This is a genomic window from Desulfobulbus elongatus DSM 2908 (assembly GCF_000621145.1).
Classification (GTDB): domain Bacteria; phylum Desulfobacterota; class Desulfobulbia; order Desulfobulbales; family Desulfobulbaceae; genus Desulfobulbus; species Desulfobulbus elongatus.
In genome coordinates this window covers 1-51,720 of the sequence record NZ_JHZB01000028.1, presented here as the reverse complement: position 1 = coordinate 51,720, position 51,720 = coordinate 1, and the positions used below count along the sequence as shown (strand labels likewise).

The 51,720-nt window shown below is 61.5% G+C and carries 42 protein-coding genes, 1 tRNA gene and 1 pseudogene; 19 read left to right on the top strand and 25 right to left on the bottom strand.

Annotation, left to right across the window (positions count from 1 at the left end; genetic code table 11):
* The 6 genes and pseudogenes from Q362_RS24550 to Q362_RS0113335 all read left to right on the top strand — a co-directional run.
* A pseudogene (locus Q362_RS24550) lies at positions 1-158 on the top strand (IS5/IS1182 family transposase); the annotation flags it as partial.
* An 898-nt stretch (positions 159-1,056) separates the two neighbouring features.
* Positions 1,057-1,557, top strand: a complete 501-nt coding sequence (locus tag Q362_RS20665) for an exosortase/archaeosortase family protein (protein ID WP_051554318.1) — start codon at positions 1,057-1,059, stop codon at positions 1,555-1,557.
* Entirely contained in the window at positions 1,538-2,179 is a 642-nt protein-coding gene (locus Q362_RS0113350; protein ID WP_028319098.1) for a hypothetical protein, read from the top strand. The genes Q362_RS20665 and Q362_RS0113350 overlap by 20 nt, the downstream gene beginning before the upstream one ends.
* Positions 2,180-2,196: 17 nt before the next feature.
* Entirely contained in the window at positions 2,197-7,968 is a 5,772-nt protein-coding gene (locus Q362_RS0113345; RefSeq protein ID WP_028319097.1) for an RHS repeat-associated core domain-containing protein, read from the top strand.
* Between the two features lie 88 nt (positions 7,969-8,056).
* Positions 8,057-8,356, top strand: a complete 300-nt coding sequence (locus Q362_RS0113340) for a hypothetical protein (protein ID WP_157470121.1) — start codon at positions 8,057-8,059, stop codon at positions 8,354-8,356.
* Between the two features lie 31 nt (positions 8,357-8,387).
* Positions 8,388-9,083 carry an RHS repeat domain-containing protein gene (locus Q362_RS0113335; RefSeq protein WP_028319095.1) on the top strand — a complete coding sequence of 232 codons (696 nt, stop codon included), beginning with the start codon at positions 8,388-8,390 and terminating at the stop codon, positions 9,081-9,083.
* Here the strand turns inward: Q362_RS0113335 and Q362_RS0113330 are convergent.
* The 5 genes from Q362_RS0113330 to glmS all read right to left on the bottom strand — a co-directional run bounded on the left by Q362_RS0113330 (position 9,031) and on the right by glmS (position 17,922).
* The gene (locus tag Q362_RS0113330; RefSeq protein ID WP_028319094.1) at positions 9,031-9,663 is read right to left on the bottom strand and encodes a TetR family transcriptional regulator; all 633 of its coding nucleotides are present in this window, start codon (positions 9,661-9,663) and stop codon (positions 9,031-9,033) included. The two genes, Q362_RS0113335 and Q362_RS0113330, sit on opposite strands and share 53 nt — an antisense overlap.
* A gap of 50 nt (positions 9,664-9,713) precedes the next feature.
* The gene (locus Q362_RS0113325; protein WP_028319093.1) at positions 9,714-11,156 is read right to left on the bottom strand and encodes an efflux transporter outer membrane subunit; all 1,443 of its coding nucleotides are present in this window, start codon (positions 11,154-11,156) and stop codon (positions 9,714-9,716) included.
* 1 nt (position 11,157) lies between these two features.
* Positions 11,158-14,325, bottom strand: coding sequence for an efflux RND transporter permease subunit (locus Q362_RS0113320; RefSeq protein ID WP_028319092.1), 3,168 nt, complete (start codon positions 14,323-14,325; stop codon positions 11,158-11,160).
* A 13-nt stretch (positions 14,326-14,338) separates the two neighbouring features.
* The gene (locus tag Q362_RS0113315; RefSeq protein WP_035216739.1) at positions 14,339-15,535 is read right to left on the bottom strand and encodes an efflux RND transporter periplasmic adaptor subunit; all 1,197 of its coding nucleotides are present in this window, start codon (positions 15,533-15,535) and stop codon (positions 14,339-14,341) included.
* Between the two features lie 542 nt (positions 15,536-16,077).
* Positions 16,078-17,922 carry a glutamine--fructose-6-phosphate transaminase (isomerizing) gene (gene glmS / locus Q362_RS0113310; RefSeq protein WP_028319090.1) on the bottom strand — a complete coding sequence of 615 codons (1,845 nt, stop codon included), beginning with the start codon at positions 17,920-17,922 and terminating at the stop codon, positions 16,078-16,080.
* A gap of 219 nt (positions 17,923-18,141) precedes the next feature.
* Here glmS and pyrE point away from each other — a divergent pair, with 219 nt between their 5' ends.
* From pyrE to Q362_RS0113295, 3 genes are read left to right on the top strand one after another with little or no spacing between them, the layout of a single operon-like run.
* Positions 18,142-18,708: an orotate phosphoribosyltransferase gene (pyrE, locus tag Q362_RS0113305; protein WP_028319089.1), complete on the top strand. Its 567-nt coding sequence runs from the start codon at positions 18,142-18,144 to the stop codon at positions 18,706-18,708.
* Complete coding sequence (locus Q362_RS24090; RefSeq protein WP_169737426.1) at positions 18,705-18,875, top strand: dual CXXC motif small (seleno)protein; 171 nt, start codon at positions 18,705-18,707, stop codon at positions 18,873-18,875. Before pyrE ends, Q362_RS24090 begins: the two co-directional genes overlap by 4 nt.
* The gene (locus Q362_RS0113295; protein ID WP_028319088.1) at positions 18,875-19,342 is read left to right on the top strand and encodes a PilZ domain-containing protein; all 468 of its coding nucleotides are present in this window, start codon (positions 18,875-18,877) and stop codon (positions 19,340-19,342) included. The genes Q362_RS24090 and Q362_RS0113295 overlap by 1 nt, the downstream gene beginning before the upstream one ends.
* On the opposite strand, the gene hflX is transcribed toward Q362_RS0113295, so the two are convergent.
* From hflX to Q362_RS0113260, 7 genes are all read right to left on the bottom strand, one after another.
* A complete protein-coding gene (gene hflX, locus Q362_RS20660; RefSeq protein WP_281172889.1) occupies positions 19,339-20,817 on the bottom strand; it encodes a GTPase HflX in 1,479 nt (492 codons plus the stop codon). The two genes, Q362_RS0113295 and hflX, sit on opposite strands and share 4 nt — an antisense overlap.
* Positions 20,818-21,033: 216 nt before the next feature.
* A complete protein-coding gene (gene asnS, locus Q362_RS0113285) occupies positions 21,034-22,416 on the bottom strand; it encodes an asparagine--tRNA ligase (RefSeq protein ID WP_281172888.1) in 1,383 nt (460 codons plus the stop codon).
* Between the two features lie 54 nt (positions 22,417-22,470).
* Positions 22,471-23,319 carry an LpxI family protein gene (locus tag Q362_RS0113280; RefSeq protein WP_028319086.1) on the bottom strand — a complete coding sequence of 283 codons (849 nt, stop codon included), beginning with the start codon at positions 23,317-23,319 and terminating at the stop codon, positions 22,471-22,473.
* Positions 23,312-24,109, bottom strand: a complete 798-nt coding sequence (gene lpxA / locus Q362_RS0113275; RefSeq protein ID WP_028319085.1) for an acyl-ACP--UDP-N-acetylglucosamine O-acyltransferase — start codon at positions 24,107-24,109, stop codon at positions 23,312-23,314. The genes Q362_RS0113280 and lpxA overlap by 8 nt, the downstream gene beginning before the upstream one ends.
* Positions 24,110-24,174: 65 nt before the next feature.
* Positions 24,175-24,630, bottom strand: coding sequence for a 3-hydroxyacyl-ACP dehydratase FabZ (gene fabZ / locus Q362_RS0113270; RefSeq protein ID WP_051554316.1), 456 nt, complete (start codon positions 24,628-24,630; stop codon positions 24,175-24,177).
* Positions 24,627-25,688, bottom strand: coding sequence for a UDP-3-O-(3-hydroxymyristoyl)glucosamine N-acyltransferase (lpxD, locus tag Q362_RS20655; protein WP_035216721.1), 1,062 nt, complete (start codon positions 25,686-25,688; stop codon positions 24,627-24,629). Before lpxD ends, fabZ begins: the two co-directional genes overlap by 4 nt.
* 108 nt (positions 25,689-25,796) lie before the next feature.
* The gene (locus Q362_RS0113260) at positions 25,797-26,969 is read right to left on the bottom strand and encodes an exo-beta-N-acetylmuramidase NamZ family protein (RefSeq protein ID WP_245590227.1); all 1,173 of its coding nucleotides are present in this window, start codon (positions 26,967-26,969) and stop codon (positions 25,797-25,799) included.
* Between the two features lie 485 nt (positions 26,970-27,454).
* On the opposite strand from Q362_RS0113260, the gene Q362_RS0113250 reads away from it, so the two are divergent.
* Positions 27,455-28,219 (top strand): outer membrane protein, encoded by a 765-nt coding sequence (locus Q362_RS0113250; protein WP_028319082.1) that lies wholly within the window; start codon positions 27,455-27,457, stop codon positions 28,217-28,219.
* Here Q362_RS0113250 and Q362_RS23670 read toward each other — a convergent pair.
* The 4 genes from Q362_RS23670 to Q362_RS0113235 all read right to left on the bottom strand — a co-directional run bounded on the left by Q362_RS23670 (position 28,209) and on the right by Q362_RS0113235 (position 32,145).
* The gene (locus Q362_RS23670) at positions 28,209-28,400 is read right to left on the bottom strand and encodes a hypothetical protein (protein WP_157470119.1); all 192 of its coding nucleotides are present in this window, start codon (positions 28,398-28,400) and stop codon (positions 28,209-28,211) included. The two genes, Q362_RS0113250 and Q362_RS23670, sit on opposite strands and share 11 nt — an antisense overlap.
* 336 nt (positions 28,401-28,736) lie before the next feature.
* Entirely contained in the window at positions 28,737-29,942 is a 1,206-nt protein-coding gene (locus tag Q362_RS0113245; RefSeq protein ID WP_169737425.1) for a DUF2332 domain-containing protein, read from the bottom strand.
* A gap of 134 nt (positions 29,943-30,076) precedes the next feature.
* Positions 30,077-31,468 carry a sensor histidine kinase gene (locus tag Q362_RS0113240; protein WP_028319080.1) on the bottom strand — a complete coding sequence of 464 codons (1,392 nt, stop codon included), beginning with the start codon at positions 31,466-31,468 and terminating at the stop codon, positions 30,077-30,079.
* On the bottom strand, positions 31,465-32,145 hold the full coding sequence (locus Q362_RS0113235; RefSeq protein ID WP_028319079.1) for a response regulator transcription factor: 681 nt from the start codon (positions 32,143-32,145) through the stop codon (positions 31,465-31,467). The genes Q362_RS0113240 and Q362_RS0113235 overlap by 4 nt, the downstream gene beginning before the upstream one ends.
* A gap of 38 nt (positions 32,146-32,183) precedes the next feature.
* On the opposite strand from Q362_RS0113235, the gene Q362_RS23665 reads away from it, so the two are divergent.
* From Q362_RS23665 to Q362_RS20650, 3 genes are all read left to right on the top strand, one after another.
* Positions 32,184-32,477: a hypothetical protein gene (locus Q362_RS23665; protein ID WP_157470117.1), complete on the top strand. Its 294-nt coding sequence runs from the start codon at positions 32,184-32,186 to the stop codon at positions 32,475-32,477.
* Positions 32,474-32,917 carry a YqaA family protein gene (locus Q362_RS0113230; protein ID WP_028319078.1) on the top strand — a complete coding sequence of 148 codons (444 nt, stop codon included), beginning with the start codon at positions 32,474-32,476 and terminating at the stop codon, positions 32,915-32,917. The genes Q362_RS23665 and Q362_RS0113230 overlap by 4 nt, the downstream gene beginning before the upstream one ends.
* 93 nt (positions 32,918-33,010) lie before the next feature.
* Positions 33,011-34,663 carry a phosphoethanolamine transferase gene (locus tag Q362_RS20650; protein WP_084312701.1) on the top strand — a complete coding sequence of 551 codons (1,653 nt, stop codon included), beginning with the start codon at positions 33,011-33,013 and terminating at the stop codon, positions 34,661-34,663.
* A 93-nt stretch (positions 34,664-34,756) separates the two neighbouring features.
* On the opposite strand, the gene Q362_RS20645 is transcribed toward Q362_RS20650, so the two are convergent.
* Genes Q362_RS20645 through Q362_RS0113210 form a run of 3 tightly spaced genes read right to left on the bottom strand, consistent with a single transcriptional unit; the run spans position 34,757 to position 39,632 of the window.
* Complete coding sequence (locus tag Q362_RS20645; RefSeq protein ID WP_051554312.1) at positions 34,757-35,773, bottom strand: DUF4340 domain-containing protein; 1,017 nt, start codon at positions 35,771-35,773, stop codon at positions 34,757-34,759.
* A 2-nt stretch (positions 35,774-35,775) separates the two neighbouring features.
* Complete coding sequence (locus tag Q362_RS0113215) at positions 35,776-38,709, bottom strand: DUF4350 domain-containing protein (RefSeq protein WP_028319077.1); 2,934 nt, start codon at positions 38,707-38,709, stop codon at positions 35,776-35,778.
* Positions 38,706-39,632, bottom strand: coding sequence for an ABC transporter ATP-binding protein (locus Q362_RS0113210; RefSeq protein WP_028319076.1), 927 nt, complete (start codon positions 39,630-39,632; stop codon positions 38,706-38,708). Before Q362_RS0113210 ends, Q362_RS0113215 begins: the two co-directional genes overlap by 4 nt.
* A gap of 666 nt (positions 39,633-40,298) precedes the next feature.
* Between Q362_RS0113210 and Q362_RS20640 the strand changes: the two genes are divergently transcribed.
* Entirely contained in the window at positions 40,299-40,859 is a 561-nt protein-coding gene (locus Q362_RS20640; RefSeq protein ID WP_051554310.1) for a VTT domain-containing protein, read from the top strand.
* 83 nt (positions 40,860-40,942) lie between these two features.
* Here Q362_RS20640 and Q362_RS0113200 read toward each other — a convergent pair whose 3' ends face one another.
* From Q362_RS0113200 to Q362_RS0113190, 3 genes are all read right to left on the bottom strand, one after another.
* On the bottom strand, positions 40,943-41,449 hold the full coding sequence (locus Q362_RS0113200; RefSeq protein WP_157470115.1) for a hypothetical protein: 507 nt from the start codon (positions 41,447-41,449) through the stop codon (positions 40,943-40,945).
* 83 nt (positions 41,450-41,532) lie between these two features.
* Complete coding sequence (locus Q362_RS24290) at positions 41,533-42,039, bottom strand: septal ring lytic transglycosylase RlpA family protein (protein WP_211248494.1); 507 nt, start codon at positions 42,037-42,039, stop codon at positions 41,533-41,535.
* A gap of 549 nt (positions 42,040-42,588) precedes the next feature.
* Positions 42,589-44,760, bottom strand: coding sequence for an adenosylcobalamin-dependent ribonucleoside-diphosphate reductase (locus Q362_RS0113190; RefSeq protein ID WP_028319074.1), 2,172 nt, complete (start codon positions 44,758-44,760; stop codon positions 42,589-42,591).
* Positions 44,761-45,273: 513 nt separating this feature from the next.
* Between Q362_RS0113190 and Q362_RS0113180 the strand changes: the two genes are divergently transcribed.
* From Q362_RS0113180 to Q362_RS0113160, 5 genes are all read left to right on the top strand, one after another.
* On the top strand, positions 45,274-46,137 hold the full coding sequence (locus Q362_RS0113180; protein WP_028319073.1) for a thioredoxin domain-containing protein: 864 nt from the start codon (positions 45,274-45,276) through the stop codon (positions 46,135-46,137).
* A gap of 7 nt (positions 46,138-46,144) precedes the next feature.
* Entirely contained in the window at positions 46,145-47,158 is a 1,014-nt protein-coding gene (locus Q362_RS0113175; protein ID WP_028319072.1) for a PhoH family protein, read from the top strand.
* 1 nt (position 47,159) lies between these two features.
* Positions 47,160-48,335: a pyridoxine 5'-phosphate synthase gene (locus tag Q362_RS0113170; protein ID WP_028319071.1), complete on the top strand. Its 1,176-nt coding sequence runs from the start codon at positions 47,160-47,162 to the stop codon at positions 48,333-48,335.
* Between the two features lie 203 nt (positions 48,336-48,538).
* Positions 48,539-48,624, top strand: a tRNA-Leu gene (locus Q362_RS0113165).
* A 204-nt stretch (positions 48,625-48,828) separates the two neighbouring features.
* A complete protein-coding gene (locus tag Q362_RS0113160; protein ID WP_028319070.1) occupies positions 48,829-50,064 on the top strand; it encodes a tyrosine-type recombinase/integrase in 1,236 nt (411 codons plus the stop codon).
* Positions 50,065-50,541: 477 nt separating this feature from the next.
* On the opposite strand, the gene Q362_RS0113155 is transcribed toward Q362_RS0113160, so the two are convergent.
* The 3 genes from Q362_RS0113155 to Q362_RS25005 all read right to left on the bottom strand — a co-directional run bounded on the left by Q362_RS0113155 (position 50,542) and on the right by Q362_RS25005 (position 51,717).
* Positions 50,542-51,171, bottom strand: coding sequence for a hypothetical protein (locus tag Q362_RS0113155; RefSeq protein ID WP_028319069.1), 630 nt, complete (start codon positions 51,169-51,171; stop codon positions 50,542-50,544).
* Positions 51,168-51,374, bottom strand: coding sequence for a hypothetical protein (locus Q362_RS22895; protein ID WP_211248493.1), 207 nt, complete (start codon positions 51,372-51,374; stop codon positions 51,168-51,170). Before Q362_RS22895 ends, Q362_RS0113155 begins: the two co-directional genes overlap by 4 nt.
* Before the next feature lie 181 nt (positions 51,375-51,555).
* Complete coding sequence (locus tag Q362_RS25005; protein ID WP_425389238.1) at positions 51,556-51,717, bottom strand: ATP-binding protein; 162 nt, start codon at positions 51,715-51,717, stop codon at positions 51,556-51,558.
* Between the last annotated feature and the right edge of the window lie 3 nt (positions 51,718-51,720).

Sequence of the window (51,720 nt, the reverse complement as noted above, 5' to 3'; positions counted from 1 at the left end):
GTTCGCGCGTCGAGCACGTCTTTGGTGTGCAGGCTCAGAGAGCGGGGAATTTGCTGTTGCGCACGATTGGCATAGCCCGAGCCCGAGCAAAGATCGGTTTGCGCAATCTGGTGTACAACATTGACCGGATGGTGATGCTTCTGGCGACAAACAGGTGAAGTGCGTCCAAGAGGCGGCAACATGGCAAAAGAACGCCATCGAGCGCCGAGTGAAGCGCTGTCAGGGGGCAAAACCGATCGAATCAAGCACCAGGAAAGCATGATCTTTGTAAAAAAAAGCCGGTAAAGGCTGCCGGGAATTACTGAACTAAATTTCAAGATGCCCTCAAGGCCCGCGCCCCGGAACAGCAGCGTCTGCGCCAGGGAGACGAAATGGGTGGTCGGGGCCGCCTGCATCACCACCTGGACGAAGGCGGGCATGCTTTCCCGGGGCGTCACTCCACCCTTCAGTATTCCCCCCCTGCTCTGCCCGCTATTTCAGACAGCCGGAAAATCCTTTGACGAAACAGCCCGCAATTGGCGGCAGAAAACAGCTTGCGGCACCTGCTCCGGCCGATGAGTGAACTTCATCTGCACCTTTTGCCCTCCTTTGTTTGCATTCAATGACAATCACGTCAAAGACGCATAACATCTCTGTTTCATTTTCATTTGTCAGTATCAAATGACAACGGATAATGCGCTAAAATGACGATGCATTTTATTGAACTACGGTAGATCTACCTAATAATTGTTCAGTATTTTTACCTATTGATTAATTTGAAATGAAACGGTCTATTAAAAAACAACCAATCATCATAATGTTACAGTTGGTCATAGTTATTGATAGATTTTTGTTATATTACACATATCAATGAAAATTATCCGCAGGTTGAATATAGATTGCATGGAAGCAACCAGTCATTCTATACAGTATTTTTTATATTATTTGATGATTGTCCGGAAAACAATCGTCAACATATAAAACAAAGTATAATCAACAGGATGTATCAATGCTCAACATGACCCAGCCATCTCTCTTGCCATGAAGGTGTCTCCATCAAGAACGAACCGGCAGAGCTTGACGATCTTCGCCGTTTTGTTTCTCCTGCTCTTCTCCGGTCAGCAGTTTGTCTATCAACAGCTCAGGGGAACCGCCGTTGAAGCCGGCATCGTCTCCGCCTTGGCCGTTGTTCCAAGCGTGACCTGTATCAATATGATTCATCCCGGCGAGAAGGTGTCGGCGCAGGGCAACCGGCTGGTGTCTTCCACTGCCCGCCTTTCCGTTTTGGACGGCTGCGAGGGGACGGAGGCGATCTTCCTGTTGCTTGCCGCCCTGTTGGCATTCCGCTCGACCTGGAAACATACGCTGATCGGGATGGGGCTGGGCATCGCCCTGGTTTTCCTCCTGAACGTCAGCCGCATAACAAGCCTGTACTTTGCCCTGCGTTTTGCAAAAAACTGGTTCGATCCGCTCCATGCCATGGTCTGGCCGATCCTGATCATCACGAGCATCGGACTTTTCTTTGTCTGGTGGACTAACCTGCCGCTGAAAGGCCCTCATGCAGAACCCGGATGTTAGGAACGCCGCCCTTGTCGCCCTGGCGAGCGCGGGCGCTCTCGCCGCCCTGTTTCTTGTGGCCGGAGAGGCATGCGGCACCCTGTTCCTGCCTCTGTACCGTTTCGAGATCGAGGCGATCTTCCCATTCGTGGACATTCAGCATCTCCTGATCGACACAAGCGGAAGCGAACGGCTCATCACCCTGCAAGTGATCTTCAATTCACCTTATTACGTAGGCATGAACCGGCTGGCGGCGGGAACGGCCGTCTCGAGTTCGACCCTGCTTGGCCATGCCTTTCAGCCGCTGGTGATCCTGTTGCCCCTGGTCGGTGCGGCCGGGGCCATTGTGCCGACCAGCAAGAAACGGCTTGTCACTGGCGCGGCGTTTTCACTCGTTCTCCTCACGGCCCTGGATGTTCCGTTCGTCCTGGTGGGCGCCATCGAGGATATCCTGTTCAACCAGTTCGCTCCAGGCAACCCGCCCAGCCTGACAATGCGTTGGCTCTACTTCCTCAATGGCGGCGGTAGATGGGGTCTGTCCGTGGCCGCGGCAATCGTGACGGTTGCGGTTGCTTCCTCGGCATCGGTGAATCTGAATCATAAACGTCTTTCCCTCAAACCAGAGGGGCTGAAGAACGAATAAATGGAGGGGGGAAAGAGATGAAACGGAAAAAATGGTCTTTTACAGGCGTGGTGATCACAACGCTCCTGGTCGTCTGTTGCCGTCCGGCCCTGGCGGTCGAGGTTTCATATAGCTATGACGATCTCGGTCGCCTGACCTCCATGGCAAACAACGACGGCACCACGCTTGCAACCATTGGCAACACCTTTGATGCGGTCGGCAACATCACCCGGAGAGACACCACCAACAGCATAGTGGATACGGACGGCGACGGGATGCCGGATGGATGGGAGACCGCGCATGACCTCGACCCGGACGATCCTGCCGACGCCCAAACGGATGCGGACGGCGACGGTCTCTCCAATCTGGCCGAGTACCAGGCGGGGACCGCCCCTCACAATCCCGACAGCGACGGCGACGGGGTGAACGATGGCGCAGAGGTGGCAGCCGGCACCAATCCGCTTGACCCGACATCCCACCCTCCTTCCTCGGATGGCGACGTCCCGCTGATGAGCGATCTTGCCACGGGATTTCTCCTGCTGCTGCTCATGGGTCTGGGCATGCGGAAACTGCCCCGAAAAACCAACCGTACACTTTTGACGATCCTGCTGCTCCTCCTTGCCCTGCCTGCGCTGCCGCGCGCGGTCTGTGCGGAAGAGTCCACCCCGGCGACAACGGGCATATCCGGGCCGGGCTGGTTCATGTCCACCGCCGACCCGGTCAGCCCGGACGAGGCCAAGGCCTATTACAAGGCCGTCGAACAGGTTAGGGGCATGAAGCTGGAGCCGATGGCCGCAACCACCGCCTCGCCCGAGATAACCGAGCTGGCGCGGGCGTTGCGCAACGATCCCAAGCTCATCTACGATTACGTTCACAACAACATCGAGTATGTTCCCTATTTCGGTTCGCTCAAGGGAGCCACCCTCACCTACCTCGATGGCAGCGGCAACGACTTCGACCAGGCCTCCCTGATGATCGCCCTGTTGCGGGCCAGCGGCTTCACCGCCCAATACGTTTACGGCAAGATGACCATTCCGGGTGCCAATGTCGCCAACTGGCTGGGGGTGGATGTCACCTGGCAGGCCGTCAGCAAGGTCATTGCCAGCGGCGGCATTCCACTTTCAATCTACTCCAATGCGACAGCCCTCATGGATCGGGTATGGGTCAAGGCCACCATTGACGGTGTCGACTACCTCTTCGATCCGGCCTTCAAGACTTACACCCCGGCCCAGAAAATCGATCTGGCCGCTGCCCTGGGCTACAGCCAGGCAGATTTCCTGGCCGGAGCCACAACGGGCGCCACGGTGGGAGCGGATTACGTTCAGAACATGAACGAAGGGAGCATCAAAGGCAAGCTTGCGACCTATGCCACCAATCTTGCGGCAACCATCCGGAGCCAGCACCCCAACAAGTCTGTCGAGGAAATCGGTGGCGGGCGCAGCATAGCCCAGACCACCCTGGCGCAGTATGTCACCACTCTGCCGTTTTCCCCGACAGTCACCGCCACCTGGAGCGATATCCCGGCCACGCATGTCGCCACGATCCGCATTCAATACGCCGGTATCGATTACACCGCCAACATCCAGGATCTTTCCGGCAACCGCTTGACCCTCACCTATGCCGGGTCCGACAATCATCCGGAACTGCGATTGGATGGAACCCTGCTTGCCTCCGGCACCGCCACCACCCTTGGCAGTCGCGCCAACTGCACCGTCGCCATCAACCACCCCTATGCCGCCAACAACGGAACCTATCAGGACCAGTCCGTTACCTACACGCCGGAGAGCGGCAGGCGTTACGCCATCGTCTACAACTTCGGCGGCGTATCCGACACGCTCCTGGCCAAGCGGCAGCAGCAGCTGGACAGGTACAGGGCGCAAGGGCTTGCCGATACCACCGAAGCGGTCATGGGAGAGACGCTGCATCTGATGGGGATGACCTGGCTCAAAGAGGTCGCGCAATCATCGAAGCTCCTTGCAGACATTGCCGAGACCGTGTCCATCAGGCATCACAACGTGGGGATGATGGCCCAGGAGGCCGGTTATTACATCGATGTCAAGGCCGGGTCGGGCAGCACCCTCTCCCGGCACAACATCGATGCGGATGTGGTCGCCCACAGCAAAATCTTTCCTCTCGTGGCCAGTGCCTTCGAACACGGTGTTCTCGAGCAATTGACCGGTTCCGGCAACCCCGGCGTTTCCACCATGAAGCTCTTCCAGATCGCCAACGCCACGGGCCGCAAGGTGTTTCTCGCCAGCAGCGCCAACTATGCCGCGGTCAGGCCGCAGCTGGTCAACTATACCACCGCCGAACTGAACGACTTCCAGAGCCAGGTCAACGCCAGCCGGGTCCTGGTGCTGCCCGACAACGGCCAGCTCACCCTGAACCAGTGGCGGGGCAAAGGATATATCAGCAAGTATTTCACCAGCAGTTCCATGTCCATGGGGATGATTATCGGTGGCGGCTACTTCGGTGGGTATGCGGCGAACCAAGGGGCGGTCAGCACCCCGACTGTCAGCCAGAACACCGCTGTCGCCCAGGTAACGGCCCCCACTCCCGCCACGGTGCACATGAACGTCACGACGGTGCCGCCTTCCACCGGCAGAGACCCGGTGGACATGGCCGGCGGCTCGTTCCTGTTTGACCATACCGACCTCGCCCTTGGCGGCGCGTCGCCCATGGGGCTCGCCTTCAGCCGTTCCTATACCAGCGCCGACGCCATGGCCAGGCGCACCATGGGCAACGGCTGGAGCCATAACTACGACATCCATCTCACCGCGACAAGCCACGGCGAACCGGGGCTCGGGCTGCGGCAGCCGATTGACGCGGCCTCCCTGATCGCCTCCCTCTATGTCGGTTACGACATCCTCAAGGTAAAAGACGACATCACCGGCTGGCTCGCCTCCTCCCTCGTCAGCAAATGGGCCGTCGACCAGGTGATCGACAATGCCATGGTCGTCCATCTGGGCAAGAAGTCGATGGAGTTCGTCAAACTGGCCGATGGCATCTACGCCGCACCTCCAGGCATCACCACCAAGCTGATCAAAAACGGCGACGGCACCTTCAGTCTCGTCGAGCGCTTCGGCACCCGTATCGATTTCAATGCCAACAAGCGGGCCAGCGGGTTGGCCGACATCGACGGCAACACCCTGACCTTCACCTACAACGCCGCGGGCAACCTGGCCACGGTGCGGGATGCCTTCAATCGCACCCTCACCCTGACCTATGACGCCAACGCGCGGGTGAACCGGGTCACCGATTCCACCGGCAGGTCGGTCAGCTACGGCTACAACGCCAACGACCTCGTCACCTATACCGACCCGGAAGCCAAGAGCTGGTCCTACGGCTACGACAACGGCCACCGCCTGACCACCATCACCAATCCGCTGGCCATCACCACCGCCACGAACGCCTACGACTCCCTGGGCCGCGTCATGACCCAGACCGTGCCCCGGCAAGGCACACCAGCCACCGCCACCTACAGTTTCTATTTCTCGGGTTTCCGCAACCAGGAAGTCGACCCGGTGGGCAACGCCACCACCTACCATTACGACCGGCGAGGCCGGGAGTACGCCATCGAGGATGCCCTCGGCCATACGGTCAAGAGGGAGTTCGACGGCCAGGATCACGTTATCCGGACCGTCGATCCACGCGCGAACGTCACCTCCTCCCTCTATGACGGCAACCATAACCTGACCCGGGCCACCAACGCCCTCGGCAAGACCTCGCACTTCACCTACGACACCCTCCATCGGCTCACCGATACCGCCGACCCGCTCGACCATCGCCGCCACAACGTCTACGACAGCGAGCATCACCTGATCCAGAGCACGGTCTATCCCACCGCCGGCAGTTCGGTGAGCACCTCAAGGGCCTATTATAACAATGGCCAGTTGCAGACCAGCCGGGACGGCAGGGACGTGGCCACCACCCTGACCTATGACAGCCTAGGCAACCCGGCCACCAGCACGGTCGGCAGCCATCCGGCGGTGACCTACGCCTATGACGCCATCGGCAGGATGACCGCACTGACCGATCAGGCCGGGACGCGGACCACCTTTGCCTACGACAAGCGCAATCTGCCGACCCTCGTCACCGACCCGCTCGCCAAGACGACCGGGTTCAGCTACGACAACGCCGGCCAGCTCCTGGCCAGGACCGACCGCAACAATCACACCGTCAGCTACGGCTACAGCCCCAGCGGCAAGCTGGCCGCCATCACCTACCCGGACAATACCACCACCGCATATATCTACGACCTGCACGACCGACTGTGGCAGCGCCGGGACAGCCTGGGCACCACCTCCCTGGACTATGACGCGGCAGGACGGCCCACGAGCCTCACCGACGCCAACGGCTTCACCAGCGGCTACCAGTACGACGACGCCGGCAACCTGACCCGGCTCACCTATCCCGACGGCACGACGGTGAGCTACGCCTACGACGCCGCCAACCGGCTGACCGCGGTGCAGGCCGACTGGCTGGGCCTGGCCGCCACTTACACCTACGACGATGCCGGCAGGCTCATCGGGCTTTCCCAGTTCAACGGCACGGTGACGGGCTTCGGCTACGACAATGCCAACCGGCTGGTCGACCTGCAGAACCTGGCCGGCGGTTCCGGCAGCATTATCGCCTCCTACCGTTTCACCCTGGACGGCAACGGCAACCGCATCCACAGCTCCCAGACCGCACCGCTCAATCCGGCCGTGGGCACCGGCAGCGTGGCCCTGACCTTCAACGCCAGGAAAAACCGGCTGCTCACCGCCAACACCGCCACCTTCACCTACGACGACGAGGGCCAGCTCGCCTCCGGGTATGGCAACACCTATACCTTCGACTACGAGCACCGGCTCACCGGCATCGGCGGGGCCTCGGTCAACGAGCAGTTCCGGTACGACGGCGCGGGCAACCGGCTGGAAGTGGTGCGCGATGGGGTGGTCACCCGTTATGTCTACGACCTGAACGGCAACCTCATCGCCGAGGCCACCGGCAACAACGTCATCACCCGTTACTACATCCACGGCCTGGGCCTGCTGGCCATGGCCACCCCCACCGGTGCGCTCTACTGCTACCACTTCGACGCCACCGGCCATACCGTGGCCATGACCGACATCGGCAAACGCATAATCAACAAGTACGCCTACACTCCATACGGCGTCATCGCCAACCAGGAGGAAACCGTGCCCCAGCCCTTCAAGTATGCCGGCCGGCACGGGGTCATGGCCGAACCCGACGGCTTCTATTACATGCGCGCCCGCTACTACGATCCCCAGGTGGGACGATTCATCTCCGAGGACCCCCTGGGGTTTGACGGCGGCGATGTCAATCTGTATGCTTATGCCGGCAACAATCCCGTAATGGCGGTCGATCCCTCCGGACTTACATGGGAGAGTAATGCAAGGTTCCTGGTAGATTTTGTTACGGGCGGAGGAAGTAGCAATAGGTTCTACGGTTCTGGTACCGTAGAATGCCAGGAGATGCAAAACTCTCCTGGAGCCGCCGCTTTGCGGAATGATTTTTATGCTGGTGGTGGTAAAAATTTTGTTTATGGTACTTTTCAGGCTGCTAAAGATACCCTTCTTGATCCTTCTCAGTGGTCAAGCACTGCTTTGCAGGTCGGAGGTTTCGGTGGCGCAAGCGCCGTAAACAATGGAGATGGAACTGTTACCTTTACAATCAATAACACTGCTGGAGCGAGTTCGTTCTTTTATCATGCGGTTTCCGACCGCAGTGGAACTTCAGGACCGTTCAGAAATATTAACCAGACATTTACCTGGACGGAAAATATGGGCAACAGCCATGGGAAGTAATTATCTTAGGCTGAGCCTAGTTATTTTTTTTATTACATCTTTTATTTCCTGTGTAATCAAAGATGAGTCGAACCTCTATGGTACTTACGTGGCCGATTACGATATTGCCAAGGAGAAGCTAATACTCAACAAAAACGGCACTTTCATTCAGGAAGTGATGCTCAAGGTAACATCCAAAGTAGACACTACAAAGGGAGCGTGGGTTTACGATCCTAATACAAGATATGTGAAATTTACTAATAACTATATGCAAGTGCTGAACGGTTTTAAACAATTAAACCCAGAGTATAGCAAAAACCTCACGTCTGCATCTTTTCCTGTTAACAGCTTTTGGGGGAATATAATGATAGAATTTGCTGAAGGGGTCTTTTACGAAAAAGCCCAGTAGGGCGAGCGTAGCCCCCCATCGTGCCCGCCGTTTGTCGTCTTCTCCCCTCGCGTCAGCGACAAACAATACCGCCATTGAGGATGCCCTCGGCCATACGGTCAAGAGGGAGTTCGATGGCCAGGACCACGTTATCCGGACCGTCGATCCACGCGCGAACGTCACCTCCTCCCTCTATGACGGCAACCATAACCTGACCCGGGCCACCGACGCCCTCGGCAAGACCTCGCACTTCACCTACGACGCCCTCCATCGGCTCACCGATACCGCCGACCCGCTCGACCACCGCAGCCACAACGTCTACGACAGCGAACATCACCTGGTTCAGAGCACGGTCTATCCCGCCGCCGGCAGTTCGGTGAGCATTGCGAGGGCCTATTACAACAACGGCCAGTTGCAGACCAGCCGGGACGGCAGGGACGTGGCCACCACCCTGACCTATGACAGCCTGGGCAACCCGGCCACCAGCACGGTCGGCAGCCATCCGGCGGTGACCTACACCTATGACGCCATCGGCAGGATGACCGCACTGACCGATCAGGCCGGGGCGACGGCCGCCCACGCCCATTTTCCCGTCAGTCTCTGCATGTCGCTCCTTCCGGCGCAGCACGGTCCCCGCACCGGCCGGCCTCAGCGCAACGAGCGGGCACCGCTTGCGCACCGGGGCTGCGCGTTCCCTAGCCGCGTTCCCGGAACCCGGTCCGCAGCATCTGGACCATTCCCTCGATAAACTGCTCCCCTTCCTTTTGGATGTCGAAGAGGTCCGGAGTCATGATCCAGTTGGCGATCAGGCCGTACACAAAGGCCAACACGCTGATCGCTCCTTGCCGGACATCGAAATCCGGCGGCAACTGGCCCCTTTCCTTGGCGTTGTTCAGGGTGATCTGGATTCCCCGCAACCGTTCCCGTCGTTTTTGGGCATGGCGCTGGCGGATGGCCTCGGTTTCCCTGCTGCGGTCGCTGTCGTCGAACAGCAGCCGGAACAGTTGCTGCAGGCGCTGATCCTCCACCAGGCCATTGAAAAAGGACAGATAGAGCTCCTTCATCTTGCCGAGCGGGTCGGGCTCGTTGGGGTCTTCGCTTGCCTGGGTCAGGGGGGCGTAGAGCGACAGCACCTGGTCCCACAGGGTGTTGAGCAGGCCGGTCTTGTTGGCGAAATGCCAATAGATGGCACCGCGGGTCACGCCGGCCTCGCGGGCGATGTCATCCAGCGAACTCTGCGCCACGCCTTTGACGGCAAAAACCCGGACCGCCGCATCCAGTATGTTGTTTCGTGTCTCCTGCGCTTCCTGCTTCGTTTTCCGGGCCATGTCCCTTCGCTCAGTTCCGGTCCGTCTTTGCTACGGGCAACGCCTGCGCATCAATTTTCCGTTTTCACGCCGCCGCCCAGGGCCTTGTACAGGGAAACCAGATTGGTCAGCCGGGTCAGGCGCACGCCGACCACTCCCTGCTGGGCGCTGTACAGCGAGCGCTGGGCGTCGAGCACGGCGAGATGGCTGTCCACGCCCTTGGCGTAGCGTTCCCGTGCAAGGAGGTACCGTTTTTCCGTGGCCTCGCGCAGGGCCTGCTGGGCGGCCAGCTGCCGCTCGACGTTGCCGCGCTGGACCAGGGTGTCGGCCACTTCGCGGAAAGCGGTCTGGATGGCCTTTTCATACTGGGCGATGGCGATATCCCGGTCGATCTCGGCCACCTGGAGCTGGGCGGCGCGGGCGCCGGCATCGAAGATCGGCAGATCGATGCTCGGCGCGAAGGCCCAGGAGCCGGACCCGGTGGAAAAGAGGCCGGACAGCTCCTTGCTGCCCGATCCCAGGGAGCCGACCAGAACGATTCTCGGGAAGTAGGCGGCCCTGGCCGCGCCAATGTTGGCATTATACCCTTTCAGTACGTTTTCCGCCTGGAGGACATCGGGACGCCGCAGCAGGATCTCGGAGGACAGCCCCGGCGTGATCCCTTCGAGCGTGGCCACTTCGTCGGTCAAGCTGGCGGGCAGCAGGTCGGCGGGGACCTGCGCGCCGACCAGCAGGTTGAGGCTGTCCTCGTCTTGGGCCACCTGGGTGGAAAACCGGGCCACATCCACCCGCGCCGATTCGACCTGGGTCTGCGCCTCGCGCAATTCCAGTTCCGAGGAGGCCCCCAGCTCGAATCGCTTTTGGATGAGCCGATAGGACTCCTCCTGCGTCTTCATGGTCTCCTCGGCCAATTGCAGCAGCTCCCGGTCCGCCGCCAGGGTCAGGTCAGCGGCGGCGATTTGGGCGATCAGGCTGATCCGCGCGCTCCGCTGCGCCTGCCCGGTGGCCAGGTACTCCTCCAGGGCCTGGTCCTTGAGACTGCGCAGCCTGCCGAACAGGTCCAGTTCGTAGGAGGTGACGCCGAGCCCGACCGTGTACTGGTGGATTTTTTCCGCTTCGCCCGAACTGGAAAAATCCGCCGGCTGCCGCTGAAAGTTGCCGGCACCCTCGGCATCCACCTTGGGCACGAGTTCGGACCGCTGGATACGGTATTGGGCCTGGGCCCGCTCGACGTTGAGCGCCGCCACCCGCAGGTCCCGGTTATGGACCAGGCCCATGGCGATGACCTTTCTGAGCCGGGGATTGAGATAGAAATCCTGCCAGGGGATGTCGGCGGCGTCCTGCTGCCCCGATGCGGCCGGCTCTCCGGGAACGCCGGCATCCTTCTGCCAGGAGGTCGGCACCGGTGCGGCGGGCCGGTTGTAGGAGGGAGCCAGGGTGGAACAGCCGACAAGGCCGCCGCAGAGGCTGAGCATCAAGGACAAAACGATCGGGATACGCTGAATTCGCTGCATGTCAGTGCGCCTCCGGTCCATTGCCGGACGAAGGAACCGGCGCGGTCTGTTTCCTGTGTTGCCTGCCGAACAGACGCGAGATGAGGACAAAGAAAAAGGGAATGAAGATCAGGTCGATGAAGGTCGCCGACAGCAGGCCGCCGGTGACGGCGGTGCCGATGGCGTTCTGCGCGGCCGCCCCCGCTCCCTTGGTCAGGGCCAGCGGCAGGGTGCCGAAGAAAAACGCCAGCGAGGTCATGATGACCGGACGAAGCCGGATCTTCACCGCGGTCAGGGTCGCCTCGACCAGCTCGTGTCCCTGCCGCAACTGCTCCTTGATGAACTGGATGATCAGGATGGCGTTCTTGGTCGACAATCCGACCGTGGTCAGCAGGCCGATCTGGAGATAGACGTCGTTGGGCAGAACCCGCAGGGTCACGGCCGTGACCGCGCCCACCAGGCCCAGCGGCAGCATCAGCAGGTTGACGAAGGGGATGGTCCAGCTTTCGTACAGGGCGGCCACGGCGAGGAACACCACCAGAAGCGAGATGGCGTAGAGGGCGGGCGCCTGTGCGCCGGCACTTTTTTCCTCGTAGGAGAGCCCGGTCCATTCGTAGCCGATGCCGTTGGGCAATTGGGCCACCATCGCCTCGACCTCGGCCATGGCCTCGCCGGTGCTGATACCGGGCGCGGCCTGGCCGAGAATCTCCACCGACGGAATGCCGTTATAGCGCTCCAGCCGCGGCGAGCCGTACTGCCAGTGGGCGGTGGCAAAGGCGGAAAACGGCACCATTTCCCCCTTGCTGTTGCTCACATACCAGTGGTTGAGGTTCTCCGGCAGCATGCGGTACGGGGCATCGGCCTGGAGATAGACCTTCTTCACCCGGCCGTTCTGGATGAAGTCGTTGATATACGACCCGCCCCAGGCCGTGGCAAGGACCTGGTTGATATCCTGGGACGAAATGCCGAGGGCGCCGGCGCGGACATCGTCGATCTCCAGTTTGAACTGAGGCGAGTCGTCCTGGCCGTTCGGCCGGACCGCCACCAGTTTCGTATTTTTCGTGGCCATGCCCAGCAACTGGTTCCGCGCCTCCATCAGCTTCTCGTGCCCCAGGCCGGCGCGGTCCTGCAACTGGAGATCGAAGCCGTTGGCCACGCCCAGCTCGATGACGGCCGGCGGCGAGAAGGCGAAGGCCAAGCCGTCGCGGAATTCCGCGAAGACCTTCATGGCCCGGGCGGCGATGGCGGACGCCTTCCTCTCCGGGCTCTTCCGCACCTTCCAATCCCTCAGCTTGACGAACGCCAGGCCCATGTTCTGGCCGCGGCCGGCAAAGCTGAAACCGGTCACCGCGACCACGCTTTCCACGCAGTCCTTCTCCTCGACAAGAAAATGCTGTTCCAGTTGGCGAACCAGCCGGATCGTCCGTTCCTGGGTCGCTCCGGCCGGGAGCTGCACCTGGCAGATGATGAATCCCTGGTCCTCGTCGGGCAGGAACGCAGTGGGCAGGCGCAGGAAAAAATGGGCCATGATCAGGACGATGATCCCGTACAGCGCCAGATACCGCCATTTTTTCCCGAAGGAGCGGCCGACGATGCCTTCGTAGGCGGTGCGGCAGAAATCGAAGCACCGGTTGAACCAGCGGAAAAATTGGCAGAACGGGCCGCATTCTCCGGGAGCGTGCCCCTTTTCGATGGGCATCAGCAGGGTGGAGCAGAGGGCCGGGGTGAGGATCATGGCCACCATCACCGAGAGGATCATGGCGGCGATGATGGTGATGGAAAACTGGCGGTAGATGACGCCGGTGGAGCCGCCGAAGAAGGCCATGGGCAGGAAGACCGCCGTCAGCACGGTGGCGATGCCCCACAGGGCGCTGGTGATCTGGTCCATGGACTTGATGGTGGCGTCGCGGGGGGACAGCCCTTCCTCGGACATGATCCGCTCTACGTTCTCCACCACCACGATGGCGTCGTCGACCAGAAGGCCGATGACGATCACCAGGGCGAACATCGTCAGGGTGTTGATCGAATACCCGGCCGCCGCCAGCACCCCCATGGTCCCGAAAAGCACCACCGGCACCGCGATGGTCGGGATGAAGGTGGCCCGGAAGTTCTGCAGGAACAGGAACATGACGACAAAAACCAAAAAGACCGCCTCGATGAGGGTCTGCACCACCTCCTCGATCGATATCTTGACGAACGGCGTGGTGTCGTACGGATAGACGACCTTCACGCCCGGAGGAAAATACTGGGATAGCTCGTCCATCTTGGCCTTGATCCGGTTGCCGGTCTCCAGCGCGTTGGCGCCGGCGGCGAGACGAATGGCCATGCCGCCCAGCGGCTTGCCGTTGTAAAACGACTGGAGTTCGTAGTTTTCCGTGCCGATCTTGCATTCGGCCACATCCTTGAGCCGGACGATGGAACCGTCGCTGTTGGTCTTGAGGACGATGGCATCGAACTGCTCTGGGGTCTGGAGCAGGGTGCGGGCGGTGATGGTGGCGTTCAACTCCTGGCCGCCGACCGCGGGCAGGCCGCCGAGCTGGCCGGCAGAGACCTGGGCGTTCTGGGCCTCGAGGGCGGTGATGACATCGTTGACCGTGAGGTGGTAGCTGGTGAGTTCGTTCGGGTTCACCCAGATCCGCATGGCGTTCTGGGTGCCGAAGATGAGCAGTTCGCCCACGCCGTCGAGCCGGCTGACGATGTCCTGGACATTGGACACCAGGTAATCGTTGAGGCCGTGGCGGTCCATGGTGCCGTCTTCGGAAACCAGGCCGACGATGAGCAGAAAGTTCCGGGTCGACTTGACCACCGCGATCCCTTGCCGCTGGACCGCCTCGGGCAGCAGCGGCACGGCCAGTTGCAGTTTGTTCTGTACCTGCACCTGGGCGATGTTGGGATCGGTGCCCGCCTTGAAGGTCAGGGTGATGGAGACCGACCCCGAGGAGTCGCTGGTGGAGGACATGTAGATCAGGTTGTCGATGCCGTTGAGCTTCTGCTCGATCACCTGGGTCACCGTGTCCTGCACGGTCTGCGCCGAGGCACCGGGATAGGTGGCGTTGATGGCGATCTGCGGCGGCGCGATCGCCGGATACTGGGAGACCGGCAGCCTGTGGATCGACAACAGACCGGTCAGCATGATCATGATGGCGATGACCCAGGCGAAGATGGGACGATTGATGAAAAAACGAGCCATGTTCAACCGCTCCTCAGGGCTTCATCGCCGTTGTCTGACTGTCTGCCGCCACAGCCTTGCCCACGAAAGGCACCGCCTTGACGGCGACGCCCGGCCGGATTCGCTGGACGCCTTCCACAATGACCCGGTCACCGGTCTGCAAACCGTCGTTCACCAGCCAGGCATCGCCTATCGCCCGCTCGGCGTCGATCAGCCGCTGCTCCACCACCTCGTTCGTTCCCACCACCAGGGCGGTCGCCTGACCGGCGGTATTGCGGCTCACGCCCCGCTGGGGCACCAGCATGCCCTGCTCGCGGACCCCTTCCTGGACGATGGCGCGGACAAACATGCCAGGGAGCAGGAACTGATCCGGATTGGGAAACTGGGCGCGCAGGGTGACCGACCCGGTGCTCTGCTCCACCGACACCTCGCTGAACTTGAGAATACCCGCATGGGAATAGGCCCCCCCGTCTTCGAGCAACAGCCGGACCTGGGCCTGGCCCTGTCCCCCGTCCTTCAGCTCGCCGCGGGCAAAACTCCTTTTCAGCCGGAGCATCTCGGCGCTCGACTGGGTGACATCGACGAAGACCGGATCGAGCTGTTGAACAAGGGCCAGGGGCGTCTCCTGATTGGCCGTCACCAGGGCACCCGGTGTGACGGCGGAGCGGCCGATCATCCCGTCGATCGGCGCGGTGACGCGGGTGTAGGCGAGGTTGATTTTTGCCGTTTCCAGGGCGGCCCTCCCACTTTCGATATCGGCTTCCGCCTGCTTGAGGGCGGCCGCGGTATCGTCGTATTCCTGCTTGCTGACCGCATCGATGGTCACCAATTGCCGGTAGCGCTCCTCCTTTTTCCGCAGGGAGAACGCATTGGCCTCGGCCTTGGCCAGGGCGGCCCTGGCGCTGGCCACCGCTGCCTGGAAGGTGGCGGGATCGATCTGGTAGAGGACGTCGCCGGCCCTGACATGCCCCCCCTCCTCGAACAGTCGTTTCTTGATGATGCCGCCGACCTGCGGTCGGACTTCCGCCACCATCTGGGCCGATATCCGGCCGGTCAATTCCGTGGTCAGGGTGACCTGTTCCGGCTTGACGACAACGACTCCGACCTCGGGCGGTCCCTTGGTTGCCGCCGCTCCTCCCGGAGGCGACGCCTGCTTGCAGCCGACCGCTGTAAGCACGCCAACCAACCAGCCACACATCACCAGCATCCTGAACGAATTCGCGATATTCATCATCGAGACAACCTTGCAAAGAAGACAACGGGGTTTCCTACGAAATACGCCCTGCAGTGGGCCAGCGTTTCCACGCTCCCCGCCCAGGAGAAATTGCACACAGCTCTATACATACATTCATGCATGTATGCAAGGGGAGAGTAGCAAGGCGCCTCCGTGTACCGAGAGCGGGTTTGCCGGACACCACTGCCGCCACCTATCTATAAAAAGTTAGTGAAAAGAAAGAGTAGATAATATTCTGCCGAATTTCGCATGCGAAAATACCAACAAAGGCAAGGAACAGGTAGACTGATCCTCTTGAATTATTGCTTAATTCTCCCGGACTGTCCCCCTGCTTGTTGCCAGGGACATGCCATGAAAACATTCGCATGAACTGAAACATAGTGACCAAGCGGAGACGACGAAACCCTTCTCTCCCAAAAAAAGAACCTGAGGGGGAAAACCCTCAGGCAAAAAAACGGCGACCGGGAAAGGAATGCGCTCCTCGCTCCCTCACCATCCCAACACTCCCCTCGGCCACCTGCTTGACTCGTCAAGCATGCTTATTCCACCGTCACGCTCTTGGCCAGGTTGCGCGGCTGATCGACATCGCAGCCGCGCCGATTGGCAATTTCATAGGCGAGCAACTGGGCCGGGATGGTATAGAGCAGCGGATTGAGGTCTTCCATCACATCGGGAAGGTACAAAACATCGTCGGTCAGGGTGGACAGGTGCTCGTCACCACTCGTGCCGAAGAGCACCAGCCGCCCCTGCCGGGCCTTGATCTCCTCGACATTGGAAACCGTCTTGAGGTACACCGAATCCCTGGGCACCAGGGCCACCACCGGCATTTCCCGGTCGATCAGGGCGATGGGACCATGTTTCAATTCGCCGGCGGCATATCCCTCGGCGTGGATATAGGAGATTTCTTTCAGTTTCAGCGCCCCTTCGAGGGCGATGGGGAAGTTGAGCCCCCGGCCGACAAAGAGAAAATCCTTGGCCTCGTAGTATCCCTCGATCAGCGCACTGATTTCCGTCTGCAACCTGGGCAGTTCGGTGGCGATCACCTCGGCAATGTCGATCAGGGAAAGTCCCAGTTTTTTCCGGGTGATCGGGTCAATGGTCTTCCGGGTCTGGCCGAGATACAGGGTAAGGAGAAAGAGCGCCGCCAACTGGCTGGTGAAGGCCTTGGTCGAGGCCACGCCGATTTCGGGACCGGCGTGGGTGTAAATGACGCCGTCGGCTTCCCGGGTCATGGTGGAGCCGACCACGTTGCAGACCGTCAGCACCCTGGAGCCCAGTTGTGCCGCCCGGCGTATGCCCGCCAGGGTATCGGCGGTCTCTCCGGATTGGGAGATGGCGATGGTCAGGGTCCGCTCGTCAACCAGCAGCCGGCGATACCGGAATTCCGAGGCGATATCCACTTCCACGGGAATGCCGACCCATTTCTCGATCCAGTACTTGGCAATCAGGGCGGCATGCCAGGAGGTACCGCAGGCGACCAGGGCGATGCGGTCGATGGCGTCGAGCGTCGCATAGTCAAGCCCGATCTCGGGCAGATCGACGAATCCCGTGTCGGGTACGATCCGGCCGCTGACCGTGTTGAGAATGGCCTGGGGCTGCTCGAAGATCTCCTTGAGCATGAAATGGCGGAACCCGGCCTTTTCCGCCATCGAGGCGTTCCAGTCGATCAGGGAAACGGGCTTGGCCAATTCGGAGCCGTCGTCGATCTGCTGAATCGTGTATGTCCCCCTGCCCAACACCGCCATTTCCCGGTCGTTGAGAAAAATGACCTCCCTAGTGAACGGCAGCAGGGCGGGAATGTCGGAGGCGATATAGCAGGCATCGGCGGCCACGCCCATGACCAGGGGGCTGTGGTTGCGGGCCGCGACCAGCAGCTCCGGCTCCCCGGCCCAGAGCACGCCGATGGCGTAGGACCCTTCCACCAGGGTCAGGGCGGCGCGGACCGCCGCGACCAGATCCCTCTTCTCTTTGAGGCAGTCCTCGATCAAGTGGGCCAGGACCTCGGTATCCGTCTCCGAGGTGAACACGTGGCCCTTGGCCATTAATTCCTTTTTCAGCGCGTTGTAATTTTCAATGATGCCGTTATGAACAACGACCAACTCGCCGGTGCAGTCGGTATGGGGGTGGGCATTGCCCTCGGTGGGGGCGCCGTGGGTCGCCCAGCGGGTATGCCCCAGGCCGATGCCGCTGGCCACACCGATGTATTCGTCGACCACGGCCTCGAGATTGGCCAACTTCCCTTTCGCCCGATACCGCACCAGTCTGTTGTCGAAGGAATACACCAGCCCGGCGGAATCGTAGCCGCGATACTCGAGCCGCCGCAATCCCTCCAGGAGGATGGGAACCACCCTTCTCGTCCCGACATAACCAACTATTCCACACATATATTCTTCCTCATGAATGGGTTGCGTCACACACCTCGATGGTGGCCCCAGTATCCACGACGATGCGGCAAAATGCAAGCCGGAAGAAAGAGGGGCGGCGACAGCGTCCGCAGTTTTTCCTGTTCCCTGCGGCCGATGGGCACCGGCCGAGAAATCCTTTTGCGAAAACACGAAAACAAGGTATCTTTTTTCCCCCAACCCAAGCGCAAGGATACCCCCATGAACGAACGACAACGTCTGAAAGAACTCCTCCTGCACAAATCCTACCGGCAGGGCACCTTCACCCTGACCTCGGGCAAGACGTCCGACTTTTACGTGGACGGCAAGCAGACCACTCTGGATGCCGAGGGCGGCTATCTCTGCGGCCGCCTCCTCTTCGACCTGATCCGGCAACATCCGGAACCCTTTGTCGGTGTGGGGGGCATGACCCTGGGCGCCGATCCCCTGGTCACCGCGGTTTCCCTGGTCAGTTATCTGGAAAAATCGCCGATCCCGGCCTTCATCGTCCGCAAGGAGGCCAAGGGGCACGGTACCGGCAATTTCATCGAAGGGAAGAGCAACCTGAAGCCGGGCGGGCTGGTCGCGCTGGTCGAGGACGTGGTCACCACCGGTGGCACCCTGGTGCAGGTCATCGAGCGGGTGGAAAACGAAGGATTCAGAGTCGGCCTTGTGGCGACCATCGTCGACCGGCAGGAAGGTGGTGCCGAATTCCTCGCCGCCAAGGGCTATCCCCTCAAGGCAGTCTTCACCCGCGAACAACTCATAGGCGAGGCACGGCACACGTGAAATGCAAGGAATGCGGTCAGCCGTTGCAGGTTCTGCGAAGATGCCGCCAGGTCCGCCTGCAGTGCAGCGGCTGTAAGAAGGAATACCAGATCCACGAGGTCGCCGCCGATCTCGATCCGAAAACGGAAGCGGAACTGGAACGGTTCACCTGCATCATCTACGACTGATGCCGATGCAACCCCTCATGGTCCATGTGCGCGGCGACAACAGGGCCACCCTGACCTGCCCGGCATGCGGCTGCGTCAAGCACTTCTCGGCCGAACCGTACCGCCACGGGCGGCACACGATGACCGTGCGGTGCAGTTGCCGGGAAACCTTCCCGATACTGCTCAACTTCCGCCGCCATTTCCGCAAGCCAACCGATCTTCCCGGAACCTATACCGTCATCGGCGGCGGGGGCGGCATCATCCAGGTGAACAATCTCTCGCGCAGCGGGGCCGGGTTCACGGTATCCGGAGTGCACCGCATCGAAAAAGGTCAGGAAATTCTGATCGAATTCCAACTCAACGACAAAAAGAAAACCGTACTGAAGAAGCAGGCCGTGGTCAGATCGGTGCGGCAGAACGCCATCGGTTGCGAATTCAAAGACACCGGCGAGATGGACAAGGCCCTGGGATTTTTTCTCCAGGATTAAGCGACCTCCCCATTTCGCGGCGGCACCGGCCCGGCCGCGCCCAAGCTCCCCCGCAGCATCTCCTGCGCCCGCACCAGCAGCGGGCCCAGCGTCCCCTCGTCCAGGGCGCTGATTCCCACCCCTTCCCCGGAGATTGCCATCTGCACCCGCTCCTCCGGCGACACCCGGTCGATCTTGTTCAACACCTTGAGACAGGGGATGGCATCTAGGCCCAACTCGGCCAAGAGCCCTTCCACCACCCCGACCTGCTGCCGCCAGGCCGGATTGGACACGTCGACCACGTGGAGCAGCAGATCGGCCTCGAACAATTCTTCCAGAGTCGATTCAAAGGCCTTGAGCAGATCGGCGGGCAGATGACGGATGAAGCCGACGGTGTCGGTGATGATCACCTCCATGTCCTCGGGAAAACGGAGCCGGCGGCTGGTGGGATCAAGGGTGGCGAAGAGGAGATCCTCGGCCTGGATCTCGCTCTTGGTCAGGGTGTTGAGCAGGGTCGATTTGCCGGCATTGGTGTAGCCGACCAGGGAAATCACCGGCACGTCGCGCTTGCGCCGCCGGTTGCGGCGGTGGTAGCGCTGCTCGCCCACGGCCTTCAGTTCTTTGCCCAGGCGGGTGATCCGGTCGTTGATCCGCCGCCGGTCGATCTCCAGCCGGGTCTCGCCGGGACCGCGGGCGCCGATGCCGCCGGTCAGGCGCGAGAGGGCGTCGTCGCGGGTGGTGAGTTTGGGCAGCATGTATTTCAGCTGGGCCATCTCGATCTGGAGCTTGCCTTCGCGGGAGCGGGCCCGGCTGGCAAAGATGTCGAGGATGAGCTGGGTGCGGTCGATGACCCGCAGATCGGTGTGATCGGTGACCGAACGGATCTGCGAGGGGCTGAGTTCCTGGTCGAAAAGGAGCAGATTGGCGCCCAGGCGCAGGCTCATCAGCACGATCTCCACCAGTTTGCCGCGGCCGAGGATGAAACGGGGATGGATGTGCTTGCGCCGCTGGATCACCCGGGCTAGGACCTCGACCCCGGCGGAGCGGGCCAGCTCGACCAACTCGGCCATGGATTCCTCGGCCTCGCTCCGTGGGCCGGTGGTCACCGACACCAGGATGGCCCGGTCCTTGCCCCGGTCGACCTCGCGCACCGGCCGCTCGCGGACGAATTCCTCCTCCAGGGCCTCGATCAGGGCGATGCAGGACTGCGACTGATTGGCGGGATGCACCGGCGGCAAGGCGGCCCAGTCGCGGCCGTCGACCGGGCGCGGCATGAGATGGACCGCGTGGAGCACATCCGGCAGGCCGTCTTTTATGGTGAGGATCGCCATCAGATCGAGCCGCAGACAGGCCAGGTCCATGATGTCCTCCTCGCTGACCCCGGAAGCGCCGCCCAGCATGGTGTGCACGCAACGCAGGCCGCGCAGACGGCCGCCGGCGGTGCCGACCTGGGCCAGGGCCGGAATGGTGATGCGGTCGTAGTCGCCGACGATCACGGTTTCGATCCGGCCGGACCGATGGATCAGCAGGCCGATCTGGCGATTGAGGTCGGTGGACAGGGCGGCCAGTGACCGGGCGGTCTCCCGGCCGACGATCTCGTCGGGCGCGACCTTTTTCTGGGCGAGCCGTTCCAGATCCCGCAGTTGCTTGGGTTTGAGGCCGTTGGTGTTTCCGGTGACCGTCGAAATGGCGAACTCCTTTCAGGAAGAAGATCAGCAGGGCGCGCTCCCCGGCGTCCGGGGAAAGGGGATGACGTCGCGGATATTCTGCATGCCGGTGACGAACTGCACCAGCCGTTCGAAGCCCAGGCCGAAACCGGCGTGGGGCACGGAGCCGAACCGGCGCAGATCGAGATACCAGCCGTACTGCTCCATGTCGAGGCCGGCCGCCGCCATCCGGGCCGCCAGCACCTCGTACCGCTCCTCGCGCTGGCTGCCGCCCACCAGTTCGCCGATGCCGGCCACCAGGATGTCCATGGCCGCCACGGTCCGGCCGTCGTCGTCCAGACGCATGTAAAAGGGTTTGATCGCCTCCGGATAGTTGGTGACGATCACCGGCGCCTGCGCCACGTCCTCGCAGAGGTAGCGCTCGTGCTCGGCCTGGAGATCGACGCCCCACCGGACCGGGAAGGCGAAATCGCGACGGGCGTGCGCAAGCTCCGTCACCGCCTCGGTGTAGGTGAGGTGGACGAACGGGCGATCGCGTACCTGGGTCAGCCTGTCGATCAAGCCCTTGGCCACGTGCTGGTCGAACAGGGCGAGATCCTCGGCGCATTCGGTCAGCGCCGCGGCGACCAGCGCCTTGATCATGGTCTCAGCCATGGCCATATCGCCGCCCAGGTCGCAGAAGGCCATCTCCGGCTCCAGCATCCAGAATTCGGCCAGATGCCTGCTGGTGTTCGAATTCTCCGCCCGGAAGGTCGGGCCGAAGGTGTAGACCCGGCCGTGGGACAGGGCGAAGATTTCCGCCTGCAACTGGCCGCTGACCGTCAATCCGGCCCGCCGCCCGAAAAAATCGGCGGCAAAGGGATCGGCCCCCTGCATCTGGCCGGGTTCGAGGGTGGTGACGGTGAACATTTCGCCCGCGCCCTCGCAGTCCGAGGTGGTGATCACCGGGGTCTGCACCTGGATGAAGCCCTGCTCGTGAAAGAAGCGGTGAATGGCGAAACAGAGCGCGCTGCGGACCCTGGCCACCGCGCCCAAGGCGTTGGTCCGGGGACGGAGGTGGGCGATGGCGCGGAGAAATTCAAAGCTGTGCCGCTTTTTCTGGAGCGGATAGGTTTCGGGGTCGGCCCAGCCGATCACCTCGACGGCTTCGGCCCGGACCTCCACCGCCTGGCCCTTGGCCGGCGAAGCCACCAGCGTGCCGCGGACCCGGAGCGAGCAGCCGGTGCTCAGTTTCTTCACCTCGGTCTCGTAATTGGCGAGGCCCTCCTCGGCGAGCACTTGCAGATTGGCCAGGCAGGAGCCGTCGTTGAGTTCAAGAAAGGCGAGGCTGCCCGAGTCGCGCCGGGTGCGCAGCCAGCCGTTGACCTCGACTACGCTTCCCACCGGCTGCTGCCGCAGAATATCGACAATCCGCGTCATTGCCGCCATGGCATCTCCTCCTGTCCGGTTGCGCGTTCCTGTGCGGTTGCCCATCGCCCCCGCTCAATACACCGGTTCGCCCTGTTCGTCCTCGCTGAGGCCGACCACCACCAGCCCGGCCCGGTCGGCCGCCGCCACCATGGCCGCCCGGTCGAACAGCAGCGACTGGCCGGCCTCCACCGCCAGCACCGCCCCCCTGACCGCCGCCAGGGTCTCGACGGTCCGCACCCCGGTGGCCGGTAGGTCGAAACGAAAATCCTGATTGGGCTTCTTCAGCTTCACCACCACTGCCCCGGAACCGGCCAATTCCCCGCCCCGGCGGATGGTGGCGTCCGTGCCTTCGATCGCCTCCACCGCCAGCACGCTGCGGCCGCGCACCACCACGCACTGGCCGATGTCGAGCCGGCCCACCTCGCGGGCGATGGCCCAGCCGAACCGGATATCCTCCATCTGTTCGACCGAGGGTTTCTTGCGGGTGAGCACGCCTCTCGGAAAAAAGAGATGCTCCAGATAACAGGTGGAGGCCAGCACCCGGATGCCCTCTTCTTCCAGGGTGGCGGCCACGGCGCGGAGGATGGCGTCGTCCTGGCGTTTGTCGATCTTGCCCCACAGGGTCAGGCCCTTGAAGTCGGGCAGGATGTCGTGGAAGATCCGGGTTTTGGTGATGGTGCCGGCAAAAACGGTCTCTTGCACGCCTTCCTTGCGGAAATGGGAAATGATCTTCCCCAGTTGGCCGAGCTTGACCCAGAAGGTGACATCCGCCGCGTCTGCCAGTTCGGCCATGGTCTCGTTGACATGGGCGATGGCCACCACTTTGCGGCCCCTCGCCCGCGCCGCCTCGGCGAACAGGAGCGGGAACTGGCCGCCACCGGCGATCAGGCCGATGGGCGTTGTCCCGTTCGCCTCAGTCATCCAGGGTCCGCTTGACCACGCCGCGCTTGCTGGAATGGAAGAACTGCACCATCTTCTGCACCTCGGCGCAGTCGCGCATCTCCTCCTCCAGCTTTGCCAGCGCATCCTTGAGCAGGATTTCCGGCGAACGGAACAGGATTCGGAACGCCTCTTCGAGCTGTTTGATGGTCTCCCGGTCCATGCCGGCGCGGCGCAGGCCGATCTTGTTGATGCTGGCGATGCGCATCTGGTTACGGGTCCCTTCCATGATTACATAGGGCGGCACGTCGAGGCCGATACCGGACATGCCGCCGATGTAGGCGTAGTCGCCGATGCGGCAGAACTGGTGCACCGCCACCAGGCCGCCCAGGTTGGCGTGGCTGCCGATCTCGACATGCCCGGCCAGGGTGGCGACGTTGGCCATGATCACGTGGTCGGCGATGACGCAGTCGTGGGCGATATGGCAATAGGCCATGATCATGTTGTTGTCGCCGATCAGGGTCTTGCCGCTGGCCTTGACCGTGGCCCGGTGGATGGAGACGTACTCCCGGATCTGATTGCCGTCGCCGATGATCAGTTCGGTCGGCTCCCCATTGTAATGGATGTCCTGGGGCGGGCCGCCGATGGTGGCGAAGGAGCCGATGGTGTTCCGCGCCCCCAAAGTGGTATGGCCGCTGACCACGGCATGGGCGCAGATTCTGGTTTCCGGGCCGATCCTGACCGGGCCGTCGATGACGGCGTAGGGTTCGACGGTCACCGAACTGTCGAGTTCCGCTCTGGGGTCGATGACCGCTGTGGGATGTATGGGCATGAGGAGCTATCCTAAAAAGAGAAAGGCGGCGAGATGGACGGGCCGCCCGAAGAGACCTGAACGCATCAGGTGAAACTGGCCATCAATTCCGCTTCTGTGGCCAATTGGCCGTCGACCAGCGCATGGCCGGCCATCTTGATCACCCGGCCCTTCTGCTTGAGCATCTCGAGCTTGAGCACCAACTGGTCGCCCGGCCGGACGATCCTGCGGAAACGGGCCTTGTCGACCCCGGCGAAATAGGCGAGGCGGCCGATCATCTCCTGGTCGGAAAGACAAACCAGGATGCTGCCCACCTGGGCCATGGCCTCCAGGATGAGCACGCCGGGCATGACCGGTTCCCCCGGAAAATGTCCCTGGAAAAACGGCTCGTTCATGGTGACGTTCTTGATGCCGGTGATGGTTTTGCCGCGTTCCACCTCGACGATCCGGTCGACGAGGAGGAAGGGATACCGATGCGGCAGAATCGCCATGATGCCCTTGACATCGATGGGTACTTGTATATCAGACGCTGCTGTCGTCATTCTTGTTCCTCGCGTGGTGTGGATGCAAGCAGACCGCCGAGCCGGTCTACCTCCTTGCGCAGGCGCCGCAGTTCCCTGACCATCTCCGGCAATCTGCCGAAAGCGGCGGCGGCGCGTCCCCAGCTCTTGACCTCGATGGCCGGGGTGCCGCCGACCAGCGCGCCCTTGGGCTGGCTGTTGTGGATGCCGCTCTTGGCGGCGGCCATGACCTGATCGCCCAGATGCAGATGCCCCGCAACCCCGGCCTTGGCGCCGAGCACCACGTTGCGGCCCAGGGTGGTGCTGCCGGCGATGCCGACCTGGGCCACCAGGATCGAGTTTTCCCCGACCTCCACGTTATGGCCGATCATGACCAGGTTGTCGATCTTCGCGCCGGCCTTGATCCAGGTCACCCCGAAGGCGGCCCGGTCGACGCAGGAGTTGGCGCCGATCTCGACATCGTCGTCGATCCGCACCGTGCCCACCTGCGGTTTTTTGTGGTGCGCACCCATGCGGTCGGTGGCGAAGCCGAAGCCGTCGCTGCCGATCACCGCGCCGTGATGCAGCACCACCCGCCTGCCGATGGTGCAGCGCTCGGCCACCGTCACATTGGCATGGATGACGGTGTCGTCGCCGATGACGGTGTCGCTGCCGATCACCGCGCCGGCATGGATGGTGACCCGCTCGCCGAGCACCACCCGGTCGCCCAGGGCCACCAGCGGGCCGATGCTCACCTCGGCGGGGATGGTGCAGCCTTCCCCCACCACCGCCGTGGGATGAATGCCGCGGGCCCGGAACGGTTCGGCCAGGAGAAAGGCGTGGATGCGGGCGGCGGCCACCGCCGGTTGCTCGGCCACGATCACCGGGATGGGCAAGGGGCCGGCATCCGGCGGCACGATACAGGCCGAGGCCCGGCACTGTTCCGGCAGCGGCAGGTATTTGTTATCGAGGACAAAGGTGATCTCGCCGGCCTGGGCATAGTCGATGCCGTTGAGGCCGCGAACGATCAGCTCAGGGTCGCCGTCAACCCGGCCGCCCACCAGTTCGGCGAGTCGCCGCAGGGTACATTCACGGGGCACGCGCACACTCCTCCGGATAAAGATCCTGTCGAAAAAACAAGGGGATTTCCTCTGTTTCCCCCTATTTTTTTTGTATGCCAGAGGGAAGGGAAAATACTGTACTTTGCCTCAATCGTAAAGCAAAACAGCACGGCGCCGTTCCCGGTATTCGTCCAGGTCCCGCTGCCAGCCGCGTTCCAACTCGACGACCGGCACCCCGGCCTCCAGGTGCTCGCGCACGGCCCGGTCGCCGATGATCAGGTCCATGGGCAGCCGCTCGAACTCGTATTCATACGGCGGTGGCTTGTAGGCGAACTGTCCGGGATAGAGACGGTACATGGCCTGCAACAGGGCCAGGCTGGTGCGGTACGGCCGGAAGGCGTCGGCATCGGTCACATGGATCTGGAAGCCGGTGCAGACTTGGCCCATCCATTTTCCCGAAGTCGGTTCGAACCGGAGCGGCCGCAGGACGCAGCCAGGCAGGTCGATGGTCCGGAGGACGCCCTGCACCTCGCCATGATCGAGAAACGGCGCGCCGAAGAGTTCAAAGGGCAGGGTCGTGCCCCGGCCCTCGGAGATATTGGTGCCCTCCCAGATGACCTGGCCCGGATAGACCAGGGCCGTGGCAAAGGTCGGCATGTTGGGCGAGGGAAAGACCCAGGGCTGGCCCGTGTCCGGAAAGAACATGTCGCGCCGCCAGCCCTCCATCCGCACCACCTCCAGGTCGGCGCCGATGGCCAGTTCCCTGTTGCACAGCAGGGCCAGCTCGCCCAAGGTCAGGCCGTGCCGCATGGGAATGGCGCATCGGCCGACAAAGGAGGCGCAGTCGGGACGCAGGATATTGCCCTCGACCAGATGTCCGCCGATGGGATTGGGCCGGTCGAGAATCATCACCTTGACGCCGGTTGCCGCCGCGACCTCCAGGCAATGGACAACGGTCCAGATAAAGGTGTAGACCCTGGTGCCGACATCGATCAAATCCACCAGCAGGACATCAATATCGGCGAACATCGACGGAAAGGGCTTGCGCGTCTCCCCATAGAGCGAATAGACCGGCAGGCCGGTCGCGGCGTCGAGTCCGTGGCCGGATTCGACCATGTTGTCCTGCTTTTCGCTGAAAAACCCGTGCTGAGGCGAGAAAAGACAGGTCAGTTGATCAGGATAGACCGCGCGGAGCACGTCGCGGCCATGCACAAAATGCCGGTCGGTCGAAGCCTGATTCACCAGGAGTCCCAGCCGCCTGCCGGCAAGGAAAGGATGACCGGCTCGACAAAGCCGCTCTATTCCGGTTGCGATACCCACGCGTCCTCTCAATATATATGGCTGTAACGGATGCGGATACATCCCATGCCGGATGTTTTTAGCGGACCGCGTCCCCTTCGTCAAGCGGCCCAACGATTCCGGGTGCCATCGCCCCGTTTCCGGTCGTCCTCGATCTCCACCGGCGGGGACACCCGGAATATGTAGTCGATGTCGGTGAAATGCCGACAGTCATGCGCCCCGAAAGGACTTTTCAGAGCGCCGGCCACCAGAAAATCTCCATGACGCCATAAAAAAGTGCAAATTTTTTTCTTCACACAAACTAATTAAAAACAAATAGTTATATAAAAAGCTGTTCACGTGCGTTCAAAATTTTGTATTATTTTGCATGCAAGGTATTGCCAGCCTCACATTCCTTTGTTATATTGGGAAGCAACAAGAGAAAGATTGTTGGTGTTGTTTTTTCCTCTTATTTTTAGGGCAATAACGCCCATGCAAACATAGCTCAACAAAACAGGAGACAGGATATGAAAAAAGTACTGAGTGTCATGGCGGCATCCGCATTTGTTCTGACCGCAGGCGTTGCCTTTGCGGGCGGACCTGGCAAGATGGCCCCCGGTTGTCCGGACGCGTGCCAGAAGCAGATCGACGATCTGCAATCTTCGCAGGCACAGCAGAACGAGCAGTTGAGCGCCCACGGCAAGCAACTGCAGAACCATGAAGGCCGTATCACCGAGCTCGAGAAGGCATTCGCCGATTACTGGTATGTGCGTCTCGGCGTACGGGCTGCTTGGATGCAGCAGGATGTCGGTCTTGCAAATGAAGTCGATACCGATGCCGGTTTCGGTGGCTCCATCGCCTTTGGCCGCGAGTTCAGCATGTATCAGGCCCTGGGCAAGTTCCGCGCCGAGGTCGAGTTGTCCAAGCAGGGCGCAGATCTGGATGACACCATCACTATCTTCGGGAACCAAAGTGGTGACGTAGACCTGACCACTGTATTTCTTAATGGTTACTATGAGCTGCCGATCTACGATGCCTTCTCCATGTATTTCATGGCCGGTGTCGGCTACGCTAAGTATGATGTTGATATTGAGCTCGACGGTTTTCATGAGCCTTTCTTGAGTGGCAGCGACAACGTCTTCGCCTACAAGGCAGGCGTTGGTATGACCTACAACTTCACCGACGAGATCGCCGGCGATCTGGGCTACGAGTACCTGGGTGTTGCCGATACCGACCTCGCTGACAGCATCAACGGTCATAACGTGGTTGCTTCTGTCCGTTTCAAATTCTGATTTCTCGGAAATTAGAAAGATGTTCATCCCCGGCCGGGTTTTCCGGCCGGGGATTTTTTTGTTCCCATCCATCCCCTTTCCACCAATTTTCTTCTTGAGCGGCATCGTGGAAAAGTTTGCCGCACCACCAATCAGTGCAATCCCATTGCCGCGGCATAAGCAGCGGGTGTTTTTGCGTCATATAAAGGCAAAATCCTTTGATATAAGGTCGTTTCGAGTGAAGCAAAAACTCTCTTTGTCAATGACAAGATTTCTCGTCGCTTCGCTCCACGCAATGACGAAGTGCACCTGCTATCAACGAATTTTTCCCCTTTTGTTCCGCTGAGCATCTCAGACCAAGGCGGATACGGCTGAGGCACACTGTTCGGGCCCAAGCGAGTCTGGCCAACGCCGTGTGGTCCCACCGCTTCGCCTCGCCACACCGCCGCCGTGTGGTCAAGCCACACCGCTTTTTGTCCTCATCTATCCCCCTTTCATCCTCTTCTCAAGCGGCACATTCGCGAAAAAGCATGCCGCATCACCGAGGAGCGCACGTTCTCACCTCGCCCTGCCAGCAAGCGGCCCAGGCGGCCAGATCCGGCAGCCACCTGATGCGGGTGCCATGGGGATGGGTCCAGGCAAGGTGCCACTGCCGATGTTCTCCCCCGCTCCACAGGTCGGCGGTCCAGCCGATCCAGCCGAACTCCGGCGGCTCGGGTCCGCGCCATGGGGGTTCCCATTGCAGCCAGAGCACGGGCTGGGAATGGCGCGCGGCCCAAGCGGCCAGAAGCGACCGCAACGAAGCGCCTCGATCGGCAAGATAAGTGGTCAGATAGGTATTGTAGAGCACGACGGGCGCATCGAGTAAGGAACTGAGCCGTTCGGTCAGGAACCGGGGCAGGTCCTCGGGCAGGTCGGCCTGAACAAGGTGGACCGGGGATTCGCTGCGATCGACCGCATGCAGCGCGGCGATTCCGGCTTTAAGCAAGTGCAACCGTTCCGGCTGGTCGCCCCAGATGAAGGCGGCCAGGGTCTGTTCATCTTCCGGTGCGTGGAGGACGAGCGGCGCAAGGTCGCAGCCCGTGCGTGAGCGGATGACAGGCACGACCGGTCGTACCGATGGCAAGGGCGCTCCCTCGCTGCGCACGCTGAACTGCGTCGGCCGGCCACTGCCAAGCTCCAGCGGGGTTCGGTCGCCGGTCGCATCGGTTATCCGGAAATGCCGTCGGTCCGCCACCAGATTGAGCCCGGCGCTGGCCCCCAGATCCACCAGATGGAGGGAGGGCCAGCCGGTCATGCACGCCGGCAGCAGCCAGCAGAGTCCGCGGGCGGTCTCGTTGGTCTGCACCTGCGCCGTGGCGATGAACCGGGCCAGCGCCTCTTGCCTCGCCTCGACGGCCGCGCGGAAACTGGCGGCAAGCCCATTCTCCTCAATCAGTCGCCCGCCACCCACGGTCGGATAATACTGAGCCAAATCATCCAGTTCGGGCCGGCCCGCGAGAATATCGCGATGCAGCCCGGCCAGCAAAAGTAGCGGCACATCGAACGAAGACCGGCTCGCCCCGGTTTGCACCAGCCAGTCCGCCAGCGAATCGTCGCCGGGCGCCGCCGCCAGCCAGTCCGCCACCGTGCCGAACAACCGGGAATAGAGCGGCGCATACCCGGCGGCAAACTCCTGCTGTTTGCGGAAACGCCGGCCCAGGCGGAAGCGCACATCAGAAAAAGACGGTAACGGCGGTTTCACACGAACCCCCTCACATCCATGGGAAATGACTGATAAACCGGAAAAGACGCGCTGACTCTAGCACCGCCGGACAGATCAGGCAAGCGCTGAGCGTCCTTCCTCCCTGCCCGCTTATTCCGTCCGCAAGCAATGCCTCACCCGGCAACTGCCGGCGGGAGCACGACCCGAAAGCGGGTCAGGTCAGCATCGCTCTCCACCGAGATGGTGCCACCGTGCAGTTCGACGATCCGCTTGACGATGGTCAGCCCGAGGCCCGCGCCGCCGTGCGCCGAGGAACGCGACTGCTCGCACCGGTAGAACTGGTCGAAGATGCGCGCCTGCTCCGCCGGATCGATGGACTGGCCGGTGTTGGCGACGGTCAGCACGGTCTCCCCCGCTCCCCCGGTCGCAAGCGAACAACTGACTGCACCGCCCGGCCGGTTGTAGCGGACGGCATTGTCGAGCAAGTTGATCAGCAGCCGGCGCATCTTTTCCCTGTCGGCGACAAGGAACCGCTCCCTGGCCGCCCGGCAGGTGAATCGCACCCCCTGCTCGTGCATCAGCCCATCAAACTCCCCGGCCACGGATGCGACCAATTCGTTCAGGGAAAATCGCTCCTTGGCAAGGGTGTCGTCCAATTCCAGCCGGGACAGGTCCAGCAGGCTCTTGACCAACTGGCTGATACGGGCCAGGGCCCGTTCCTGGGCCAGCAGCTTTTCCTGTACGGCGGCGGGTACCTGCTCGTCCTGAAGCGTCTCCTCCATGGACAACCGCAGCAGGGTGATGGGCGTTTTCAATTCATGGGAGGCATTGGCGATAAATTCCTTCTGGCGGCGGAAGGAAGAGTGCAGCCGGTTGAACATGTTGTTGAGGGAGGCGGCGAGTTCGTCGATTTCGTCGTGGTTGCCGGCAAGCGGAATCCGCGTTGCCAGCGTCTTGGCCGAAATTTCCGCGGTGAGCCGGTTGATTTCCCGTACCGGCTGCAGGATTCTCCCCGCCACCAGATAGCTGACCACGATAAGCAGCAGGGCCGAGGCAAGAATCGCCGAGGCGATCATGATTGCCGATTCGACCGATTCCCCCACCAGATTCTCCACCGGCCGGGCCACATGCACCTGACAGGTGGAACCGCCCATCGGCATGACCAGAACCCTGTTCCAGAAACCGGTGGGTTGATCGTCTTCGTCGGCATAGAACCGGTTGAGCGGGATATCGGTGGCAACGAGATACCCTTCGGGCCCGGTTTTCCCGGGCAGGTCGATTTCCCGTGCCAACCGCGATGCGAACAGCAGTTGCCCCCGAGCGTCATAGATTTTCGCCCAGTACAGATGGGAGAAAAGATCCAGGGTGTCGCCGTCCCGCACGCCGCCGGCCGCCTGTTCCCTGGCTATCTCGCCGGCCAGGGTCCGGGCCCGGATCTCCAGCTCCTGGTCGAGGAACTCGTAGGGCGTTTCCAGTCCCCACAGAAAGACGATGAGCGACAGCACCACCGTGGAAATCAAGCCGGCCAGGCTGACCCAGAGGGTGATCCGGTTGCGGGCTTTCATGGCTGCTCGTCTCTGGCCATATAGCCGACGCCGCGGACGGTGACGATGATCCGGCCGGACTGGTCGTCGAGTTTTCTCCGCAGATTCTTGATATGCACGTCGATGTTGTTCGACATGGTGAAGGGATCGAAGGCATCGCCCCAGACGTGCTCGGCGATGTTGAAGCGGGAAACGGCCCGGTTGCGGTTGTAGAACAGGAATTCGAGTACCGAGAATTCCTTCGGGGTCAGCGGGACCGGCCGGTTGCCGAGGCTGACGCGCCTGGTGTTGGTGTCGAGCCGGATGTTGCCGATGACCAGCCAGGGGCTGGCCTGCTCATGGCTGCGGCGGAGCAGCGCCCGGATCCGGGCCAGCAGTTCCGCCATGGAAAAAGGCTTGTGCAGATAATCGTCAGCTCCGAGGTCAAGCCCCTTGACCCGGTCGGCCACCTCGCCCTTGGCGGTCAGCATCAGAACCGGCGCGCTCACCCCTGCGGCGCGCATCTCTCGCAGCGCGGCAAAACCGTCTTTTTCCGGCAGCATGATGTCGAGCACGATCAGATCGTAGGGCTCGACGCAGATTTTCTCCAGGGCCGCGGCGCCATCGCCGGCCATGTCCACGGTATACTGCTGCCTGCGCAGCGAAGAGGCGATCTGGGCGCACAGTTCCGGTTCGTCGTCGACAATCAGTATCCGCATCTTGTCCTCGTCCTGTCCGCCACCCGATTGATCATCGCTTGCTCTATTTATTCTTACCCGCGCTGGCTGAAGAAACGACGAAAATTTCCGGCCGTTCCCTCTTTCTTCATCATTTCTTCATCCATCCCATGGTATGGATCGTTGCAGGAAACTGCCGGAGCGGGTCTGTACCCGCCGGTGAAGTTTCCGGAACTGTTTGCCGGACCGGAGCACGTTGCGCTCCCGGCGCAAGCGAAATTGAACGCCGTGAACACCGCGCCGCCGACATGGACAAAATCCCGGAACCGGGCCGGACAGCCCAGGCATTTCAGACAACATCGATGAAACCATGATCGCCTTTTCCGCCCTGGCCGGCCTCTTTCTGACCGCATTCCTGGCCGCCACCATCCTGCCGATGCAGTCGGAAGCGGTCCTGGTCGGCTTGCTCCTCACCGGCGACTATCCCGCCGCCGGGCTCCTGACCGTGGCAAGCTGCGGCAACATCCTCGGCGCGGCGTGCAACTGGTGGCTGGGCCGGGGCATCGAACGTTTCCGCCACCGTTCCTGGTTTCCGGTGCGCGAGCAACACCTGCTCCGCGCCCGGCAGTGGTACCGGCGCTACGGCAGATGGTCGCTGCTGCTCTCCTGGATGCCGGTGATCGGCGACCCCCTGACCGTTGCCGCGGGTATCATGCGCGAGCCCCTGCCGGTCTTTCTCCTGATTGCCGGCAGCGCGAAAATCGCGCGCTACCTGGTCCTGACCGGCATGACCCTTGGCTGGTTGTCGTCCTGAAGCCGGTTGACAAGCGAAAACCATTGTCCCCCTTCTTTCCGGCACGAGGAGGACATACCCCAACCTCCATCCCGCACCCAACCCGTTTTCCGTATGAAGATTGCGCAAACACACCTGCACCTCTGGGCGTCCCTGCTCCTGGTCCTGCTGTACAACACCTCGTTTTTCCGGCACGTCCTGGAAGTCTATCCGATAACATGGCAGAACATCGGCTTTCTGGTATCCCTAGCCGTCGGCCTGGGGACCGTGCTCATGTTGCTTCTGACCCTCTTCGGCTGGACCCGGTCGACCAAGCCGGTGCTGATCGCGCTCTTCCCGCTCGCCTCGCTCACCGCCTATTTCATGAACACATACGACGTGGTGATCGATCACACCATGATCGGCAACGTCGTCCAGACCAATTACCACGAAGCGGCCGACCTGTTCAGCCTCCCCCTGCTGGGGTACGTCGCCGTCCTGGGCGTGCTGCCCGCCGCGCTGGTGGCCATGGTTGCCATCAAGCCCCTCACCTGGCGCAGGCAGCTCCTGAGCAAGGCGATCTGTCTCTGCTGCTGCCTTGCCGTCGCTCTCGGCCTCATTCTGCTGTTCAGCAAGTTCTACGCCTCGTTTTTCCGGGAGCACAAGCCGCTGCGCTATTATGCCAACCCGGCTTTCACCCTCTATTCGTTCGGCAAATACCTGGTGGATAAAAACTTTGTCGCCGTAAAAACCGCGCCCCGCCCCCTGGGCACGGATGCCCACATCCCGGCCACCGATACTGACCGGGAGCTGGTCATCCTGGTTGTCGGCGAGGCGGCGCGGGCGGACAGATTTTCCTTAAACGGCTATCCCCGGCCGACCAATCCCCTACTGAGCCGCGAGAACGTCATCTCCCTGTCCCAAATGTATTCCAGCGGCACCGCGACCGCCTATTCGGTACCGCGCATGTTTTCCGTGTATCCCCGCGACCAGTACAGCGAACGGAAAGGGGAAAATACGGAAAATCTGCTGGATGTACTCAGCCATGCCGGGGTGCATGTCCTGTGGCGGGACAACAATTCGGACTCGAAGGGCGTGGCTGTCCGCGTCCCCTATCAGGACTACAGACATCCGGACAACAATCCGGTGTGCGACGAGGAATGCAGGGACGAGGGCATGCTGGCCGGCCTGCAGGAATATATCGATTCCCGGCAGCAGGGCGATATCCTGATCGTCCTCCACCAGATGGGGAACCACGGGCCGGCCTACTTCAAGCGATACCGGCCGCCGTTTGAGCGATTCACCCCGGTCTGCAGGACCAATCAGCTCAATGAATGCACCAACGAGGAAATCGGCAATGCCTACGACAATGCCATCCTCGCCACCGATTCATTCCTGGCCGAGGTGATCGGCCTGTTGAAAAAAAACGACCAGCGCTTCGAGACCGCCATGGTCTATCTCAGCGATCATGGCGAATCCCTGGGTGAATACGGCATCTACCTGCACGGCCTGCCCTATGCCATGGCCCCGGACAACCAGAAGCACATAGCCGCAGTCCTCTGGTTCGGCAGCCGGTTCACCGTCGACAGGCAGGCGCTCCGGGAAAAGGCGGGCCACCGCTTTTCCCACGACAACCTCTTCCACACCGTCCTGGGGCTGTTTGAAATAGAAACATCCGTCTACAACAGACAGCTGGACATCATCCACAACGAGCCCGAACCCCGCCGGGAATCGCCGCCGCAGTTGACCGCCCTGCCCCGCACCCGGCCGCCGGAGCCCACGAAGTGATAACAGCCGGGCATTGGCCGGGCGAGACGGCCGCACGCAGCCCTGCTCTTCCTCATCCGGCCGGCGAATACAGGCCGAAAAGAAAAAGCACGCCTATTTCGCCGGCTCGACTGGCTGGACCGGGGGTGTCGGTGCCGCCGGTGCCGGCGTCTTGGCCCGCACCAGAGAGGCGTGGGTGGCGTTTTTCAGCTCAGCCACCTGCCAGCCGTCCACCCGGAGCAGTTGCTCCTGATTGGCAACCTTAAGCACATACGACTGCTCGGCCGGCAGGGGCGGCGCCGCGTCCTGCCCGGCCGGTTGAGCCGGCTGCGGCGGCTGGCCGAAGGTGTAGTCGATGGTCGTGCCGCCGTCGAGTTCCACGGTATAGCGCAGGGCCGGTTTATCAAGGCCGTATTCCGGCTTGGTTTCCGTACCGAGGATGCCGGCGATGGTCAGGCCGGCCAGCCGGTTGACCAGGGCATCGCGCCGGTCCTTCACCACCTCCTCCTCGGGCTTGAGATCGGCCGGTTGCAGGCCGTCGGCCGTCTTTTCCAGGCGCAGACCGGGCAGTTCGACCCGCTTGATCTGTTCGGGCTTGAGGTGAAGGATGCGGGTATCGATCCAGTTGTCGGTCGTCACCTCCAACTCATGCTGGGACAGGACCAGGGTCTGGATTTCGGGGTCGTTGTCGGCCCGGAGATAGATTTTGCGCAGGCCGGGCGAGGTGCCGAAGTAGACGATGGCCTGCGCGGTGCCGTCCTTGAGCAGGTTCAGCTTGCGGACATACCGATCCGGCGCCACCTTGAAGCGGGTGGCCGCCTCGGCCGTGGTGGCCTCGGGCCAACCGCGCTGCAATCCGGCCAGTTGATCGATCAGCCCCTGCACCTTGGCCGCATCCGCCGGAAACGATCCGGCCTCGGGCAGCAACCACCGCTCCTTGTCCTTTTTCAGGGCCAGATGGTGCCCCTCGCCGTCTTCGAGCAGCACCTCGTTGACGTCGGCCGCCATGAAGGCCAGCAGCGGGCCTTTGCCGGGTTGCGCCGGCCCGGTGCGGTTGAGGACATGGGTGGCCACCAGCAGCCCAAGCTGGACCAGCAACAGGATCGCACATCCCAGGATCAGTCGTTTCATGGTCATATCCTCCCGGCAATCAGCATCTGTTCACGCCGCCGCGACCCGGCCCGGATCGCCCGGTGCACCCCCCAGACGGCCAGCAGGCCGACAGCCGCCAAGCCATAGTTGAGATATTCCCAGAGCATGCGCTCGTCCTTGTCCATGGGCAGCAGGGTGCGGGCGAAATGGCCGCGTCCGCGGATGGAAAGCAGATCGCGATCCTCCAGCGACCAGTCGATGCAGTTGGCCACCAGTTGAAGCGGGTTGAGATAGCGGCTGCCGCCGGCACCGGAGGCCAGATCGAGACTGGTATCGGTCAGGAAGGTGTTGGAGGCCAGCAGAATGATCCGGGCCGAATCCGGTGACCGCTCCAGCACCCGGCCGATCACCTCGGGCTGGGGCGGCTCGGCCGCGGGCGCCTTGTTTTCCCTGGGATCGGCCAGGGTTTTCTGCTGTTGCTGTTTCTCCTTTTCGGCCTGCTGCTTGCGCGCTTCCTCGATCAGGGGCGAGGTCTTGCCCTTGAACCATGAGTCGAAGGCGCCTTCCACCAGCACGGCCAGCAACTGCCGGCCGGCGGGTTCGCCCTGGGCGAATCCGGCCTGGCCATAGCGGTCGAAATCGGGCTGGATATCGATGGAATCGGACAGCCAGGCTCCCGGTGAACTCTCCAGCAGCCGCACCACCTGGCGGTCCTTGTTTTTCTCGCCATCCACCGCGATCGGCGAGGCCCAGGTCATGGACAGCTGGTCGATGCCGGTGAGCAGGCCGCTGCCCCGGTTCATGCCGTCGCTCCTGATGTCGACGAAATAGGGATAGTTGATCAGGTGGGTCTCGCGGATGGCAAAGCCGCCGGCTTGGCGTTCCACCGGCACCGGAAAGGCGGCGTTCTGGGGATCGAGCACCAGGGTCGGCTCCAGCTTGATGCCGTAGCCGGCCAGCCAGTCGGCCAAGCCGCTTTTTTTCTCCTCGGCGCTGATCCGGCCCTGGAGGCTGACGTCGAAGGGCGCGGTGGCCAGGACCACGGTGCCGCCCTGCATGAGGAACTGGTCGATGGCAAACACCTGTTTTTCCTGAAGCCGCTCAGGCGCGACCACCACCAGGATGTCCGCCTCCGGGTCCACCTGGCCGGTGCTCAGGTCGACGGGCTTGACCCGGTGTTCCTCTTCAGCGAAGCGCTGCAGGAGCTGGAAGGTATTGCTCTGGTCGGGCATGCCGAACTGGGCCATGGCCGGACTCACGGGCGGCGTGTACAGGGCCACGGTCTTGAGCATGCCTTTGGAGAAACGCTTCAGCCCCGCCTCGATGGCTGTTTTCAGCGCCGCCTTGTCGAGGGCCGCGGGCAGGGCCACCTGCACCTGCTGGCCGCCGCTCTCCAGGGTCATGTAGAACCAGAAGGTCTGCGGCGACAGCAGGCCGGCCATCATCGGCTGCATGCCGAACTCCTTGGCCAGGCGCTGCGCCAACTGGCCGCCGTCGGCCTCGGGGTCGGCAAAATCGACGGTGAATGCGTCGCCGGCCTGCTGCCTGAAATCGGCCAGCACCGCTTCCAGCGACTTCTTTAATTCGATCAGCGGCTGCGGCAACCTGGCCTCGGGCGAAATGTAGCCGTGGAAGGTCACCGGCGCGCCGATCGCGGCAAAGAGATTGCCGCCGCCCTGGTAGCTGTACAGCACCTTCTTGATCGCCCTGGTGATGTCATGTTCGGGATTGCGGAGTTCGACCTCCAGCTTGGTGTCGCCCTCACTCTTGACCTCGATCAGATCCTGGAAGCCGAGGGTGACGAACTCGTCGCCGTACTTGATCAGGATATCGAAGTAGGAATTGGTGACCGCAGTCTGGTAGCGGGAGGCGGTCTGGAAGGGCACGGGCCGGATGCCGTATTTCTCGCCGGCCTCCTGCTCCAGCTCCGGCTTTTCCTGGGGATCGACGAATTCGACCTTGACCCGGCCGTTGCCGGCCACCTCGTACTCGCGCAGCAGGTCGCGCAGTTGCGGCTGCAAGGGGGCGAGGAGCGGATGGGTCTGGGCGGAGAAGTAGCCGCGGATGAGCAGCGGTTCCTGCAACCGCCCCAGATAGGAACGGGTGGCCGGCGAAATCGAGTAGATGCGGCCTTCTGTCAGGTCGGCCCGCAGCATGCCCAGCGGCGCCAGCCACAGGTTGAGCAGGAAAAAGTTGGCGACCAGCAGCACGGTCAGCGCCAGCCAGCGGCGGTGCGCGCTGTTGGCCGGATTGCCAGCCCAGCGCTGCCGCTCCAGGGTGAAGACGTTGAGGGCCAGGAAGATGCCGGTCAGGCTCAGGCAATAGACCAGATCGCGCAGATCGATCACCCCGCGCGTGATGGCGGCGAAACGGGAGCCGGCGCCGAGCAGTTTGAGCATTTCCCCGGCCTGGTTGCCGAAAAAGGCGGTCAGGGTGCTGGAGCCCACAAGGTAGAGCACGGTGCAGGCCAGGGTGGAGACGATCAGGCTGACGATCTGGCTGTTGAACTGGGCGCTGACAAAGAGGCCGATGGCGAGATAGGCGCCGGCCAGGCACAGGCTGGCGAGATAGCCGCCGAAGACCGGCCCCCAGTCGAGCCGGCCGAGCAGGGACACGGTGACGGGCAGCGGCAGGGTCAGGAGCAGACCGATGGCCACCAGGGCGAGACAGGCGGCGAACTTGCCGCCGACCAGCACCGGCAGACTCACCGGCGCGGTCAGGAGCGGCTCCAGGGTACCGGCCCGGTGCTCCTCGGACCAGACCCGCATGGTGACGGCCGCCGAGAGGAAGATGAGGAGCAGCGGCATCCATTCGAACATCGGCCGCACATCGGCGATGTTGCGGCTGAAAAAGGTCTCCACCCAGAAGAAGATGAACAGGGTGGCGGCGAGAAAGGCGCCGAAGAAGATGAAGGCCGCGGGCGTGGCGAAAAAGACCGCCAACTCCCGGCGGGCGACCGTGCGCAGGGTGCTCATTGTTCCCTTCCTCCAGTCATGTTGATTTCACTGAATATTTTTTCCAGGTTGCGCGCCTCCGGCGCAAGCCCGTACAGCGGCCGGCCCTGGCCGACCACCGTGGCGGCCACGGCAGCCGCCAGTTCGCGGGCGGACACTTCGCCGGAGAGGGCATAGCAACTCCGGCCGCCTTCGACGGACAGCGTTTCCACCGTGGCGACCCCGTCCATTGCGGCGAGCAGTTCATCGGCCCCGGTATCGGTGGTCACCAGCAGCCGCTGGCCGGCGCTCAGGTCGGCCAGACGGGCATCGAGGACCTTGCGGCCGCGCTGGATGATGATCACCCGGTCGCAGACCGCCTGCACCTCCTGGAGGATGTGGGTGGAGATCAGCAGGGTCGACTCCCGGGCCAGATCGCGGAGCAGGCCGCGCATGTGCTGGATTTGGGTGGGATCGAGGCCGTTGGTGGGCTCGTCGAGGATGAGGATTTTCGGCCGGTGGAGGATGGCCTGGGCCACGCCGACCCGCTGGCGGTATCCCCGCGACAGGGTGGCGATCCGCTGGCCGGCCTTGTCGGTGAGCGCGGTGCGGAGCAGGGTGTCGCGGAGCAGCGGTCCCATGCGGTCGGCGCCGACCCCGTGCAAGGTCGCCTGGTATTCGAGATAGCCGGCCACGGTCATCTCCGGATAGACCGGGCAGTTCTCCGGCAGATAACCGATGAGGGCCTGGATGGCGCGCCGGTCGACGGCCATATCCAGGCCATTGATCCGGATGGTGCCGCCGGTGGGCTCCAGAAAGCCGGTCAGCATTTTCATGATCGTGGTCTTGCCGGCGCCGTTGTGGCCGAGCAGGCCGACGATCTCGCCGGCACCGATGGCAAACGAGACGTCGTCGACCGCCGTATGCGGTCCATAGGTTCGGGTCAGATGGTCGACATGGATCATGGTGATCTCCTGAAAAAAACGAAAAAACAGCGCGCAAAGGCGCTCGGGATCAGAGGGTCGGGACAGACGGGGGAGGCGGCCGGTTGCCGCGGCGAAGCAGGGGGAAGCACTGGCCGCGTCGGGCGGCATTAATGGCGGAAAGCGGATACATGGGCATGGGCACGGACAATCGGGTCGGCGGAGCGCAATCATTCCCTGTGGATGAATCCGGGGCATAGCATAACGCAGGGCTGCCACTTGTCAACCGACCCACACAACATTTTTCGCGGGTAAACGGCCATCCCGGAGCTCTCCCAGCCGCTCGTTGCGAAAAACGATGGCAGCCCCGCCCACACCGGGGCAAAGCCCGCACACCCCGGCGGGGATGCCCCGGCCTCTCTCCGCGCCCTGGATGGGCGCGCCCTGCAGCGGTGACATCGCCGAAGAACGGGCCGTTTCTCACCATGGCATCATTTTTTTATTGCTCTTCCCTGGATCGGCGAATATCGTCCACGTTTTTGTTCCCCACGTGGATCGTTTTCCGGAATGCGCCGATTGTGGCCGCGAATGCGCCCTATGCCCGGTCGACATCGGCAACGACCGCTGCCCACGCGCGGCAAGCCGCGAGGTTCCTGCGCGCCTCCTGGAGAAGGACTGATCAATCCCCATGTCGCTTTTGGCACCCCCATGGATATCATCCATCACATCATTGCATTGACCATCAACATCAACCAGCACCTCACCGTGCTCGTGAACAACCACGGCATGTTGATCTACGGGCTCATCGCCCTGATCATCTTCTGTGAGGTCGGCCTGGTGGTCGCCCCTTTCCTGCCCGGCGATTCGATGCTGTTCGCCATCGGCACCCTCTGCGCCAGCGATGCCATGGACCTGAAAATCGTGTTGGTCCTCTTTCCCATCGCCGCCGTCCTGGGCGACAATTTCAACCGGTTGATGGGCATCTGGTTCGGCCACAAGGCCTTTGCCGGCAGGCATGGACGTTTCTTCAATCAGGAGAACCTGAACAGGGCGCACGACTTTTTCGAAAAGTACGGAACCAAGGCGGTCACCTTGTGCCGGTTCATCCCCTTTCTCCGCACCTATGTTCCCTTTGTGGCCGGCATGGCCGAAATGCGGCTGCGGGTGTTTTTCCCCTACAGCGTCCTGGGGGGAACCGGATGGGTGGTGGTCTGCGTGCTGGCCGGCTATTTCTTCGGCAATCTCGAATTCTTCGACCGCCTGTTCTGACGCCGTTCCCACGGGCGTGCCCGCTTCAGCCGGCGCTCCTCAGTCGTTCGTCCGACAATTCGGCGCACGATCCGGCGCCGCCATCATTCCATCCCGCCAAAAAACATGGAGTCGTTTTCCTTTCCGCAGGTCCCGCCGGCGACCGAATGGGGTTGGTAGACTTCGAGGATGCCGGGTTCCGGCATGTAAACGATGTTGATGATGTTCTGGGAATACCAGAAACCGGCCTGTTGCCCGTCGGGCATGAGAATGACCCCGCCCCGATATTCGCAGCCGGGAGGATAGTGTTCGGTCCGATACCACTGCAACCAGCCGTTCAACTTGGCCTCGGTCAGGTCCACTTCGGCCCAGACCCTGGTACGGAGGGTAAAGCGGCGATGAATGGCGATGATGGAATCCGGTGCCGTGGAGGAACCGAGGTAGTAGTAGGCGTGGTCCGGGAGCACCCTGCCGGATTCGAAAAGCTGCTCCACCCCCGGCTCGATGAGCCACTGCCCGGCTGGCGGTGCGGCGGCACAACCGGCAAGGCAAGCGGCGACGGCACAGAGGGACATCAGACGGAACGGATGGAACGGGAAGCATGAGCGCATGGGAATCCCCTTGGCATGGCACAGGTGGGCGACAGGGAGAAAGAAGAAAGAAAAAACGGCACCCGGCGAGGGGTGCCGTCCGTCTACGACTTGTTCACCGCTGATTGCGAGACGATTTCTAACTGCACGAGAATTTTTCCGGTCTTTCCCAGTCCAACCCGCTCGGCCGCGGCGGCCGACAGGTCGATGATCCGACCAGCGGTCCAGGGGCCCCGATCGTTAATCAGCACCTCGACCGACTTCCTGTTTCGGACGTTGGTCACGAGGACTTTCGTGCCGAGCGGCAGGGTCCGATGCGCCGCCGTCAGATGTTTCTGGCTGAACCGCTGGCCGCTGGCGGTCTTGCGGCCATTAAGCTTGTCGGAATAGACGACGGCCATGCCTTTCATGGCCGAGGAGGCCTTGGCCTTCTTCCGAACAATTGCCTGGGGCTTTTTGGCGGGTTTGGCTGCGGGGGCAGCGATTCTGGGGGAGGCGTGCGATGTCTTGGGTGCCGTGGTTGCCGCCACAGCGAAACGTGGTCGTCCAATGGAAAACTCGATCATCGCCAAGCCGACTATCACGAGGAATACGAGCTTGGTGGTCCGCATAATCCCTCTCTCAAGTTGAAGTCAGATAATGGCTTTCGCTATCAAGATAAGGGAAAATAACAGAAATTCGATCCATTGCAACACAAACCACTTTCCATCCCCTGGCCCCTGTTCCGAACCTGCCGAAAATTCAGGGTAATTTTCTTGCTTTTTTTTTCATGGCGATCATCACCATCATGCCCCTGGTCCAGGGATGCGCAGCAAAATAGGAAGGAAGAGAATTTTCGCATGGATTCATGGAAATTCAAGTATTTTCGACAGGAGCAACAACAAAAAATCCCTTACCATGACAGGACTTCTCCTGGCCGCGCCTGCCAAAACGACATCAACCTTGTATAATGACTTGAAAAATTCGAAGGATAAAGAATCCCTTGTCGCCTGCCTCAGCGGTAGGGGCCGTCCTTTGTTGAGCGTGGGGCACAGATCAAACGGGGCGTTCTGTTTTTTTGTTAAGCGAAAAAAGAACGCCCCGCAGGGAAAAAAGCCGGTGGGTGTTGCAGAGGAAATCCCCCCGATAGCATGGGAAATAACATCAAGCTGATTGATGGGTCACGAGCACTTCGAATAGCCGCAATCCCGGCACACCTCGCACCCCTCTTCGAACACCAGCCTGCCCTGGCATTCGGGGCAGATCGAGGCGAACCCGTGTTGGGTGCCGGCCATGAACGATTTCAGCAGCTTGCCCAACTGGGCGGGCAGATCGAGCATGTGGCCGGAGGAGCGGTCCAACTGCTTGATGATCTCGTCCATGGGAATCTGGTAGCGCAGGGCCAGCGACACCAGGCGGCAGGTGGTGGTCCACATGGTTGACTTGTCCTTCAGGTCCACCCGGTTGTCGAAGGGGAACTTGGCAAAGACCTCCATCGGTTTTTCGTCCTCGTCGAAACAGACGATCAGATAGATGGTTTCCTGGTTGATGTCCTTGAGCCGGTAGCGTTTGGCGCTGAGCACATCGGGCAGGGTGGCCTTGCGCACCAGCCCCTCGCCGGAGACCATGGCGGTCAGGTCCGGGCTGGCGGCCACGGTGTTGAGCACCTGGTGGTCGCGGGAGCCGTCGCGGTAGACGGTCAAGCCCTTGCAGCCCAGCTCGAAACCGAGCATGTAGGAGGTGCGGACATCGTCCTGGGTGGCCGAGGCAGGCAGGTTGATGGTCTTGGAGATCGAGGAGTCGACCCCGTTTTTCTGGAGAATGCCCTGCATGCGGATGTGCTGTTCCGGGCTGATGTCCTGGGCGGTGCGGAAGATTTCCTGCCACTTGACCGGGATCTCGGCATGGCCGATGACCGTGCCGCTGGTGGCCACCTTTTCCATGAGTTCGGCGGAATAAAAGCCCTCGGCCCGGGCCACCCGCTCGAACAGCTTGTTGGCCATGAGCAGCCGGTCGCCGTCCATGACGTTTTTGATCATGACGATGGAGAAATAGGGCTCGCAGCCCGAGGCGCAGTCGGCGATCATCGACACCGTGCCGGTGGGCTGGATCGAGGTCAGGGCGGCGTTGCGGCGGGCCGGATAGGTGTTGATCTCCGGATCGTAGGCCGGAAACGGGCCTTTCAGCTCCGCCAGCTCGATGGAGGCGGCCTCGGCCTCGGTGCGGATGAAGGCCATGACCTCGGCCGCGGCCTGGCGTCCCTCCTCGCTGGCGTAGGGCAGCTCCAGTTGGATGAGCATGTCGTGCAGCCCCATGATGCCCAGGCCGACTTTGCGGGTTTTCTGTGTCATTTCGGCGATTTCAGGGATGGGGAAGCGGTTGCAGTCGATGACGTTGTCGAGAAAGCGGACCGCCAGCCGGGCCGTGGCGCCGAGGCGTTCCCAGTCGATCTTGCCTTCCCGGACATACTGGGCCAGGTTGATCGAACCCAGGTTGCACGACTCGTACGGCAGGAGCCACTGCTCGCCGCAGGGGTTGGTGGCCTCGAATTTGCCCAGTTGCGGCGTGGCGTTGTCGCGGTTGGCGGCATCGATGAAGAGCACGCCGGGCTCGCCGTTGTGCCAGGCCAGGTCAACGATCCGGTCGAAGACGTCGCGGGCGCGCAGGGTGTCGATGACGCGGCCGTTGGAGGGGTCGATCAGGTCGTATTCGAGATCGTCCTTGACCGCGTTCATGAACAGGTCGGTGATGGCGACGCTGAAATTGAAGTTGGTGTAGCGGCTCTGGTCCTGCTTGGCGACGATGAATTCCAGGATATCGGGGTGATCGACCCGGAGCACGCCCATGTTGGCGCCGCGCCGCTTGCCGCCCTGCTTGATGGTCTCGGTGGCGGCGTCGAACACGGCGGCGAAGCTCAGGGGCCCGGAGGCCACGCCCTGGGTGGAGCGGACCGCCGAATTCTTGGGCCGCAGGCGGGAAAATGAATAGCCGGTGCCGCCGCCGGTCTTGTGCACCAGGGCGCCGTTGCGGATGGAGGTGAAGATGCCGTCCATCGAGTCGTCCACCGGCAGGACGAAACAGGCCGACAACTGGCCGAGATCGGTGCCGGCGTTCATCAGGCAGGGCGAGTTGGGAAGGAAATCGAGGGTGTAGATCATGGTGAAGAAGCGATCGGCCAGCCCCTCGTAATCGGGCTGATCGCCGTCCACCAGGGCCACCGCGTCCGCCACCCGACGGCAGAGGGTTTCCCAGTTTTCCAACGGCCTGCCCGCCGCATCCTTCAGATAGTAGCGCCGTTCAAGCACGGTTTCCGCCGTCTCGGTCAGTTGCTGCCGGGGTATGCTTCTGGTCATGGTGGCCTCTTCCTCTGAATTCTTCTTGTTGTCTCTTCGACTCGACTGGACTTCGGACCGTGTCGTGTCCCCCGCCGATCCCTGCGCCACAAGCCTTTCCAGCCAGGATGCGCACATGGGGCGCCGGGGCCCGTCGTTCTGTCGACCGGCACATTATCACAACATATAGAGCGCATCAAGAGCAATTTATGCCACATGTAGTGTTTCAACAAACATCCTGTTTTCAACGAGATCACATTGAAATCGGCAGTCCCCTCCGTTCGGCCGGCACCACCAGGTGCTCCCGGTGCCTTTCTGAGACCAAGTCGAGAGAGCGGCAGGAAATGCATTGCTCTTCCCGGAAAAAATCCCGTCCTTCTTGCCGCTTGCGCATTCGCAACGCTGCCATTATAGTGGGAACGTTTTTCCTGGAGGGCAGCCGCTCTGCGCGCCACATCAGGAGGTTCATGCAAACGGCCCCGATCCGGGCTCGCCGTCAACCCATGCCACTCATACCAAGGACAGACTGACTCCATGCTGAAAAAAATCGCCCTTTGCGCCGCCCTGCTGCTGCCGCTGACCGTCCACGCCCAGGAACCCAAGAAAAACAACACCGCCGGCGACCTCAACTGGTCGGTCCAGGCTTCCTGGCCCATCCCGGCCAAGCCGGTCGACATCGCCCAATCCCTGGACAACAAGAAGGTGTTCATCCTGGCCGCCGATGCGAAAGTCTACATTTTCTCGCCCGACGGCAGGCAACTGGGCGCACTGCCGGTCGACCCCGGCGTCACCGCCATCGATATCGCCGCCCGGGGCGAGATGCTCTATCTGGTGAACGGTAAAGCCAATACCTACAGCGCCATCGATGTCAGCTTCAACCAGAAGATCGACATCATCGGCGCGCCGGTGCGGGGCAAGGCGGACGCGCCGGTCACCCTGGTGCTGTTCTCCGACTTCGAATGCCCCTGGTGCGGCAAACTCGAACCGGTGCTGGCCGAACTGCTGGCCCAGAACCAGGACAAGCTGCGCATCGTCTTCAAGCACCTGCCTCTGCCCATGCATCCGAATGCGGAACCGGCCGCCCTGGCCGCGATCGCTGCGCAAAAACAGGGTAAATTCTGGGAGATGCACGACGCCCTCTTCCAGACCGCCAACTGGACGCCGAACACCGTCGACGAAACCGCCGTGCGCATCGGCCTCGACATGAACAAGTTCCGCGCCGATCTGGCCAGCCCCGAGGTCGAGGCGCAATTGGCCAAGGACAGGAACGATGCCGTGGCCGCCGATGTCAACGCCACGCCGTCGATGTTCATCAACAGCCGGCCGGTGAAGGACCGCTCTCTCCAGAACCTCCAGAAGATGGTCACCGAGGCGCTCGCCACCGGTGGAGCCAAGTAAGGTGAAGGTGAAGTCCGCCGCCGCCCTCAACGCCGAGACCTCGCGGGAACTCGATTTCGCCGACAACCGGATCGCCCAGCAGTTGTTCGGCGAGCTGAACCGCAACCTGCTGACCATCGAACAGGCCACGGGAGTGACGATCAACGCCCGCGGCAATGGCCTGCGGATCAGCGGCCGGGCGCACGCCGTCGAACTGGCGGCTTCCACCCTGCAGCAGATGTACGGCCTGCTGCTCAAAGGCTATCCGGTATTCAGCCAAGACATCGCCTTCGGCGTGAAAATCCTGGAATCCTCACCCCAGGCGCGGCTGGAGGAGATCTTTCTCGACAAGGTCTGCATCACCTCGCGCAAGCGGGTGATCTCGCCCAAATCGGTCAACCAGAAGCTCTACATCGAGGCGATCAGGGAAAACGACATCGTCTTCGGCATCGGTCCGGCCGGCACCGGCAAGACCTACCTGGCCGTGGCCATGGCGGTTTCGACGCTGGCGCGGGAGCAGGTGGCCAAGATCATCCTCACCCGCCCGGCGGTGGAGGCCGGCGAGAAGCTCGGTTTCCTGCCCGGCGACATGGCCCAGAAGGTCGATCCGTATCTGCGGCCGCTCACCGACGCCATCAACGACATGATGGGCCAGGAGCGGACCCTGGAACTGACCGAGCGCGGCGTCATTGAGGTGGCGCCGCTGGCTTTCATGCGCGGCCGCACCCTGAACAACGCTTTCATCATCCTCGACGAGGCCCAGAACACCACCCGCGAGCAGATGAAGATGTTCCTCACCCGCATCGGCTTCGACTCCCGCGCGGTGATCACCGGCGACGTCACCCAGATCGACCTGCCGGGCACGCAGAAATCCGGCCTGATCCAGGCCGAAAAAATCCTCACCGGCATCAAGGGCATCGCCTTCCGCCATTTTTCCAAGGCCGACGTGGTCCGCCATCCCCTGGTTCAGGAGATCATCCACGCCTACGAGCAGCAGGACGCGACCCGGCGCAAACGCACGACGGACGCGGGCGAGGTCTGAGATGCCGGTTCACTGCACCTACTCCCCGGAGATCGACTCCCGTCCGCTCAACCGCAGGCTCCTCCAGCAGCGTTGCGACACCCTCCTCCATCTGCTCGACCTGGAGCGGGCCGCGGTCAGCGTGGTCTTCCTCGGCGATGCGGAGATGGCGGCCTACAACGAGCAGTACCGCAAGAAGCAGGGTCCGACCAATGTTCTCTCCTTCCCAGCCACGGCCGGCGACGGCTTTGCCGTGCCGGACAACGAACTGGGCGACGTGCTCGTCTCGGTCGACACTGCCCGGCGCGAGGCGGCCGCGGACAACAAGAGCCTGCACCACCGGCTCACCGAGCTGATCATCCACGGCCTGCTCCACCTCGCCGGCTATGACCACGAACGCTCGGAGGCCGAGGCCCTGCGCATGTGGGATGAGGAAAAATTCCTGTTTCAGCAACTACAGCAACCAAGGAGTGCCACCATGCCCTATCTCGCCATCAATGTCGACCATGTGGCCACCGTCCGCCAGGCGCGCGGCGGCGGCGAACCGGACCCGGTGCTGGCCGCCTCGCTCTGCGAACTGGCCGGAGCCGACGGCATCGTCGTCCATCTCCGCGAGGACCGGCGCCATATCCAGGACCGGGACGTGCGGCTGCTGCGGCAGACAATCAAGACCCGGCTCAACCTGGAGATGGCCAACGTGCCGGAGATCGTCGATATCGCCCTGGAGGTGCTGCCGGACATGATCACCCTGGTGCCGGAAAAACGCAAAGAGCTGACCACCGAGGGCGGGCTCGATGTGCTGGCTAATGCCAAGAAGGTGGGCAAGACCATCGCCAAGATGCGCAAGGCGGGGATTCCGGTCTCGCTTTTCATCGACCCGGACGCGGCCCAGGTGCAGGCGGCGCTCGATGCCGGCGCCACCTATGTCGAGCTGCACACCGGCCGCTACTGCGAGGCGCGGACCATGGAAGACCAGGAGCGGGAATTCAACCTGATCGAACAGACGGCGGAACTGGCCTATGAATCCGGGCTGCGGGTGAATGCCGGCCACGGCCTCGACTACCGCAACGTCCATGCCATCGCCGCCCTGCCCTTCATCGACGAGTTGAGCATCGGCCATGCGGTGATCAGCCGGGCGGTTCTGGTGGGTCTGGAAAATGCCGTGCGCGAGATGCTGGCCATCGTTCGGGCGATCTGAACGGCAAAAACGGCGGCAGCATTGCCAGTAACCGGTGCCCTCTCCCGGCGAGTGCGAGGATGCGGCCGGCAGCGCCGGGGACAAATTGCCGCCCCTGAACGCACCTGTTGGGGAAAAACCACAGTAACCTGCCGTAACTCCAGCGGCTTTAACCAAATGCAATTTGACAAAGAATGGGGAGGCGTGTATAAAAGCGCCATTCTGCCCGGATGGCGGAACTGGTAGACGCAAGGGACTTAAAATCCCTCGGCCTTCGGCTGTACGAGTTCGATTCTCGTTCCGGGTACCAAATCATTATCCAGCGCAGTTTGCTGGTATCCATTAACCCCATGAATCCCATGAGATTCTTGGGGTTTTTCTTTGTTTCTCGTCCAATGTTGCCCAAATTCATCCATTGACATCCGGGCATTTTACCGGGTACAAATCAGGGTACATTCACTTGATACACAAATACCCGACTTGAGAATGTACCCGGCAATGGAGGTAACTTGCTATGTTGACGGCTATTCAGGCCAGAAACGCCAAGCCAAAAGAAAAAGCGTACAAACTCACTGATAACAAAGGACTTTTTCTCCATATTGCTACAAGTGGAAAAAAGACCTGGCGATACCGCTATGAATTGCCACCGGGCAAAGAGTCTACTTTCGTTATAGGAGAATACCCGGTTTTATCCCTGGAGGCAGCTAGGGCAGAGCGAGTTGCATTGCGGGAAATGGTTAAGGCAGGAGTAAATCCAGCAGACGCAAGAAAACAAAAAAGACAGGAAACGATCAGGGCAAGAAAAGCTGAAAGGCAAATTGCTGAAAATAATTTTGAAGCCGTGGCCCGTGAATGGCATCAACAACAACTAAACAGGTGGGCACCCGCTACAGCGAAAGCCGTGCTCGTTTGTTTAGAACGTAACGCCCTGCCTTTCCTTGGCGATAAACAGGTGGATCAAATCACCCCGCCAATGGTCCTGGAGGCTCTCCGGGCCATTGAGAATCGCGGCGCTTTAGGTATTGCTCGAAAAACGATTCAGGCAATCAACGGTGTGTTGCGCTATGCGGTGCAGACCGGGAAGGCAACGTACAACCCGGCAGCTGATATGCGAGGGGTGTTGAAAGCCCAAAAGGTACAGCACAGGACTATGGTTTTGCCCGAAGAAATGCCTGGTTTCCTTAAAGCCCTGACCGCTGGAGATATCCACCTAACCACGAAATCAGCTATATGGTTCACCATTTTAACCGCAGCTCGATCCGGCGAGGTCCGCTACGCGACCTGGGCAGAGATCGACCTCGAAAAGAGACTGTGGTCAATCCCGGCGGAGCGAATGAAAATGAAGTCCCCGCACATCGTCTCCCTGTCGAAACAGACTGTTGCTCTATTGGAACGCATGAAAATTCTCCATGGCGACAAAGGGCTTATTTTTCCCGGTGTCCACTACCCCAACAAACCTCTTTCGGAAAATACCATGCTCTATGCTCTCTATCGGATTGGCTACCATTCAAAAGCCACCATGCACGGTTTCAGGGCGCTCTTTTCCACCATTACCAACGAGGCCGGATTCAATCCCGATGCAATTGAGCGGCAACTTGCCCATCGGGAAAAGAATGCTGTTAGAGCGGCTTATCATCGAAGCGAGTACTTGCCAGAACGGATCAAAATGATGCAATGGTGGGCGGATCACCTGCAAAGTCTTGAATACGACACTGACATGACGACCAAATGGGCCCCTGGAAAACCCTAAATAAAAAACAAGAGCCTTTTTGCCCTGAGCCCCGCCGGAGGCAGAGCGCCTCCTTGCCTTCGCCACCTGGAGGTGGAGCGTGGCTGGGGGAAAGGGGCAAGGCTGCGAGTGAGCGAGCACCCGCAGGGCTTGGTCTTGCGGCTTTGCCGCAGCCATGCTACCTGAACGCCTCCCTTGCGATGTTCCCAAAACACAAAAGGCCTCCACAGCCGGGGAAGGCCTTTCACATCACATGCTCAATGTCCGCGTCGCGTTAGATTGCCAAACGGTCAGTTGATGCCGTGGCCGATGGTTATACTCTGAACCACCGCGAGAAGTCACCTTCCCGATTCGCCCCCAGGATTTCAGCGTGGGACTGTTCACCGCTGCCGGCCTGTGCGCCTCTGCGCCTATCAGGTCAGTTGTGCAGATCTGCCACATAAGAGGTCCGGCTCTGCGGGCCGATCCGTGTGTCATCAGACAAAGCGCCACGGTGCGCTACATATCGTCACTGTATTCGGGCCATGGGGGATGGTCAACCGGTTTTCTTCGCTGTTTTCCCGCAAGCCGCTTCATCTTGGCCCTGGCGTTGAACAGCTCCCGCTGCTGGGATTCGACCTTTCGCTCCAGGAGCGTTATCTGTTTGCCGTGCTCACCGCTTTTCATCATTTGGCCAAAGGATTCTTGACGGGCTTGCTGGAGCATTGTTTGCAGGTCCCTTATCTCAATCTTTTGTAACAGCAGATTGTTTTGTAGACTTGCAACCAGATCCTTAAGTTTCATCTCCTCCGCAGTCACTTCCCTTGCGGGCGGCTGCTCGCCATCCAACAGGCGGTAGAGCCAGTGATACCCAGCCCCCAGAGTGTATCCGGCCAGAGCGCAGAACAACATCAGCGGCCACAGCTCCCATAAGGCCTGCCAGCCGATGCCATGGAAAGCCAGGGCAAAACTGCTCACCACCTTGCCCGCCCTGCGCTCCACCAGCACCATCCCGTCCTGCAGGAGAGAGAACGAGTCCGTCGCCAAGCGGAAGAAACCGAAATCGGGTAAAACCCAAGCCAGCCAAAGAACAACCAACAGGGGCAAGAAACCGACAAGAAACCAGAGGCTGCGCCATCCTTTTTTCATCGCAGATAGGCCTCGGTGGTGTCCTTGTCAAAATGGCCAACCTCCTGGGCCACAGTCGCCTTGGCATGGTCATAGCGCATCCCTTGTTGCTGCAACTCTGCCATCCGTTCCTGGGCGTAACTATGCCGCAGCCCGTGGCCGCCGTTGGAAAAGCCCAACTCACGCTTGCTGGCGGCGGAAAAACTCTGACTCCAGGCTGTCACCACCGATAAAAAACTGACCCGTTAGGCGTATTATTGCTGACCCCGTCGAAGTTGCCGGATTTCGATGAGCGTGCGATCTCACACCGATTCAGAGAGGTCCCCAATGATGGGATGGACGGCAGGCATCAGGGCTGCGTCGGGCCCGACGCAGCCCTGATGCCTGCCGGGAAGGTGGTTCTCGTTATTTGGGGGCGTTGAGTTGGCGTGATTGGTGGAGGCGCCAGGAAGGGCCTTTGACGGTGAGAATGATCGAGTGGTGGATCATCCGGTCAACTGTGGCGGTGGTGATGACCGGGTCCCCGAGGTAGTCGCCGAGTTGCTTGAAGTCGATATTGGTGGTGATGAT

Bases quoted from the DNA above. Each gene is read 5' to 3' on its own strand.
- Q362_RS0113350 (WP_028319098.1), top strand. From the start codon at position 1,538: ATGCAGAACCCGGATGTTAGGAACGCCGCCCTTGTCGCCCTGGCGAGC.
- Q362_RS0113345 (WP_028319097.1), top strand. From the start codon at position 2,197: ATGAAACGGAAAAAATGGTCTTTTACAGGCGTGGTGATCACAACGCTC.
- Q362_RS0113330 (WP_028319094.1), bottom strand. From the start codon at position 9,663: ATGGCCCGGAAAACGAAGCAGGAAGCGCAGGAGACACGAAACAACATA.
- Q362_RS0113325 (WP_028319093.1), bottom strand. From the start codon at position 11,156: ATGCAGCGAATTCAGCGTATCCCGATCGTTTTGTCCTTGATGCTCAGC.
- Q362_RS0113320 (WP_028319092.1), bottom strand. From the start codon at position 14,325: ATGGCTCGTTTTTTCATCAATCGTCCCATCTTCGCCTGGGTCATCGCC.
- Q362_RS0113315 (WP_035216739.1), bottom strand. From the start codon at position 15,535: ATGAATATCGCGAATTCGTTCAGGATGCTGGTGATGTGTGGCTGGTTG.
- glmS (WP_028319090.1), bottom strand. From the start codon at position 17,922: ATGTGTGGAATAGTTGGTTATGTCGGGACGAGAAGGGTGGTTCCCATC.
- pyrE (WP_028319089.1), top strand. From the start codon at position 18,142: ATGAACGAACGACAACGTCTGAAAGAACTCCTCCTGCACAAATCCTAC.
- Q362_RS0113295 (WP_028319088.1), top strand. From the start codon at position 18,875: ATGCCGATGCAACCCCTCATGGTCCATGTGCGCGGCGACAACAGGGCC.
- asnS (WP_281172888.1), bottom strand. From the start codon at position 22,416: ATGGCGGCAATGACGCGGATTGTCGATATTCTGCGGCAGCAGCCGGTG.
- Q362_RS0113280 (WP_028319086.1), bottom strand. From the start codon at position 23,319: ATGACTGAGGCGAACGGGACAACGCCCATCGGCCTGATCGCCGGTGGC.
- lpxA (WP_028319085.1), bottom strand. From the start codon at position 24,109: ATGCCCATACATCCCACAGCGGTCATCGACCCCAGAGCGGAACTCGAC.
- fabZ (WP_051554316.1), bottom strand. From the start codon at position 24,630: ATGACGACAGCAGCGTCTGATATACAAGTACCCATCGATGTCAAGGGC.
- Q362_RS0113250 (WP_028319082.1), top strand. From the start codon at position 27,455: ATGAAAAAAGTACTGAGTGTCATGGCGGCATCCGCATTTGTTCTGACC.
- Q362_RS23670 (WP_157470119.1), bottom strand. From the start codon at position 28,400: ATGACGCAAAAACACCCGCTGCTTATGCCGCGGCAATGGGATTGCACT.
- Q362_RS0113240 (WP_028319080.1), bottom strand. From the start codon at position 31,468: ATGAAAGCCCGCAACCGGATCACCCTCTGGGTCAGCCTGGCCGGCTTG.
- Q362_RS0113235 (WP_028319079.1), bottom strand. From the start codon at position 32,145: ATGCGGATACTGATTGTCGACGACGAACCGGAACTGTGCGCCCAGATC.
- Q362_RS0113230 (WP_028319078.1), top strand. From the start codon at position 32,474: ATGATCGCCTTTTCCGCCCTGGCCGGCCTCTTTCTGACCGCATTCCTG.
- Q362_RS20650 (WP_084312701.1), top strand. From the start codon at position 33,011: ATGAAGATTGCGCAAACACACCTGCACCTCTGGGCGTCCCTGCTCCTG.
- Q362_RS20645 (WP_051554312.1), bottom strand. From the start codon at position 35,773: ATGAAACGACTGATCCTGGGATGTGCGATCCTGTTGCTGGTCCAGCTT.
- Q362_RS0113215 (WP_028319077.1), bottom strand. From the start codon at position 38,709: ATGAGCACCCTGCGCACGGTCGCCCGCCGGGAGTTGGCGGTCTTTTTC.
- Q362_RS0113210 (WP_028319076.1), bottom strand. From the start codon at position 39,632: ATGATCCATGTCGACCATCTGACCCGAACCTATGGACCGCATACGGCG.
- Q362_RS20640 (WP_051554310.1), top strand. From the start codon at position 40,299: ATGGATATCATCCATCACATCATTGCATTGACCATCAACATCAACCAG.
- Q362_RS0113200 (WP_157470115.1), bottom strand. From the start codon at position 41,449: ATGCGCTCATGCTTCCCGTTCCATCCGTTCCGTCTGATGTCCCTCTGT.
- Q362_RS24290 (WP_211248494.1), bottom strand. From the start codon at position 42,039: ATGCGGACCACCAAGCTCGTATTCCTCGTGATAGTCGGCTTGGCGATG.
- Q362_RS0113190 (WP_028319074.1), bottom strand. From the start codon at position 44,760: ATGACCAGAAGCATACCCCGGCAGCAACTGACCGAGACGGCGGAAACC.
- Q362_RS0113180 (WP_028319073.1), top strand. From the start codon at position 45,274: ATGCTGAAAAAAATCGCCCTTTGCGCCGCCCTGCTGCTGCCGCTGACC.
- Q362_RS0113170 (WP_028319071.1), top strand. From the start codon at position 47,160: ATGCCGGTTCACTGCACCTACTCCCCGGAGATCGACTCCCGTCCGCTC.
- Q362_RS0113160 (WP_028319070.1), top strand. From the start codon at position 48,829: ATGTTGACGGCTATTCAGGCCAGAAACGCCAAGCCAAAAGAAAAAGCG.
- Q362_RS0113155 (WP_028319069.1), bottom strand. From the start codon at position 51,171: ATGAAAAAAGGATGGCGCAGCCTCTGGTTTCTTGTCGGTTTCTTGCCC.